General features: G+C 38.8%; 55 protein-coding genes (1 of these 55 running past the window's edge). 22 read left to right on the forward strand and 33 right to left on the reverse strand.

Annotation, left to right across the window (positions count from 1 at the left end; translation table 11 throughout):
• Positions 1-406: hypothetical protein (locus J1E28_RS00005; protein ID WP_291025885.1), on the forward strand; the 406-nt coding region annotated here is incomplete at its 5' end.
• Positions 407-577: 171 nt separating this feature from the next.
• Here the strand turns inward: J1E28_RS00005 and J1E28_RS00010 are convergent.
• The 7 genes from J1E28_RS00010 to J1E28_RS00040 form a co-directional block, all read right to left on the reverse strand.
• Positions 578-1,540, reverse strand: coding sequence for a TIGR01212 family radical SAM protein (locus J1E28_RS00010; protein WP_291025886.1), 963 nt, complete (start codon positions 1,538-1,540; stop codon positions 578-580).
• Complete coding sequence (gene purF, locus J1E28_RS00015; RefSeq protein WP_291025887.1) at positions 1,540-2,937, reverse strand: amidophosphoribosyltransferase; 1,398 nt, start codon at positions 2,935-2,937, stop codon at positions 1,540-1,542. Before purF ends, J1E28_RS00010 begins: the two co-directional genes overlap by 1 nt.
• Before the next feature lie 74 nt (positions 2,938-3,011).
• A complete protein-coding gene (dapB, locus tag J1E28_RS00020; protein WP_291025888.1) occupies positions 3,012-3,779 on the reverse strand; it encodes a 4-hydroxy-tetrahydrodipicolinate reductase in 768 nt (255 codons plus the stop codon).
• 96 nt (positions 3,780-3,875) lie between these two features.
• A complete protein-coding gene (gene trxB, locus J1E28_RS00025; RefSeq protein WP_291025889.1) occupies positions 3,876-4,811 on the reverse strand; it encodes a thioredoxin-disulfide reductase in 936 nt (311 codons plus the stop codon).
• 77 nt (positions 4,812-4,888) lie between these two features.
• On the reverse strand, positions 4,889-5,530 hold the full coding sequence (gene hisH / locus J1E28_RS00030; protein WP_291025890.1) for an imidazole glycerol phosphate synthase subunit HisH: 642 nt from the start codon (positions 5,528-5,530) through the stop codon (positions 4,889-4,891).
• Entirely contained in the window at positions 5,523-5,774 is a 252-nt protein-coding gene (locus J1E28_RS00035) for a hypothetical protein (RefSeq protein WP_291025891.1), read from the reverse strand. Before J1E28_RS00035 ends, hisH begins: the two co-directional genes overlap by 8 nt.
• A 5-nt stretch (positions 5,775-5,779) precedes the next feature.
• Complete coding sequence (locus J1E28_RS00040; protein WP_291025892.1) at positions 5,780-6,889, reverse strand: 3'-5' exonuclease; 1,110 nt, start codon at positions 6,887-6,889, stop codon at positions 5,780-5,782.
• A gap of 62 nt (positions 6,890-6,951) precedes the next feature.
• Here J1E28_RS00040 and purH point away from each other — a divergent pair, with 62 nt between their 5' ends.
• Positions 6,952-8,487 carry a bifunctional phosphoribosylaminoimidazolecarboxamide formyltransferase/IMP cyclohydrolase gene (purH, locus tag J1E28_RS00045; protein ID WP_291025893.1) on the forward strand — a complete coding sequence of 512 codons (1,536 nt, stop codon included), beginning with the start codon at positions 6,952-6,954 and terminating at the stop codon, positions 8,485-8,487.
• 157 nt (positions 8,488-8,644) lie between these two features.
• Here the strand turns inward: purH and J1E28_RS00050 are convergent, their stop codons facing one another.
• Positions 8,645-9,241 carry a peroxiredoxin gene (locus J1E28_RS00050; protein WP_291025894.1) on the reverse strand — a complete coding sequence of 199 codons (597 nt, stop codon included), beginning with the start codon at positions 9,239-9,241 and terminating at the stop codon, positions 8,645-8,647.
• 255 nt (positions 9,242-9,496) lie between these two features.
• Positions 9,497-11,506, reverse strand: coding sequence for a TonB-dependent receptor (locus J1E28_RS00055; protein ID WP_291025895.1), 2,010 nt, complete (start codon positions 11,504-11,506; stop codon positions 9,497-9,499).
• A gap of 272 nt (positions 11,507-11,778) precedes the next feature.
• On the opposite strand from J1E28_RS00055, the gene metK reads away from it, so the two are divergent.
• Both metK and J1E28_RS00065 read left to right on the forward strand, forming a co-directional pair.
• Entirely contained in the window at positions 11,779-12,939 is a 1,161-nt protein-coding gene (metK, locus tag J1E28_RS00060) for a methionine adenosyltransferase (protein WP_291025896.1), read from the forward strand.
• A 61-nt stretch (positions 12,940-13,000) separates the two neighbouring features.
• Positions 13,001-14,065: an ATP-binding protein gene (locus J1E28_RS00065; protein ID WP_291025897.1), complete on the forward strand. Its 1,065-nt coding sequence runs from the start codon at positions 13,001-13,003 to the stop codon at positions 14,063-14,065.
• Here the strand turns inward: J1E28_RS00065 and truD are convergent.
• The 4 genes from truD to recR form a co-directional block, all read right to left on the reverse strand.
• Positions 14,055-15,215: a tRNA pseudouridine(13) synthase TruD gene (gene truD, locus J1E28_RS00070; RefSeq protein ID WP_291025898.1), complete on the reverse strand. Its 1,161-nt coding sequence runs from the start codon at positions 15,213-15,215 to the stop codon at positions 14,055-14,057. The genes J1E28_RS00065 and truD overlap by 11 nt on opposite strands.
• Before the next feature lie 3 nt (positions 15,216-15,218).
• Positions 15,219-16,280 (reverse strand): alanine racemase, encoded by a 1,062-nt coding sequence (locus J1E28_RS00075; RefSeq protein ID WP_291025899.1) that lies wholly within the window; start codon positions 16,278-16,280, stop codon positions 15,219-15,221.
• A gap of 6 nt (positions 16,281-16,286) precedes the next feature.
• A complete protein-coding gene (locus J1E28_RS00080; protein WP_291025900.1) occupies positions 16,287-16,589 on the reverse strand; it encodes a c-type cytochrome in 303 nt (100 codons plus the stop codon).
• 75 nt (positions 16,590-16,664) lie between these two features.
• On the reverse strand, positions 16,665-17,246 hold the full coding sequence (recR, locus tag J1E28_RS00085; protein WP_291025901.1) for a recombination mediator RecR: 582 nt from the start codon (positions 17,244-17,246) through the stop codon (positions 16,665-16,667).
• A 118-nt stretch (positions 17,247-17,364) separates the two neighbouring features.
• Between recR and dnaJ the strand changes: the two genes are divergently transcribed.
• Together dnaJ and J1E28_RS00095 are read left to right on the forward strand one after the other, a co-directional pair.
• Positions 17,365-18,513 carry a molecular chaperone DnaJ gene (gene dnaJ, locus J1E28_RS00090; RefSeq protein WP_291025902.1) on the forward strand — a complete coding sequence of 383 codons (1,149 nt, stop codon included), beginning with the start codon at positions 17,365-17,367 and terminating at the stop codon, positions 18,511-18,513.
• A gap of 571 nt (positions 18,514-19,084) precedes the next feature.
• Complete coding sequence (locus tag J1E28_RS00095) at positions 19,085-21,355, forward strand: phosphoethanolamine transferase (protein ID WP_291025903.1); 2,271 nt, start codon at positions 19,085-19,087, stop codon at positions 21,353-21,355.
• A 44-nt stretch (positions 21,356-21,399) separates the two neighbouring features.
• Here the strand turns inward: J1E28_RS00095 and J1E28_RS00100 are convergent, their stop codons facing one another.
• From J1E28_RS00100 to J1E28_RS00155, 12 genes are all read right to left on the reverse strand, one after another.
• On the reverse strand, positions 21,400-22,260 hold the full coding sequence (locus J1E28_RS00100) for a PhnD/SsuA/transferrin family substrate-binding protein (protein ID WP_291025904.1): 861 nt from the start codon (positions 22,258-22,260) through the stop codon (positions 21,400-21,402).
• Between the two features lie 9 nt (positions 22,261-22,269).
• Positions 22,270-23,397 carry an acyl-CoA dehydrogenase family protein gene (locus tag J1E28_RS00105; protein WP_291025905.1) on the reverse strand — a complete coding sequence of 376 codons (1,128 nt, stop codon included), beginning with the start codon at positions 23,395-23,397 and terminating at the stop codon, positions 22,270-22,272.
• 47 nt (positions 23,398-23,444) lie between these two features.
• Positions 23,445-24,626 carry a ferritin-like domain-containing protein gene (locus J1E28_RS00110; RefSeq protein WP_291025906.1) on the reverse strand — a complete coding sequence of 394 codons (1,182 nt, stop codon included), beginning with the start codon at positions 24,624-24,626 and terminating at the stop codon, positions 23,445-23,447.
• Positions 24,627-24,783: 157 nt separating this feature from the next.
• Positions 24,784-25,233 (reverse strand): alpha/beta hydrolase, encoded by a 450-nt coding sequence (locus J1E28_RS00115; protein ID WP_291025907.1) that lies wholly within the window; start codon positions 25,231-25,233, stop codon positions 24,784-24,786.
• 67 nt (positions 25,234-25,300) lie between these two features.
• Entirely contained in the window at positions 25,301-27,478 is a 2,178-nt protein-coding gene (locus J1E28_RS00120; RefSeq protein ID WP_291025908.1) for a TonB-dependent receptor, read from the reverse strand.
• 410 nt (positions 27,479-27,888) lie between these two features.
• Positions 27,889-28,632, reverse strand: a complete 744-nt coding sequence (locus tag J1E28_RS00125; protein ID WP_291025909.1) for a TonB family protein — start codon at positions 28,630-28,632, stop codon at positions 27,889-27,891.
• The gene (locus tag J1E28_RS00130; RefSeq protein WP_291025910.1) at positions 28,632-29,558 is read right to left on the reverse strand and encodes a flagellar biosynthetic protein FliO; all 927 of its coding nucleotides are present in this window, start codon (positions 29,556-29,558) and stop codon (positions 28,632-28,634) included. The genes J1E28_RS00125 and J1E28_RS00130 overlap by 1 nt, the downstream gene beginning before the upstream one ends.
• Positions 29,559-29,575: 17 nt before the next feature.
• Positions 29,576-29,926, reverse strand: a complete 351-nt coding sequence (fliN, locus tag J1E28_RS00135; protein ID WP_291025911.1) for a flagellar motor switch protein FliN — start codon at positions 29,924-29,926, stop codon at positions 29,576-29,578.
• Between the two features lie 18 nt (positions 29,927-29,944).
• Positions 29,945-30,349, reverse strand: a complete 405-nt coding sequence (locus tag J1E28_RS00140; protein WP_291025912.1) for a chemotaxis protein CheX — start codon at positions 30,347-30,349, stop codon at positions 29,945-29,947.
• A gap of 59 nt (positions 30,350-30,408) precedes the next feature.
• Positions 30,409-31,080: an endonuclease III gene (gene nth, locus J1E28_RS00145; protein ID WP_291025913.1), complete on the reverse strand. Its 672-nt coding sequence runs from the start codon at positions 31,078-31,080 to the stop codon at positions 30,409-30,411.
• Positions 31,081-31,087: 7 nt separating this feature from the next.
• Positions 31,088-31,330 carry a FeoA family protein gene (locus tag J1E28_RS00150; RefSeq protein WP_291025914.1) on the reverse strand — a complete coding sequence of 81 codons (243 nt, stop codon included), beginning with the start codon at positions 31,328-31,330 and terminating at the stop codon, positions 31,088-31,090.
• 143 nt (positions 31,331-31,473) lie between these two features.
• On the reverse strand, positions 31,474-34,521 hold the full coding sequence (locus J1E28_RS00155) for a DUF3971 domain-containing protein (protein WP_291025915.1): 3,048 nt from the start codon (positions 34,519-34,521) through the stop codon (positions 31,474-31,476).
• Here J1E28_RS00155 and mltG point away from each other — a divergent pair.
• From mltG to J1E28_RS00200, 9 genes are all read left to right on the forward strand, one after another.
• Positions 34,469-35,398: an endolytic transglycosylase MltG gene (gene mltG, locus J1E28_RS00160; protein ID WP_291025916.1), complete on the forward strand. Its 930-nt coding sequence runs from the start codon at positions 34,469-34,471 to the stop codon at positions 35,396-35,398. The genes J1E28_RS00155 and mltG overlap by 53 nt on opposite strands.
• A 128-nt stretch (positions 35,399-35,526) precedes the next feature.
• Entirely contained in the window at positions 35,527-36,486 is a 960-nt protein-coding gene (locus tag J1E28_RS00165) for a malate dehydrogenase (protein ID WP_291025917.1), read from the forward strand.
• 39 nt (positions 36,487-36,525) lie between these two features.
• A complete protein-coding gene (locus tag J1E28_RS00170) occupies positions 36,526-36,837 on the forward strand; it encodes a 4Fe-4S binding protein (protein ID WP_291025918.1) in 312 nt (103 codons plus the stop codon).
• A 9-nt stretch (positions 36,838-36,846) separates the two neighbouring features.
• Complete coding sequence (locus J1E28_RS00175; RefSeq protein WP_291025919.1) at positions 36,847-37,971, forward strand: 2-oxoglutarate synthase subunit alpha; 1,125 nt, start codon at positions 36,847-36,849, stop codon at positions 37,969-37,971.
• A 1-nt stretch (position 37,972) separates the two neighbouring features.
• Positions 37,973-38,806 carry a 2-oxoglutarate ferredoxin oxidoreductase subunit beta gene (locus J1E28_RS00180; RefSeq protein ID WP_291025920.1) on the forward strand — a complete coding sequence of 278 codons (834 nt, stop codon included), beginning with the start codon at positions 37,973-37,975 and terminating at the stop codon, positions 38,804-38,806.
• Positions 38,803-39,360, forward strand: a complete 558-nt coding sequence (locus tag J1E28_RS00185) for a 2-oxoacid:acceptor oxidoreductase family protein (protein WP_291025921.1) — start codon at positions 38,803-38,805, stop codon at positions 39,358-39,360. Before J1E28_RS00180 ends, J1E28_RS00185 begins: the two co-directional genes overlap by 4 nt.
• Positions 39,361-39,496: 136 nt before the next feature.
• Positions 39,497-39,799, forward strand: coding sequence for an ATP-dependent Clp protease adaptor ClpS (locus J1E28_RS00190; RefSeq protein ID WP_291025922.1), 303 nt, complete (start codon positions 39,497-39,499; stop codon positions 39,797-39,799).
• 8 nt (positions 39,800-39,807) lie between these two features.
• Entirely contained in the window at positions 39,808-42,066 is a 2,259-nt protein-coding gene (locus J1E28_RS00195) for an AAA family ATPase (protein ID WP_291025923.1), read from the forward strand.
• Complete coding sequence (locus J1E28_RS00200; protein WP_291025924.1) at positions 42,047-42,811, forward strand: DUF815 domain-containing protein; 765 nt, start codon at positions 42,047-42,049, stop codon at positions 42,809-42,811. The genes J1E28_RS00195 and J1E28_RS00200 overlap by 20 nt, the downstream gene beginning before the upstream one ends.
• Here the strand turns inward: J1E28_RS00200 and J1E28_RS00205 are convergent.
• Positions 42,808-43,983: a hypothetical protein gene (locus J1E28_RS00205; RefSeq protein WP_291025925.1), complete on the reverse strand. Its 1,176-nt coding sequence runs from the start codon at positions 43,981-43,983 to the stop codon at positions 42,808-42,810. The two genes, J1E28_RS00200 and J1E28_RS00205, sit on opposite strands and share 4 nt — an antisense overlap.
• 261 nt (positions 43,984-44,244) lie before the next feature.
• Here J1E28_RS00205 and J1E28_RS00210 point away from each other — a divergent pair, with 261 nt between their 5' ends.
• The 4 genes from J1E28_RS00210 to J1E28_RS00225 all read left to right on the forward strand — a co-directional run bounded on the left by J1E28_RS00210 (position 44,245) and on the right by J1E28_RS00225 (position 48,189).
• On the forward strand, positions 44,245-44,871 hold the full coding sequence (locus J1E28_RS00210; protein ID WP_291025926.1) for a DUF305 domain-containing protein: 627 nt from the start codon (positions 44,245-44,247) through the stop codon (positions 44,869-44,871).
• A complete protein-coding gene (locus tag J1E28_RS00215; RefSeq protein WP_291025927.1) occupies positions 44,822-45,997 on the forward strand; it encodes a S1-like domain-containing RNA-binding protein in 1,176 nt (391 codons plus the stop codon). The genes J1E28_RS00210 and J1E28_RS00215 overlap by 50 nt, the downstream gene beginning before the upstream one ends.
• Before the next feature lie 30 nt (positions 45,998-46,027).
• Positions 46,028-46,780 (forward strand): SDR family NAD(P)-dependent oxidoreductase, encoded by a 753-nt coding sequence (locus J1E28_RS00220; RefSeq protein WP_291025928.1) that lies wholly within the window; start codon positions 46,028-46,030, stop codon positions 46,778-46,780.
• Between the two features lie 71 nt (positions 46,781-46,851).
• The gene (locus J1E28_RS00225) at positions 46,852-48,189 is read left to right on the forward strand and encodes a class II 3-deoxy-7-phosphoheptulonate synthase (RefSeq protein ID WP_291025929.1); all 1,338 of its coding nucleotides are present in this window, start codon (positions 46,852-46,854) and stop codon (positions 48,187-48,189) included.
• A 351-nt stretch (positions 48,190-48,540) separates the two neighbouring features.
• Here J1E28_RS00225 and J1E28_RS00230 read toward each other — a convergent pair whose 3' ends face one another.
• Positions 48,541-49,842 carry an outer membrane family protein gene (locus J1E28_RS00230; protein ID WP_291025930.1) on the reverse strand — a complete coding sequence of 434 codons (1,302 nt, stop codon included), beginning with the start codon at positions 49,840-49,842 and terminating at the stop codon, positions 48,541-48,543.
• Between the two features lie 143 nt (positions 49,843-49,985).
• Entirely contained in the window at positions 49,986-50,879 is an 894-nt protein-coding gene (locus tag J1E28_RS00235; protein WP_291025931.1) for an aspartate carbamoyltransferase catalytic subunit, read from the reverse strand.
• 111 nt (positions 50,880-50,990) lie between these two features.
• Here J1E28_RS00235 and J1E28_RS00240 point away from each other — a divergent pair, with 111 nt between their 5' ends.
• From J1E28_RS00240 to J1E28_RS00250, 3 genes are read left to right on the forward strand one after another with little or no spacing between them, the layout of a single operon-like run.
• Positions 50,991-51,530 (forward strand): hypothetical protein, encoded by a 540-nt coding sequence (locus J1E28_RS00240; protein WP_291025932.1) that lies wholly within the window; start codon positions 50,991-50,993, stop codon positions 51,528-51,530.
• On the forward strand, positions 51,530-52,252 hold the full coding sequence (locus tag J1E28_RS00245; RefSeq protein ID WP_291025933.1) for a TlyA family RNA methyltransferase: 723 nt from the start codon (positions 51,530-51,532) through the stop codon (positions 52,250-52,252). The genes J1E28_RS00240 and J1E28_RS00245 overlap by 1 nt, the downstream gene beginning before the upstream one ends.
• Positions 52,221-53,075, forward strand: coding sequence for a bifunctional riboflavin kinase/FAD synthetase (locus J1E28_RS00250; protein WP_291025934.1), 855 nt, complete (start codon positions 52,221-52,223; stop codon positions 53,073-53,075). Before J1E28_RS00245 ends, J1E28_RS00250 begins: the two co-directional genes overlap by 32 nt.
• Positions 53,076-53,244: 169 nt before the next feature.
• On the opposite strand, the gene J1E28_RS00255 is transcribed toward J1E28_RS00250, so the two are convergent.
• The 5 genes from J1E28_RS00255 to J1E28_RS00275 form a co-directional block, all read right to left on the reverse strand.
• Positions 53,245-54,123 (reverse strand): DUF2393 family protein, encoded by an 879-nt coding sequence (locus J1E28_RS00255; protein WP_291025935.1) that lies wholly within the window; start codon positions 54,121-54,123, stop codon positions 53,245-53,247.
• Positions 54,124-54,139: 16 nt separating this feature from the next.
• A complete protein-coding gene (gene hisIE, locus J1E28_RS00260; protein ID WP_291025936.1) occupies positions 54,140-54,841 on the reverse strand; it encodes a bifunctional phosphoribosyl-AMP cyclohydrolase/phosphoribosyl-ATP diphosphatase HisIE in 702 nt (233 codons plus the stop codon).
• 3 nt (positions 54,842-54,844) lie between these two features.
• Positions 54,845-55,957, reverse strand: a complete 1,113-nt coding sequence (locus J1E28_RS00265; RefSeq protein WP_291025937.1) for a prohibitin family protein — start codon at positions 55,955-55,957, stop codon at positions 54,845-54,847.
• A 10-nt stretch (positions 55,958-55,967) separates the two neighbouring features.
• Positions 55,968-56,891, reverse strand: a complete 924-nt coding sequence (locus J1E28_RS00270; RefSeq protein WP_291025938.1) for a branched-chain amino acid transaminase — start codon at positions 56,889-56,891, stop codon at positions 55,968-55,970.
• A 71-nt stretch (positions 56,892-56,962) separates the two neighbouring features.
• A protein-coding gene (locus J1E28_RS00275; RefSeq protein WP_291025939.1) for an ABC-F family ATP-binding cassette domain-containing protein crosses the window boundary here: on the reverse strand, positions 56,963-57,671 show its final stretch. The gene runs 1,259 nt beyond the window's last position; the window shows 709 of its 1,968 coding nt (coding positions 1,260-1,968); its start codon lies beyond the right edge, outside the window; it ends in the stop codon at positions 56,963-56,965.

Below are 57,671 nucleotides of genomic sequence, written 5' to 3' on the forward strand. Positions count from 1 at the left end.
GGTTAGGTTTATAAGTAAAAAGGTGGATGATGATTGCTTTAAAATTGGAAAAGACTGGGTGGAATCTAATATGATTATTTTAATAGAACTTATTATAGAAAGAAATTCTATTTCTGCTGACATAGTAATTGGACCCCCTAAAGACGATGATAACGCAAAAGAACAAAAAAATAAACTACTTAACCTCGCCGAAAAAGAGTTTGGTAAATATAAAAAAGAAAATGTAAAATACGCTCATATACATTCAGTGCCATTATTTGATGAAAAAAATGAATATTTTGAAAGCTTACGCAAGAGTGATAGCAAACTCAAAGAGATATTAAAGGAAAAGCTAGAAAAAAGCAAAATTATAGAAACCTATGAGGATTTTGCGCATAAGGCAAATGAACTCCTCACAAAGGGCTAAAATTCTTCAATGCCCTTTTGGTGCTTTAGTTTTTAAGATTTACCCTACCTTTTCTCTAAAAAACAAGATAATAGAATGAGATAGAATCTTAAATATAATATTAGAAAAACTTGAGAGTAAGATGTATTGCTTTAGATTCTCTTAAAATCTTGCGTGATAATTTGCCTCACATTAATACTCTATCCCCACTTCTTTAAGCCTATCGCGTATATAGCGCATTTGGATATTTTTATCAAAGCACCACTTAGGGGCTAAAAGTGTATCATCGTGCGCCCCTGCGCTGATTCTTTGCACAACTACATCAGGCGGGATTCTTTGCAGGGATTTGACAATCAAATCACTAAAGCTCTCTATGCTAATTGGCTCATACTCTCCCTCTTTGTAGAGCTTAGCTAATCGTGTGCCCTTTACCACATACAGCGGGTGAATCTTAATACCATTAATCCCCCACTCTAGCACAGATTCTAAAGAATGCAACATCATTTGTGGCGTTTCATTTGGCAATCCATAAATCAAATGAGCGCAGACTTTCACACCTTTTGCACGCGTTTTTGCAAACATCTCTTGCGCGGGGGCAATAGTGTGAGCGCGATTTGTTATTTTCAAAGTCTCATCATACACAGATTGTATTCCATACTCAAGCCAAATCTCTTTGCCTTTTTTGACATATTCCCCCAAAAGCGTAAGCAACTCATCTTGCACACAATCAATGCGTGTGCCAATACTTAGCCCCACAACATTAGGGAAACTTAAAGCCTTATCATAGAGAGCTTTGAGTGTCTCAAAAGGTGCGTAGGTATTTGTATAAGATTGAAAATACACCATATATTTACTTACGCCAAACTTTCTTTGATGAAACTCGCTATGCCAATAAAATTGCTCTTCAAGCTGTTTAAGCTGCATCGGCAAAAGCGGATTAGGGCTTAGAGAAAAATTCATCTTTACTTGTGAAATTTTATCTATTTTGATAAGACTTGGCGAGAAGCTTTCATTATCGCAATAAATGCACCCACCCTTTGCCAAGCTCCCATCGATATTAGGGCAAGTGAATCCTTGCAAAGATATAGGGATTTTACGCACCCTCTCCCCAAATCTTTTCTTAAAATATCGCCCTACACTTAGCACAAGCCGCATCAAAGCCCTTTGGTATAATCATCAACATAGCACCCATCAAAGCACGCTTTGCACCAGCCCTTGCCCTCACCTCCTATACTCCTTAAAAGCCCCTCAAGAGAAAGGAATCCTAAAGAATCTGCACCAATATACTTACGCACTTCCTCTAGGCTCTTATTTGCGCAAATAAGCTGCTCTTTATGCGGCGTATCCACACCATAAAAGCAAGGTGAGATAGTAGGCGGAGAAGAAATAAGCAGATGAATCTTCCTTGCCCCTGCTTGACGCAAAATTTTAATAATCTGCCGACTTGTCGTGCCTCGCACCACAGAATCATCAATCACTATAATATCTTTATTGGCAATTAATTCCCTAATGGGATTGAGTTTAAGCCTTACTTTGAGTTCGCGTTCTTGCTGCGTTGGCTCAATAAAAGTGCGCCCTACATAGTGATTACGAATAATACCTAGCTCAAAATCAATCCCACTTTGCTTGCTATACCCAAGTGCTGCTGCCACGCCAGAATCAGGCACAGGAATCACCATATCTGCCTCAATACAATGCTCCTTAGCAAGTTCTACTCCCATAAGCTTACGCGCCTTATAGACATTACAACCAAATATAGAGCTATCAGGGCGCGCAAAATACACGTGTTCAAACACACAAGGGTGAGGATTTGGCTCAAAAACTTGAATACTTGTAGGTTGGGTATCTGTAAGCGCGTATGCGCCATCAAAAATAAGCATTTCTCCGGGCTTTACTTCGCGCACAAATTCCGCACCTACAAGATCAAAAGCACAGCTTTCACTCGCTACAATATAGCCCATACTTCCATCTTCATTTTGAATCTTACCCAAACTCAAAGGACGCAACCCATAGCGATCGCGTATAGCAAACATTTTGCTACGAGAGAGGAATACAAAGCAATACGCACCATCAATACATTTAAGCGCATCAATGATTCTATCGGTGAGTGATTGTTTCTTGCTTTGGGCGATGAGATGAATGAGGTTTTCAGTATCAAGGTAGGTTTGAAAAATTGCCCCTTGCTGAATGAGCTTTTTACGCATATCTTTTGCATTAGTGAGATTCCCATTATGGGCGAGTGCAAGCTCTCCTAACTCATATCGTGCAAAAATGGGCTGTGTATCATTAATAGAATCTTCCCCTGCAGTCGAGTAGCGATTATGCCCGATGCTTGAGCGCCCTTTGAGCTTATCTAAACGTCTTTGGGTAAAGATTTTTGTTACAAGCCCTATATTTTTGATTGTAGTGATTTTTGTGCCATCACTTGCGGCGATACCACTTGCTTCTTGCCCTCTGTGCTGCATTGCAAAAAGCGAATAATAGCTTAACATACTCGCATTATCGACATTATACACGCCCACAATTGCGCATTCTTCATTCCAACTCTTCATTCCTCTAAGCCGCCCTTATTTTGTCTCGTGTGTGCATTGTATAGCAACAAAACTAACAAGCAAACTCTTAGATTCTAAAGCGAGAGGGCATCTTGTATGCTATATAAGCCACTTTTTTGTCGCACAATCCAACTTGCCATATCAAGCGCACCCTTCACAAAAGTAAGTCTTGAAGTCGCATTATGTGTAAGCTCCAAATACTCACCATCAAGATAAAATCCCACACTATGACGTCCGCACACATCACCACCACGCAAACTCATCACGCCAATCTCACTTTTGCCTCTCTCGCCAATATTTCCATTACGCCCACTCACGCGCACATCGCTTAATTTTAACCCTCTTGCGTTTGCACAAGTTTGTGCGAGAGTAAGGGCTGTGCCTGAAGGAGCATCTTTTTTGTAACGATGATGTATTTCACAAATTTCTATATCACTCTCTTTAAGAGCGCTTGATACGAGCGAGACAATCTTATTAAGCACTGCTATACCTCTACTCATATTTGTCGCATAAAGGATAGGCGATGTGTGAGAGGCTTCCTCAAGCAAATGATGCGTATCATCATCAAGTCCGGTTGTGCCTATCACAAGGGGTGTAGGGAAATGAATAGCTACCTCAAGTAGAGCTTTTGTCGCTTCTGGCGAGGAAAAATCAATAATCACATCGCTTGATTGTAAAAAAACCTGAAAATCCTGTGTTACCATTGTGCTAGAGGGCAATGAATATTGTAACTCATTGCGCACATACACGCTTGAAAGCGTAAAATGACTACGATTTAAAATCTCTTCAATTAATAATCGTCCTACGCGCCCTGTCGCTCCAAAAATCCCTACTTTTAACATAGCTTCTCCTTTAAGCAAGATTCCTATATGTCGCTAAAGACGCAGATTCTAATAAAAAACCCTAAATAAAGCATATATAAGAATCTAGGCTTTGGATTACTTATGTTCTAAATAAGCAATCGCTTGTAATGCGGCAGTAGCCCCATCTCCGGCGGCACATACAACTTGTTTTGAAGCTTGTGTGCGCACATCTCCAGCAGCAAAAAGTCCGGGAACATTTGTCTTCATCTGCAAATCCACCTTGATGCTACCCCACTCATCACATTCACAAAGCATTGAGCCATTTTCTTGCTTCAAAGTCGCTGTATTCACATCATAGCCCACAAAAATGAAAATACCATTAACTGCAATATCTTCAAGTTGATTTGAATCTGTGTGTTTGACAAGCACACTTGTTACCCCTGATGAATCGCCCTTAATCTCCTCAACAACCGCAGGAGTAACAAGGCGGATTTTATCATTGTGTTTAACGTGCTCTATTGTTGTGGGTGCAGCGCGAAATTCATTGCGTCTATGCACAAGATGTACTTTAGAGCAAATGCGGCTAAGATATACTGCCTCTTCAAGTGCAGTATCGCCACCACCAAGCACAACAACTTCTTGATCTTTATAAAAGAATCCATCACAAGTAGCACAGGTGCTAATACCTCGCCCCCAAAACTCTTCTTCGCCTTTAAGATTTGCTTTTTTTGGACTACCTCCAGCGCAAAAAATTACTGCTTTTGCTTGTTCGCTTTTGCCTCCAGCAAGGGAAATCGTAAAGACATCACCATTTTTGCTTACGCGTGTTACTTCACTCATCTCGTGGCGCAAACCAAAGCGGAAGCATTGCTCTTGCCAAGGCTGCATAAAATCCATACCACTCACAATTTCTTTTACACCCGGATAGTTTTCTATCTCACTGCTTCCTGTGATTTGCCCACCGGGCATTCCCTTTTCAAAAAGTACTACATTTTTGATACCACCTCGTGTCGCGTATAAACCCGCTGTAAGCCCAGCAGGACCACCACCGATAATTGCTAAATCAATCATTATAACTCCTTATAATTTATAAAAATTATCTTTTATTATAAATTATTATTTTAATAAAAGAGTAATGGGGACGCTTTTTATTTTAATTTCATAAAATTAGTGAGCAATCTTAAGCCGACATCGTGGCTTTTTTCAGGGTGCGCTTGAATCCCAAATAAATTATCCTTATTTACAATCGCCCCAAAAGGATAGCCATACTCACAATATGCAAGAATAAGCTCCTCCTTAGCTTGTATATGGAAACTATGCACAAAATACAAAAAACTCTTATCATCAACGCCCCTAAAAATCTCTAAACCTTGCGCCCTTTGGGTAAAATGGATACTATTCCAACCAATATGAGGGATTTTAAGTGGAGCGATACCCTCAAATCCCACCACTTCACCTTGCATCAAGGAAAGTCCCTTGTGCTCACCAAATTCAAAGCTTTTTTCAAAAAGTAGCTGCATACCAAGACAAATGCCAAGTAGATATTTGCCACTTTTAGCAAATTCAATCACAGCCCTATCCATTCCTATATTACGCAAATGCTCCATTGCATTACCAAATGCACCTACACCGGGTAAAAGAAGCTTATCATAGTCTTTGAGATTTTCAGGTTTAGATTCTATACGCACCTCAAAATCGCCCACCTCATTTTTGTTTTGGATAAAATCAAACGCATTTTGCACACTGCCCAAATTCCCCACACCATAATCAACAATACCTACTCTAATCATTCGTAAGTCCCTTTAGCCATTGAGAATTACGCGCTATCACATCATCACGTTTTTGCAATAAATGGTCGCGTATCTGCTCCAAATCCGCACAGCTTAATACATTCATCACAGCAGAAGAAAGTGTGGTTTGTGAAGCAGTAGGAAAGGCATTAAGTAAAGATTCTATTTCCGCTATGAGTGCATCTTTTGAGGTTATCTCGCCACTTTTACTTTGATATAAATCTGCCCCTACTTTTTCTCTCATTAACATTAATCCTGTGTATATGTTGGATTTTGCTTCTTTGTATAAGCGGTAATATGTCGCTGCAATGTCGCTATAAAAATAGCAGAATAAGGCTTATCTTGGGGTATTTTTTCACAAAAAATAGCAAGTGCCTCATAATAATCTGCCTCTGCTATATTTCCCTTTAAAAGCTCATATTTGAGATAAAGCCAATAAGTATTCAGCACATCGCTATGACAATAATGATTAATGCGCATAAGCGCAGCAAGCTGAAATACAGCCCTTTTAGATTTAAGGTTTTGTTGAGATTCAATATCTGCTTGAAAATCTGCATTCTTATGAGTTTTGCTCATAGATTCACTTTTTGCATTAGAATCCATATTATTTTGCTCATCTCTTTTATCCTTAAGCACCTCATCGCCCTTAAAATAAATCTCAAAAACCTGCTCTCCACTCATATCGTATTTTCCCACCAAATCAAGCATTTGACAGAGATAATCAAGCTTGAGTGAGCGCAGGGCACCAAAATGCCCTAAGCTCTCAAATAAATCCGTATGAAATTGCTCACTATAACGTTGGCGATAGTTTTCCCATTTGCTCTTATTATGCGCGGGGTTATCTTGCTCATAATAAGCTAAAGCGCTTATATCATAGCGCATTGCGCGTAAAAGTAAAGTAGGTATATCAAAATTGCGCCCATTAAAGCTCACAAGCTTTGGATTATGCTTATTGATATATTGCCAAAATTCACTTAAAAGCGTTTTTTCTAATGTATCTAAAAATGCTTCCTCCAAAAAATCTATATCCTCGTTTTTTGGCGCATTATCTTGTGTGAATTGGGCAGATTCTGTATATTTTTCCCTTTGTGCTTGAGTATCTTGCACCCTTAAGGTTAGCTCATCTAAAAAACTTGTGCCAAAATGCCCCACCTTTACAAATCGCCCAAACTCATCGCATATCACACTAGAAATACTTATCACACGATGAAAACAAAGAGGGAGAAACTCACTCCCATTTTTTTCATATTGCGCTCTAAAGGCAATTTGAGCAATCTCTAAAGGTGAGCCCTCATAGCCAAAAGTGCGCCTTAAAAGATGAAAATCAGGGATTGTCTCAATATCAAAGACACATATCATTCCATTGCCTTCTTACAAAATCTAGCTACAATATTACCAAAATTTACCAACAAGGAAGCTGTATGCACGCATTATTAAGTGTGAGTGATAAAGAAGGTATTGTGGAGTTTGCGCAGGATTTGGTGGCTTTGGGTTATGAGATTCTAAGCACAGGCGGAACACTAAGCCTCTTACAAAAAGCAGGAATAAAAGCCATAGAGGTAAGCGATTATACGCAAAGCGCAGAGATGTTTGATGGGCGGGTAAAAACCTTGCACCCCAAGATTCACGGCGGAATTTTATATCGGCGTGAAAACCCACAAGATGTAGCCCTTGCACAAGCAGAGGGTATTAAGTCTATTGATATAGTATGTGTGAATCTCTATCCTTTTAAGCAAACCATTGAGCGCACCGATGATTTAGATGAAATTATTGAAAATATCGATATTGGTGGTCCTACGCTCGTGCGTGCAGCGGCAAAAAACTATGCAAGCGTGCTTATTATTACCGATAAAAATGATTATAAAAGCATTATAGAATCCTTGCGCAAAGGGCAAAATACCCTAGAACTACGCAAAGCAATGATGATAAAAGCTTTCTCTCACACTGCAAGTTATGATGCAACCATAGCAAATTATATGAATGAACGTTTCCTTCAAGGTTTTGGGCAAAAGATGTTTATACAAGGAGAGAAAATAATGCAAACGCGCTATGGGGAAAATCCCCACCAAAAAGGTGCGCTCTATGGCTTTGGCACATTTTGGCAAGAGCATTTTATACTTAAAAAAGGCGAAGCGAGCTTTAATAATCTCAACGACATCAACGCTGCCATTAAAATCGCCACAAGCTTTGGCAAAGAGGCGAAAGCTGTGTGTATTATCAAACACGCTAACCCTTGCGGCTTTGCAATTAAAGATTCGCTTTTGCAATCTTATATTGCCGCGCTTAAATGCGATAATATAAGTGCTTATGGCGGTGTAGTAGCAGTAAATGGCATTGTGGATAAAGCTTTGGCTGAAGAAATAAATAAGATTTTTGTAGAAGTGCTTGTTGCTGGGGATATTGAACCTGAAGCATTGCAGGTGTTTGAGGGCAAAAAGCGTATGAAGATTTTTACCCAAAATAGCTCTGCGCTGTCCTTGCCCTATGATCAGTATGATTTTAAACATATACAAGGAGGATTCTTACTCCAAGAGAGTGATAGAATCAGTGAGGACGAAATAAAATCGGCTAAGCTTGTGAGCAAAAAAGCACCAAATGAGGCACAAAAAGCGGATTTAAAAATAGCCTATATCATCGCCGCGCTAACTAAATCAAATTGTGTGGCTTATGTCAAAGATGGCGCACTCGTGGGTATTGGTATGGGTATGACAAGTCGTGTTGATGCGGCAAGGGCTGCATTTGCTAAAGCAGAAGATATGGGGCTTAATCTGCAAGGTTGCGTGTGTGCTTCTGAAGCATTTTTTCCATTTCGAGATAGTATTGATATAGCCCATAAATATGGTATAAGCGCAATTATTCAGCCCGGTGGAAGTATCCGCGATGATGAAGTGATACAAGCCTGTGATGAATATGATATAGCAATGTATTTTACGCATACAAGGCATTTTTTGCATTAAAAGAGGTTAAAACTCAAAAATCTATTCTAGGATACTTAGAATCTCACAAGCAATACATTAAAAGTAAAAATTCTAAAAAACAAGAATTTATTACGCTTAAAAAATTAAGAAGAAAGAGGGGGATTCCGAATCCTTGTAGATTCAGAATCTTAAAAAATTAAAGTTTTCCTGCGTTTTTAGCAAGGTATTCTGCCACACCTTTTGCATTAGCTTTCATACCTTCATCACCTTTATTCCAACCTGCTGGACATACTTCGCCGTGCTCTTCTACAAATAACATCGCATCAACCATACGAATCATTTCATCAACATTTCGTCCAAGTGGAAGATCATTAATCACTGCGTGGCGCACAACTTTGTTTTTATCAATCAAAAAGCTACCGCGAAGCGCAACTGCACCATTAAAAAGCACATCATAATCGCGAGAAATTTGTTTTGTAATATCAGATACCATAGGGAATTTTACTGCGCCGATACCACCTTCATTAACAGGCACATTTCTCCACGCAAAATGCACTTCTTTAGAGTCAATAGACACACCAATCACTTTTACACCGCGCTCTTCGAAATCTTTTACGCGTTTATCAAATGCAATAATCTCACTTGGGCATACAAAAGTGAAGTCTTTAGGCCAAAAAAATACAACTGCGCCATTTTTACCGAGATTGTTATAGAGACTGAATTTATCCTCGAAAGTTCCATCTGCTTTCACTGCTTCTGCTGTGAAATCTGGTGCTGGTTTTGTAACTAACATTCTAACTCCTTAATAAAAAAAATTATTAATAACAAATTGTTATTATGAAGTGCATTGTAATACGCACAAGTAACAAAATGCTAAACAATATCAATTTATAGTCAAAAATACCGCCTAAAGCCAAATGGAGTAAAAATATATTGATTCATATCACTCAAAATCTTTGATATAAATGTATTGCCATATTTTCTTGCGATAATACATTTATATCAACTTTTTGTGATATTTGATGCTATTTTGAGCTAAATCATTAGGCTAAAAATTTGCCCTTATTTTTATCCACATATTGCGCCCGGGCTCATAGATTCTCTGCGTGGGGGCGATATTAAGTGCGGGTATATCAATACCATTTTTAGAGAGATGATACGCATAGAGCGCATTTGTGAGATTATCTATTCCGGCAAGAATCATAAAAAACTTATACTTATAGCCCCCATACACATTAAGCGTTACAAAGCCTTTGGTAGCTCCCAAATCCTTGCCTATCACATTGCCATAATCAAGCGCGTAGCGATGTTGCGCCCCATTGCCAAAAACATCAAGCCTCAAAAGCCAATTTCCCCATTCATAAAAACTTGAAATCTGCGCTTGAAGCGGCGCGATTTGTGGAAGCGGCGAATGAGATTCTAGGGCATTTATACTACGGAGATTTAGCGCATAAGTATAGGCAAGTGAGCCATAAAAATGCCACCGCTCCCACGCAATATACTCTGCTTCAAGCTCCCCGCCACCAAGAAAAGCATCGGTATTAAAAGCATTAGTGTTATCTGCATTTACATAATGCAAAAGAATATAATTTGTGATATGTGAGGCATACGCGGACACTTTGGTATGAAAGGCTTTGCCCTCATACACAAGCCCCATATCAAATTGCGTATTTGTCTCTGGGCGCAGATTCATACCATTTATCTTACTTACCTCCCAAAAGTCCGCCCCTCTCTGTGCCACTCCAATCCCCGCATAAAGTGTAGTTTCGTCAATATAATGCTCATATCTCATAAAACCACTTGCAAGAGAATGCAGAGATTCTTTTGAATCCGTCTCTTGTTGTGTTTTTAAATAATCATATCTTGCACCAAAAGCTAGGGCAAATTGTGATGTGGGCGCGTATTGCCCTTGTGTGAAAACCCCCGCACTATCAAAGGTAAAATCCCTCGTATAACTTTGAGAAAGCACACTTTGAGCTAATTCTTTGGTGGTGCTATTCATTGGAGTAGCGCGGCTACTATGCTCATCGTGATTATAGCTCCCTCCCACATACAGCTCGATACTCTCATTGGGGTAGAATCTAGCCTCTATTCTACCGCCTGTATTAACGCGCTTTGGATTGCTTAGCATATACATTAAAGGAGGAGGACGATAAGAGAAATTATCCATAATATGATCAATCTCATTGCGCCACAAGCGCACATCAAGGCGATTAATATCGCTTATATACTGCTGCAAGGCAAGATTGTAGGAGATTCTATCAAAAGCTGATGCGTCCATTGCTCTATCTGCGTAAGAAGCATTTCCTCGCCCTATATCGACATCTAACTCGATATTTGTGCGCTCATTGGGGGTGAGCGCACCTATGAGGCTTACAGATTCTCTTTTGTAAGCCGAATGCACTTTTTTATCATCTCCGCTGCGATAATCATTAGATTGATAATGCGAATATATGGCTTGAAGTGAGCCTTTTGTCCCTCCAGCTATCACATTTGCATTCATATCAAATCGCCCGAAGCTCCCATATAGCGCACTTACATCGGTATTAAAGCTTGGTTTTAAAAAGCGTGTTATGTCTCGCTCAAAAAGCACCCCACCTGCTATTAATGAACCATAGCGCACATCTTGGGGACCCTTAAGCACAGAGATGCGATTATAATTTTCGGGAAAAACATAGGTAATTGTCGTATCCATACGCCCACTACACGCACCGCTTAAATACCCACCGCTTACAAAAATCGGTAGTCTTGAAGCACCTTGGGAGCGAAAAAATATTTCGCTCCCCCCTCCACCCTTGCGCGCCATAGAAAAAGATGGAATCTGCAACATCGATTTTGCCACATCACCACTATGCAGGGGCGTATCTTTGCCCTGCCATTGCAAATGCGTGGGAGAAGATATATCATCTTTGATAAATGAATCTAGCACCACAGAGGGAGGTAAAATGCGCTGTGTAATGAGATTTGTGCTATATTCTTTAGGATTTTCTTGCCCAAAGCAAATCATACCACTTATACTTGCTAAAATGCACAAAGAATGCGCATAAGAATAAGACATCATTATTCCTTTGAGTAAAAATCTAATGAAAAAAGCACAAAAATATTAAGAAAAATGCAAAAATGAAATAATCACTCTCCATTGTAATAAATTAAAAATAAATTAAGCTTAATTGATTACAAGAATCTTAAACCAAAGTATCAAAAAAAGTAAAATGTCCTCATTCATATTACAATACTATTCATTGACAAAATATTCATAAAAAAATAAAAATACATATTGTAATATAATTTTTTTGTGCTAGAATCTTACATAAAATACAAGGTGGGTATATGGCAAAATCATTTCTTTTTACTTCAGAATCTGTAACAGAGGGGCACCCAGACAAAATGGCTGATCAAATCAGCGATGCGGTATTAGATTATATTATAGAGCGCGATAAAAAGGCACGTGTAGCGTGTGAAACACTCGTAAGCAATGGCTTTTGCGTAATTGCAGGTGAGCTTAAAACCCATATTTACGCCCCTATGCAAGATATTGCCCGAAAAGTCGTGCAAGAGATTGGCTACACAGACGCGCTTTATGGCTTTGACTATCGCTCTGCAGCAGTGCTTAATGGCATTGGCGAGCAAAGCCCAGATATTAATCAAGGCGTGGATAGAGAAGATGGCGAGATTGGCGCAGGAGACCAAGGGCTGATGTTTGGCTATGCGTGTAGGGAAACTCCTTCACTTATGCCTCTGCCTATTTGGCTCTCTCACCGCCTCACTGAAGGCTTAGCCCAAAAGCGCAAAGATGGCACATTACCCTTTTTACGCCCTGATGGTAAATCACAAGTTACTGTGCGCTATGAAGATGGCAAACCTGTGAGTATTGATACGATTGTTATCTCTACCCAGCATAGTCCAGAGACACAACAAAGCCATTTAAAAGATGCAGTGATTGAAGAAATTGTGCAAAAAGTTTTGCCAAAAGAATACCTCAATAATAATATTCGCTATTTTGTTAATCCCACAGGAAAATTTGTTATCGGCGGACCACAAGGCGATGCAGGCTTAACTGGACGCAAGATTATTGTAGATACTTATGGCGGAAGCTGTCCTCACGGAGGTGGTGCATTTAGTGGCAAAGATCCAAGCAAAGTCGATAGAAGCGCGGCATACGCGGCTCGATATGTCGCTAAGAATCTTGTTGCAAGTGGCGTGTGTGATAAAGCTACTGTGCAAGTAGCCTATGCTATTGGCGTGGTAGAGCCTGTCTCTATTTTGGTGGATTCACATAACACAGGAAAAGTAGAAGATTCTAAACTCACAGAATGCGTAAAACATATCTTTCGCCTTACTCCAAAAGGCATTATGGAATCTTTAGATTTGTTGCGTCCTATTTATCAACAAACAGCGGCTTATGGGCATTTTGGGCGAGAATTGCCTGATTTTACTTGGGAGAAAACTGATAAAATCGATGCAATTAAAGATTTTTGCAATATCAAATAAGCAAGATTAAAAAAACACCCTTAATATGCAATAGATAATACACAAAGCAGGAGCAGGCACTATGCAAGAGCTGTCTAAATCCTACCTTGAGGGCGCAACAAGTATCTTACCTCGCCGATATGGCATCAAAACAGGTAAAACTTTTCTCTATGGTGCGCCAAGTGTGGGTAAAAGCGCATTAGCACTTTTGCATAGCAAGGGATACAAAAACGCACTTTATATTCATTGTGCTGATTGTCGCACTCATATAGAATCTGCAAATGCCCTGATTCTTAAAGCCTATCTTGAACGCACATTAGAACTTTTAATTATTGATCATTACACGCCAAGCATCTCTTTGCCAAATCTTTCTCATATTATTCTTATTGCACGCTCAAGCGCGCTTTGTCCGCAGGGATTCCAACCAAAGCATATACGCGCTTTAAGCTTTGAAGAATATATAAGCTTTGATAATAAAAATTTCTCTATTAATCATCTCTTTAATGCTTTTCTTAAAGAGGGCAATCTCCCACAAAGTCCATTTCTCGCCCCACATTTTAAAATCTTACAAAAACAAGAGATGTTAAAACTCGCTCTAGGCAATGACTTTACGCTTTTTTGCGCCTTGCTTTCTCTCCAAGCAAAAGCATTGAGTGTGCATCATATTTACACATTACTTAAAAAATCTCATAAAATCTCAAAAGATAGAATCTACCCGCTTTTGCGCTCATTGGAGGAGCAGGGCATTATTTATTTTGTGCCTCACATCACGCATACGCACAAAAAGCTTTATTTTTATGACTTCACGCTCCCTCTATGTGTAAGCAATGAAAAAAATCTCCAAGCAATGCTAGAGAATATGCTACTTTTGGAGCTTTTTAATTTTTGTGAGCGATATAATGTAAGCACAGAAGTGTGCTATGGAGATATGGGGGAGTTTAGCTGCGAGCTTGGCGTGTTTATATTTCTCCCCTTTGCTACAAATGAGAGTATAGAATCTAAGCTTGCCAAACTTAATGCTCCCTATACACGCCTCTATGTGATTACCTTTGATTTTGAAGGCACAGGCAAGATTCACACTCGCACACAAAATATAGAGTGGATAGCAATGAGTTTTATTAATTTTGCCCTTGAATTTAGTGTGTGAGGGATTCTTCTAAAATTTGTGAAGAGGATTCAAGTGGGCGACCAAGCAAGGCTTCAAGGAATATCGTTGCATAACTCCCCTTTGGCAAACTAAATTGCAATTCAAAATGTGCCTTTTGAGCAATATACTCACTCTCAATATCCTCCGCCCATACCCACGCATAACGTCTCGCGCCATTTGCTTTAATGCAAGAATCAATATAGGGAGTTTCGCAAAGTGTAGCCATATGCTGTGCGTGAGTGAGTTTTGTGCCGCTAAGTGCGCCCATTGGAGCAATATCTCTTTGAATAAAACGCGCCACTTCATTGCTTAATTCATCGCATATAAATGCCTTACCAAAGGGATAATGGCACATCACATCGCCTTGAAGTAGCACAAAATGCTGTTTTTGAGCTTGAAGAGATTTAAGTATGTGCATATCACATACCTCTCCTAAAGCCTTAAGGGCTGTATTTGATGAAGTGTGCAGAGCTTTAAGGGCTTGTGTTGGGCTAAAATGATGCAATATTTGAGAGAGTTCAATACGCATTTTAAGCCATTCATTAAATAAATGGCTTTGATAGCTTGAGATGAGAAAATGACTTATTTTTTTATTTCTCATCTGCATTTGATGATGCGCTAATGCCCTACCACTTTCAAAATTAGTATTATCCTTACCAAAACGTTGATTACCAAAATAATTTGGAAAGCCGCTTTGAGCCAAGAAAGCAAGAATAGATTGCAATTTATGGGCGCAAAGAGGAGTGCATTTTTTGAGGCGCATAAAAAAACGATTGCCTTTAAGATGCCCGATTTTAAGCTTATTATGATGAGGGGTGATATGGAGAATCTTTACTTGTTTTTCTTCCAAAAAGCTTTGAGCTAATTCAAGTTTAGGAAGCAAGGAGCAATGAATGCTTAGCATTTGATATGTTGTAGCTGCCTTGTCTTTAAGCCCTGCATAGCCAATATCACGCGCTTTGCAACCCAAAACTTGAGAGAGGAGATTGAGAAGTTCAAAGGTGCTTAGAGCTTTTTTACGCACATAAATAAAACAATGCTCCCCGCTTCCGCTTGGCTCATAAAGAGGAATTTCTTTGACGACAAAATCGCGTGTAGAAGCACTAAAATAGCAATCACAAGGGCTATGACTAAAGGGATAAATGAGCATAGATTAAATAATCGTGCGCTTAATGTAAGGAGAGAGATGAGTAAGAATCTCATAACTAATGGTATCAAAGGCTTTGGCAAATGGGCGGACATCATCAAAAACACAAATGCGTGCTTCATCACATAAACAAGAAAAACAATCCATTGAGGAACGAGGCAGAATCTGATAGCCTTTGGCTGTATAAACCCTCTGTCGTTCATTCACACGAAAAAACCCATCGCCATAGCCAATATCATAAGTGCTAATGCGACTAGGATTCTCTAAAGTCGTGCAACCACTATATCCTATACGCGCACCTGCATTTAAAGTGCGTGTAGAAACCCTATCAGCATAGAGTGCAGCCACTCTGCGTAAATTTGTACTTAAAGGCGTCTCAAAAGCCACATCTAAATACCCATAGAGTGCAATACCTATGCGCACTAAATCATCTTCGATTCTACCTTGACTTGCTACACGAATAGCCCCCGAAGAGCTTAGAGAATGAAATCTTGGCAAAGCAAAATGATGTTTTTGGGCTAGAATCTTCACGCGTTCTTTAATATGAGCAAAATTTGTCTGCGCCTCTTCAAAAGCCTCATCAATATCATCACCATAGCCATTATGAGAAAATACCCCCACAAGCTCCAAACCACGTTGTAAAATAAGAGTAATAAAATCCTCAAGCTCATCTGGCTCTATACCATTGCGATTCATACCGGTATTGACTTTAAGCTCTACTTTCGTGCCTTGAGGTAATTTCTCAATATGCTCTTTTTGATTAATCACAAAAGCGATATGTGAGGGAAAATCGCCCTCTGGCATTCCATAAAGTGCAGTGATTTGAGGAAAATACGCACTCACGCGTAAGGCTTCATTATAATTTTTAACAAACACACTTTTTATCCCACATTCACGCGCTAAAGTGCTTATTTGCTCTAAGCCGTGTCCATAGGCATTATCTTTTAAAACAGCGGCAAGTTCTACATTTGCGCCAATATGCGAAGATATGAGATGAAAATTATGTTTGTAAGATGCGGAAGAAAGAGTAATTTCAGCCATTAAAAAATATGCGGGAAAATCCCGCATATTGAGTTATTTAGGAAGCTTAGAGATGTGATCTGCCAATGCTTCAATATCATCATCAGTTAAACTCGCTGCTTGCCCATACATAACGGCTGCTGCACCACCATTATTTTCTGTTTTTGCTCTATAACCTTTGAGCTTTTTAACCAACTCATCTTTTGCCATACCAGCAATTGTTACATCACCTTTGCTTCCGGGTGCTACCTTTTTCGCATCAGCTCCGTGGCAAGCAACACATTTCTTAAATGCTGCAGGCTCAGCAAAAGCAAAACTTGCAAAACCTAAAAAAGCGAGAATAAGCAACTTTTTCATATTCGATCCTTTCATTGTTGAGATAAAATAACTCATAAATTTTACAACTAAAACTTTAAAAAAAACTTAAATACTTTAAATTTTTACACGCGCACTCATTGCGCGAGAGAGTGAAAGCTGATCAATAGCATCTAGCCCTATGCCTGTTGGCACACCTTGAGCGATTTTACTAAAATGCACCCCACCTTGAATCTTATCCTCAATATAGAGCATTACCGCCTCATTGGCAAGGCTTGGAGAGAGAGCAAAAATCACTTCGCGAATGGATTCTGCTTGAATCCTTTGATTGAGCAAAGCAAAATCAATATGCTCTAGCTCCCCACCTAAGACAAAATAGCGTCCGCTAAACTCCCCTATTTCCTCGATAGTAAGCACATCTTGCGGACTTGCCACGATGCAAAGCTCGCCATTTTCGCGCGTGGATTCTGCACATATCTCGCATATCTCACTTTCACTTAAGCAAAAACATTTTTGGCATCTCTGCGTAACAAGGGCAGCATTTTCAATCGCGTGGGCGATATTTAAACCTAAAAATTTATTTTCCATACACAGAGCATATGCCATTTTATGCGCACTTTTTTTGCCAATACTAGGAAGCTTTTCTAAGGCAGAAATAAGCTCATAAAATGCTCTAAGACTGCTTTTGTAGTGATTCATAATATAAGCCTTTGTGATTTAAAAGCCAAATCATAGCGCAAAAATTTAACTTTGCCTTATAAAATCTTAGATACAATCCCACATTAATCTTTCCTCAAATAATGCTTAGGAGTAACTTTTGGATACATTTGATTATTATGAAATCTTAGAAATTTCGCGCACAAGCGATAAAGAGAGTATTAAAAAAGCCTATCGCAAAATGGCACTTAAATATCACCCTGATAGAAACCCAGATGATAAAGTCGCCGAAGAGCAATTTAAGCGCATTAATGAAGCCTATGAGGTGCTAAGCGATGATTCAAAGCGGCAAATTTATGATAAATATGGCAAGGAGGGATTGCAAAATTCCGGCTTTAGTGGCTTTAGTGGAAGAGATTTTAGCGATATTTTTGGGGACTTAGGTTCAATCTTTGAATCTGCCTTTGGGGCGAATTTTGGCTTTAGTGGGCAAAAGCGCAATAATGGCAAATACAATCTTGATGCTATCATAAGCCTTGAGCTAAGTTTTAAAGAAGCTGTTTTTGGTTGCAAAAAAGAAATACATAATAGCTTTAAAATCGCTTGTAGTAGCTGCAGCGGAAGCGGCGCAAAAGATGGCAAAATACAGCAATGTAAGGATTGTGGTGGTAAGGGGCAAATCTATATGCGACAGGGCTTTATGACTTTTGCGCAAACTTGTCCTACTTGCAAAGGCGAGGGAACACAAGCAAGTGAAAAATGTCCTAAATGCAAGGGTAAGGGCTATGAGATGAGTGAAGAGAGCTTTGAGGTAGCTATTCCAGAGGGTATTGATGATGGCAATAGAATCCGCATCAGTGGGCGAGGAAATGCCGATAAAAGTGGCAAAAGAGGAGATTTGTATATTTCTGCAAGTGTGAGCGAAGATGAAAACTATGTGCGCGATGGCACAAATGTATATATTGAAGTGCCTGTGTTTTTTACCTCTATCGTGCTTGGCACAACGCTAAAAATCCCCTCTTTACGCGGGGAACTAGAGCTAAGAATCCCTCCAAATACGCGTGATAAGGAACAATTTGTCTTTGATAATGAGGGGATAAAAGATGTCAATAGTGCATATAGGGGTAAATTTGTGGCACAGATTAAAATCACTTATCCACCTAAACTTAATAGTGAGCAAAAAGCCCTTGTAGAGCAGCTTGAAAAAAGCTTTGGGGTGGAAAGTGAGCCTTATAAAAATCTCTTTGAGGAATGCTTTAGCAAGATTAAGCAATGGCTTGCACATCATAAGGCACATAAAGCGGAATGAATGGGCTTTCTTGGTATGTAAATGTAAAATTGTAAAAATTTGTGATATATATGATGTCGATAAGTTAAGATTCTATAAGTTATAATATAACATTTTTTGCAAAGAGGGGCTTTGCTCCGCTTAAAAGCGGTATTTTGGGGGCAAGTATCACTCTCTGCACTCTAGCTTAAAATCGGCGCGGAGGATACTTACTCCTATTTAAGTCGATTTTGCACCATAAGCGGCAGGAGAATCAAAAACAAAAATAAATGCCATCTCATCATTAAGGAAATATAGATGCCAAAATTTTTCCCCCACTCCCTCCCCTCTTTTACTGCTGTGTGCAACAGAGCATTTGTTTGTATTATTTGCTTTAATGCTATAATTTATGCTTCTCTTTTTTGGCAATTAAACGGGGGGGGGGGATAATGCAAGTATTTCAAGCCTCTTTGCATTTTCTATAAAAAACATCATCACCAACGTCGTTCTTTTATTTCCTATTTTTTATGTTCTTAGTCTCTTTCGTTACTCTTTTTTTATCACTTACTTTTTTGTTTTTTTGATGTTTATAATAGCCCTTGTGGATATTTTTTTGATACAATATTTCCATACTCCCCTCAATCCTGTATTTATAGATATATTTTTCTCTACCAATGCCAACGAAGCAAAGGAATTTTTTGGATTTTATAGCGATAAAATCATAGAGGCAATCACGCCTTTTTGCATTATAGGCGCGATACTTATATTATATCCTTACGCAAAGTTTTACACAAAATTTGTCCCCAAGCTGACTTTACCCCAAAAATATATTTCTTTTGGCAGAATCTTCACACTTTGCGTATGTATCATTTGCACCATCATGGTGGGCCTAAAAACATATCGTTTAAAAGAAAATCGCCTCCCCTATCTCAGTAAAAACAATGCTTTTATAAGATGGGGCGATACTCTAGCAAATGCTCTCCATACCCACTCCCACATCGCTCAATACAAAACCCTCTCTAAAGACTATGATACTTTTTTGAAAAATGTGCCCTATCCTGTCTCTGCTTCATATTTGATTCCCAATGTCGTGCTTATCCTTGGTGAATCTACCCAAAGAAACTATATGAGCCTCTATGGCTATCCTCTGCCCACTAACCCACTTCTTAGCACATTGCAAAACGCTGGGAATCTTGTCGTTTTTAGCGATGTAATCGCCCCTTCTTCAAGCACCAACACAGCATTAGAAAATGTCCTCACCTTTAGGCATTATGAAAATGCTCAAACTCCTTGGTTTAGGCAGCAAAACATTATTGATATACTCAATCTCGCAGGGTATAAGACTTTTTGGCTTAGCAATCAAGAAGTAATGTCGCTTTATGGCAATGTCCCAGAGATTATCTCTAGGAGAGCTGATGTAACGCGCTTTAGCACGATGAGTGATAGTTATAATGTAGGTGCGGCGTATGATGAAATTGTCTTAAAGCTTTTAGATGATGTGCGCGGGCAAGAATCTAAAAATAAAGATTCAAAGCAAGAGCATACAAGCACATTGTTAGAGGATTTACAAGAATCTTTATATCACTTCTATCTCTTTCATCTAATGGGGAGTCATAGCACTTACAAATCGCGCTATCCTCAAAGCTTTGAGCGATTTTCTCCACAGGATTTAGTAAATGCCCATCTCAACACCCTCGCTCCCTATCCGCACACTTCCTCTACACTTTTAAGCAAAAAGCAGCTACAAACAAAAGTAGAATACCTCAATACCCTGCTTTATAATGACTATGTGGTAAATGAGATTATAGAGCGATTTAAAGACAGCAATAGTCTTGTGATATATGTAGGCGACCACGGCGATGAAGTCTATGATTTTAGGGATTTTGCAGGGCATAGCATTATTTCAAGATTTGTTGCGGAGATACCCTTTATGATATATATGAGCGATAGCTTTAAGGCGCATTACCCCAATCTCGTGCAAAAAATCCAAGAAGCTAAAGATAAGCCCTTTATGAGTGATGATTTAATCCACGCCTTGCTTGATTTGCTCGGTATCACCACATCAGATTTTATACAAAGCCGCTCGCTTTTTAGCTCACACTATAATGACAAACGAGCGAGAATCTTCGTTGGCGTGGATTATGATAGAGATTTAAAAACAATACAAGAACAAACTAACGGGGGGGGGGGTATAAACACATACCCGAGTAAAATTTGGCTTCATCGTGTAGATGAGATACAAAAACTACTTGATTTTAAAAATAAATATTATGGCTTTGAAATTGATGTGTATTTTTTGGATTCTCCAATGCCACATTTTGATGTAGGGCACGATGAAGAGGAAAGCATAGGGTTAGACTTAAGGGATATGCTTAAGCAAATGCAAGATTTAAAATGGAGCGATACACCGCGTATATGGCTTGATTTTAAAAACCTCACTGCCGAGAACGCACAAAATGCGCTTAAAGAGCTAGAATCTCTCTGTACAGAGTTTAAAATCCCTCCTTCTGCAATCATCGTAGAGAGTGGCAATGCAAATGAGCTTGGAATTTTTAAACAAGCAGGATTTTGGAGTAGCTATTATGTGCCATACTATGATAAAGATACTCTAAAAAATCGCGGAAAGGAGATTAAGCAGGAATTAGAGCACATTGTCGCAAGTGGTAACATAAGCTCATTGAGTTTTCCTTATTATCTTTATGATTTTATAAAAAGTGGGCAATTTACCTTCCCTAGTGGCAAAGAAAATATTGATATACCACTTTTAACTTGGAATGAGGGTGAAAATGCAGTGATAAATACACAAACAAAGGCATATTTTGACCCACAAATAAAAGTAATTCTTGCTGGGGAGAGAAAAATGGGGGGGGGGAGATATAGATAATTTAAGCTATGAAAATGCGCCAAAAGCTTTTGGTAAGCATAAGCTTACCATTGAAGCTCCATAAGATTTTGCTCTTTCATCGCCTGATGTATTTCTTCATATCCTTTCAATGCACTCTCATCACAAAGCACCCATTGATTTAAGCCCTCTAAACTCATCATATGCGCTATTTTTGGATCATTTTTAAGATGATTTTGAGAGCGCATCATTTGCACAAATGCCTCTTTAAGTGCGCTATCAAAGCTTTTGAGTGCAGTAAAATTACAATGGCAATAATCGGGCGACATATAAAAACTTGCAATTTCGGGGTAACTTCCCTCCTGCATAATTCTCGCCCAAGTTGTAGAGCCAATAGCCCCCGCATCAAGCTCCCCACTGCGAATCTTATCAAGCACATCAAATTCACTCCTACCCGTATCGCCGTGTTTGCCCACATCACTATTAAAGCGAATGATGTTTATAGAATCTTGTGCATTTTTCGCGCCAAGTGTGGTTTCTGTGAGTTTTAAAGAATGCTGCTGCAAGTAAAATAAAGGCATAATCGCTGCTTGAGCAGAATCTAAACTCCCTAACCCAAAGCTCTTGCCAATAAGGCTTTGCACATTTTCTATGCTGCCTTTTTTGCTGACAAACACACTCTTAAATCCTATATCGGTATCACGCATTAAAATCGCCTCTGCCTCTTGCTTTGCTGCAAAAAGTGAGCGCACATAGGCGACATTGGTATTCCACGCAATATCAATCTTTTTATCCACGAGATAACGTACTTGTGCTTCATAATTACTAAAAAGCACATAGTCAAGGCGAATATCGCTAAAGTAGTTATTAGCATATTCTCTAATTGTATCCCAAATAGGCACAATCTGCGGGGCATAAGCCACCGCTCCTACTAAGATATTTCTCATACTTCCCCCTTAGGCTAAAAGCGCATCAGCAAGCCAAGTTTGTAGCACATCAAGGCTAGGAGCCATTACTTGAGAGGCAAAGCTATCGCGCAAATATCGCTCCAAAGGCAGTAATTTAGAATACGCCTTTCCTCCGCCAAGCCTCATTGCAAGAGAGGTAATATCCATTACTAATTCTGTGGCATTAATCCTGCACGCAAAAACCTTACAGGGTGCATCTGGTTCTTTATTATCAAATGCCCTTGCTGCTTCTTTGACAAGCGCAATTTGTGCTTGTACTTTTGTGTAGAGTTTGGCGATGTGGATTCTTACAAGCTCCTTATCCGCAAGGCGGCTACCATCGGTATATGAACGATTTTTTATATGAGAGAGAGCACATTCATACGCTGCCTTGCCTACCCCACTATACACCGCACCAAGCCCCACGACAAAATACATCGCCACAAACCCTAATTGCGCATCTGCATCGCCATCTTTACCTAATAAATATCGCTCAACATTAAGCTTTAAGTCATTATATTGCACTGGTTTTGAGACATTTCCGCGCATACCTAAGCCATTCCATACACCTTCTTCGTGTATAAGCTCCTTGGCATTGCTTGGGACAATCCAATTATTTTTACCACCTTTGACCGCACAAGAATTTGTAAGGGTTAAATAATAAGTCGCCTCCTGTGCGGAAGTAACGAAGCTTTTACGCCCTTTTAGAATCCGCTCACTCCCTGCGTCTGTTTCTGTAATATCTGGGCTACCAAAATGCGTCCCCGAGCCACTCTCACTATATGCTAAAGCCATAGTTGCCTCACCCTTAGCCACTTGGGGCAAAAACTCATCTTTTTGCTTTTTTGTTCCAAAGGTTGCCACAGTGGCACTTGCAACATTGTGCATCATATAACACAAGGCGGTAGAAGCATCAAATTGCGCTAGAGAGTAGCATACCTTAGCGTGAGAGAGGCAATCTCCGCCTAATCCACCATATTCTTTTGGCACAAGTAAGGCTGTGAATCCTTGCTTTTTAAGCTCATTATAAGCCTCTTTGGGGAATCTTGCGTCTTTGTCAATAGATTCTGTATAGGGGGCTACATATGCCTTACCAAACTCTAAACTTAACTTCTCAATGTTTTGCAAATCTAACATTTTTGCTCCTTTATTTTAAATTTTATCTTTAATAGCCTCATTAAGGATTACATAAAATTAGGCGTGTGTGCCTTACTTAAATCCCTAGCAAGCTCCTCATCAATGCCGCATTCCACTAACCGCTTTGTGCGGTTTTTTTCCATTTTTTTCTTTAATTCTAACACCTCCTCAAAACCTCTTGATATATGCTCCTCTCCCCCACCACGCAAAAGAGCCATAGATTCTAAAAGCAAAGAACTCTCGCTAATTTGGCTATCTAAGTAGTTTTTGCGCGCAAACACTACTTCTTTAAGTAAGGCAATTTTTGCAGGATTATGTGCAATAGTGTGCTTAACATTACTCATACCATAGGCAACGTGCCTACTCTCATCGCGCCGTGCAAGATAGAGTAAATGCGCACTCGCCTCATCACCCAAAGCCCTAAAGCTCTCCTCTAAAAATCGCAACAAATCAATAAAAGTCCCTTCCCCCATAATATGCAGCAAAAAGCTAGATTTAAAATAATCTTTCTCTCTATACAGACTATAAAGACTTTGTTGTGTAGTGAGTGTAGAATACTGCACACCAAGCCCTGTGGCATTGGCGCGTTTAATGAAAGATTCAATATGGCGACTTTCATCACCTATGATACTTGAAAGCAAAAGCGGCACAGGCGTGAAATAAGGCGAGATTTGTGCCAAAAAGCGACTAGGAATATACAAAGCAGAAAACTCATTTTCAGTCAAATAAGTCATAATCTGGGCTATGGCAAACTCTAAGCTAGGAGAAAATGGCGGAATCTCCTGCCATTTTATATCGCTTGAGGCATTCCATTGTGTCTTTTTGGCATCTTCATAAATGCTCTCTAATTGCGGACTAAAAATCTCATTATCATAATTATAGGTAAAATGATAAGCAGGACTTGCAGATTCTACACTCACGCCAAAGGGAGCTAAACCCTGCCTATCTGGCGCAATATGAGGATTCTCAAAGGTAGAAAAACGCGTGTGAGAGTTTTTAGTAAGCGTATAGAGGAATCTGCCTTTAGATTGGGCTTTAAGAACGCTTTTGCTCACAAATGCTTCGCCCTTAAAGCGACACCATACCAACAAATCATTCTCTAAATTATCCAAATCACTCACAATCTCAATAGTAGCGCCTTGAGGTAAGAGCAAAAACGCATTTTCTAAGCGCATAAAAAAGAGTGTTTGTGGTGGTAAATCGCCCATAAAGATACAAGATTTTTGCATAAAACCCCTATACAATAATAAAGTACCAATAAGTAAAAATAGTTTTAAGTCGCATAAATGGAGGACTTGTTATCTTTCAACCTGAAAGCTATGTAAGCGATATGATTGTAATACAATCTCACTTAAAAATAAATAATGTTTTTCTCATAGAAAAATTTCACACCACACTTTTTATAAAGCTTAACACATCAGCGAATACTTGCTCCTTATTTATCTCATTAAAAATCTCGTGTCTTGCACCCTCATAGAGCTTTAATTGCACATCAAAACCGCATTTTTCATATTGAAGTGCAATTTTTTTCACACCCTTACCAAAATGCCCACAGCTATCATCATCACCACTAATAATAAGAAGTGGCAAGTGTGCCCCATTCAAGCCTTGTGTATCATTGACAAACATCATACCACCAAAAAGCCCAATGAAGCTTTGCAGGCTAAATACAAAACAACACGCCTTATCTGCCTTATATGCCTCCACCACTGCCTTATCACGACAAAGCCACGCAAATGCACCGCTTGCATAACCTTCATCACTGCTTTTCTCAAATGCTCTATTAAATCCACCAAAAGAAAGGGCATTGATGAAATATTTGCCCTTTGTCTCCAAACCACATTTATTGTGTGAAGAGGATTAAAAAAAGAATCTGCTTTTATGAGCGAATATTTATAAGATTCTAAAATGTGTATCTCCCCTCGATAAACGCACTTCGCCCCTGTCCAATGAGGAATCCATATCCTGCAATAGGGTCGCTTGAATCCCCATTATAATAGCTATAATAAAAATGATCAAAGACATTGCGCACCCCACCATTAAAAGCCCAATCGCCCAATGTGAGATGAAAGCCTATATCAGTAAGATTATAAGCAGGGATATGCTTTTGCCCCACACTTATGCGCGGGGCAGTCGGTGCAGGAGAAGTGCTTACAAAGCCCTCCATATCTTTTTGCGCCCCAATAAAGCTATTTTGCATATACAAGCTAAGAAAATGCAAGGGCTTAAAGTTTATCCCAAGTGTCGCCTTATAGTTACTCACATAGGGGATTTTAAGGCTTGATTTAAGCCCATTATTGCGCAATACCCTCGCATCAATATAAGTAAAACTCTCACTAAGGCTCAATCTATCGCCAAAAATATACTGCTCACTTAAAAGTTCAAAGCCTGCCCTTGCTGTCTTATCATAATTTCCATAGCTCACACCTGTGGGATTATGAGCATTGCCTATGGTATAAAATTCATTATGTGTGAGTGTGTAAAACACCGCTGCACTTAGGCTTACTACATCTCCAAAGTAGTCTTTTAGCCCAAGCTCAAAGGTATCATAGCTCTCTTTTTCTAAGTCAGTGGGGAGATAGGTGCTATTTTGTCGGCGCAAGAGATTATTAGGCGAAGGAGCAAAGAATCCCCGCTCATATTTGGCATATACCTTACCACTGCTTGAATATGCATAGCTTGGGGTAAGCTCAAAGGCAAAGTTGTGATTGCTTTGGCGCAAACTCCCAGAGGCATCGGTATTTATTGGTATAGTTTGCCCTCCAGTCATCGTCATATTCATCATAGAATGATAATCCGCATTGACATCATAATAACTATAATCATATCTTGCCCCCGCACTCACTGAAAATGTGGGTGTAAAATCATATTTTTCTATGGCAAAGAGGGCATTAGAGAATTTGCTCCCTTTAAAAGGAATGCGCATCGTGTGATCAATAGCAATATTAGGAGTAGTTGCATTATACCACATCACCATTGTGCGCTCACTTTTTTGATACACACTCTCTCCCCCGAGTATAAATCTCCCATTACTATGCGTATTATCCCATTTGGCTAATGCACCAATTTTTGCATCTTTAAAAGATGAGCCACTTTGCGAATAAGGCACATTGCTTGCCCCACTATAATTCACAAGAATCCCGCTAGAATCCACATAATCAATATTATTGAGATGATAGAAAGTTTTTAGCTCAAGTTTATTGTTTTCACTCAACACCCCATCAATCCCCACACTCGTATCAAGGCGCGTTTGTGTATTATGTATATCTCCTAATCCTTTGGTTTTTCTATCACTTTTACTTGGATTTGGGATACTTTGAAAGGAATTATTAGGCGAAGTATCAATCACACCTGAAAAATAATCCACATCAACATATACAGATGAAGCATTGCCAAAATCTTTTGTGAGATTAAAATTTGCTTGCGCTCCACTTGTTTTATCCCCTTCTCTGCTCCCGCCACGATTGATATATGCCCCTCCAAGCGAGATATATGTCCTCTCAAAAAGCTTGCCACCAAATTTTGCATCAGCATTATAGCTATTACCTACAGAAGCTAATGTATTGCCATAATTGAGCCCCGCACTAAAATAGGGCTGCTCATATCGCCTTTTTGTAATGATATTCACTACCCCCCCCCTTGTGCCATTTCCATACATCACAGCACCTCCTCCGGGCAAAATTTCAATTGATTCTATGCTTTGGGGAGAGAGGGTATTAATAGGGCTTACGCCGTGGCTAGAATCAAGCATATTTGCATATATGCCATTAAAAAGCACCTGCACAGAAGTATTGGCGCGATTACCCTGCCCTCTTAAGTCAAGATTACTGCCTAACCCGACATTGCTTAAGCCTACAATAGGGTTATAGCGGAAAATCTCCTCACTTTGAGCATAACCTTTGCCTAGAATAGATTCTTTGTCTATCTCATACACATTGCGATTAAGCTCATCTAAATGCGCATTGAAGTTATGGGCTTTGACAACAGATGTGCCAAGATTGACTGATTCTTGAATCATAAGAGAATCTTCTCCCAAACTTGCAATCACCAATGCACCAAGAGGCAATACTATGTTTTTCATTTTTGCTCCTTTTTGAATATGTGAGTGGCACTCTATCTTTTTTAATATTAAATTAAAATAAAAAATATAAGAATTATTATTAATAATAAAATAAGAAGGAGCATTATGGGTATTAAAATATATTAAAATAGGGATTTTTAAATTCATATTAGATGATAAAATATTGAGCTTTAAAATAAGAAAAGAAATTATTTTTATATATAAGCCTTAAATAGTGTTAAAAATAGGAGCATTACAAAATCTTTATTTTAAAGATATTACTTTTAAATTAGAAATGTAGAATCAGCGCTTGAGATTCTACATTTTGTTTTGTTTTAAATAAAGAATCTAACAAAATAAGAAAGCAAGATTCTTAAAAACTCAATAAAATAAGCAACCCAACTTAAAAAACAAAACTTTGGTGATAGATTCTAATATCCATAATAAGTAAGCCCATAGCTCACAAAAATGCGAATCTTTGTCTTTGTACTTGGGTGGGGATAGTCTTTATAGGCAATCTCAATTGTGCGCTCACTATTGCGATCTAAAAGCATATAATCTGATGAAAGAATGATTTTTAATCCACTAATATCGCCATTTGGGTGAAGGTAGAATTCTACCGCACTTACCCCCTGCTGTCCTAAACGAATAGCGCTTGGGGGGTATTGCAAATAACGTTGCGTAATGCGCCCGATATTTCTTAGATTATTGACTAAAAATTCTTGTTCGGCTAAGCCATAGTCTCCAAACTCCTCGCCATAAAGCTCCTCAATATCGCGTCTAACGATTTTATTCACGCTAGGAAATTTTTTCAAAGCCTGCAGAGAACTGCTATTGTTATTATTTTGCACCGCTTTGCCCTTGCCATCATAGAGACTTAAAGATTGTAAATCAAAGCTCTCTTGCGCGTGGGGATTACTTTGTGCCTTAGGGGATATGCTCAAAGGAGTAGATAAAGAATCTTGTTCTTGTGATTCTTGGGTTTGTTCGCCATTCCCTAGAATCTGAAACCCTGCCACTTTCATATGTGCTTCTTTTGAAGTACCTTTTTTGAACTGCATCGAAGTAAAATGCACAAAAAGTAGCCCATAAATCACAAGATGAATAATTAAAGAAAGAAAAAGCCATAACCACAAATATGAGCGAGGTTGCAAGGTAAGGGTATGTGGAGACATCACAGCTTAGTATTCTTATCAGTATGGAGGTATTTAGAAAGTCTCTCTTGCTTTTGTTCTAAAAGCTTAGCAAACTGATCATCAAAGCGCGATTGCTCTTCAAGGGTGATATTTTGAGGAATTGGATAGCGATCAATAAGTGTTGTGCTTGTTGCGCCAATCAAAATCAAATACCGATAGCCATTAGATTCAATAGTAAGAATCTTATGCTTAGAATCAAGATTCTTTTGTGAGACAACTTCGATTTTTGTAGGGTCAAATAATTCCTGCTTTGGCATAATAGAGGCAAAATAGCTCCTAAAAGGCTTTTTATGCACCATATATCGCTTCACAACCCATAGCACAAGCACAAGAAAAGCCATTACTCCTAATACCGCCACATAACGCCAAGTATCAATTCCTAGATCATTTTTAAATGGAATGAGAGTATCAAGCATACCATCATTTTTCTCTATGGGTTTAGGAGTGGGAGCTGAAGTGATAGGCTGGGGTGTAATATCAATTGTTGGAATCTGCGCTTGATGAGGCGTTTGAAGCAATACATCAAGCTCACTTGGTGGAGGGGTGATTCTCACAAAGGTAATCTTAAAAGCACGTGGGGCTTTGCTCACTTGCACATCAATAAGGCGCGGGTCGCCTACGCCAAGGATATAGAGATTTTCTTTTACATTAAAAATCTGCACTTCATTCATAAAAAAACCACGCAAATTTTGATTATGAGCCTTTGCTTGCAAGCTAGGAAAAATCACGCCCTTATAGCCTTCTTGCGCGGTGAGATGAGGAGACTTCTCGTATGTGTCCTCAAGGTTTAAGAGTATCTCAAGTGAATCTGTATCTTGCTTTATCTCAAAATCGCTTACTCTCGCATCTGCATAAAGAATATGCAAAATAGATACAAGACATATAAACACTCTGTGCCATTTCATACGCTATACCAAAATAATTATTGCTCACGCGTAAGATAATATACAATCGCATTAGAATCTAAAATTTCATTGATACGAATGGCTAAGTTACGCTCATACACCATTACTTCGCCTTTGCCAATCACACGTCCATTAATAAATATCTCGATACTCTCTCCTGCGGGCTTACCAAGATCGATGATAGAGCCTTTTTCAAAGCGTAAAACCTCTCCTAAGGGAATCTTTGTATTGCCAAGCTCAGCATTAAACAAAACATCCATATCTAAAAGCCCTGTGTATTTGTTCATCACATCTTCAAGATATGTAGCAAGCTCTATATCTTTGGCTGAATGAATACGTTGTTTATCTAAGATACTCTCTCCAGCCATTACAACTCCTTTAATCGATTAATTTACGCGTCTCATATAAATACTGCATCGCCCATCATCAAGCCGAAAATGCAAGCCGTGATCGTGATTTTTAATCAATCGATGCCCCAAAAATTCAGGGGTGGAAATATCAAAACTTTTACCAAAATCTTGTGCCATAACCTTTGCTCTACCAACTGTAAGATTTGCAAGCTCTTTTGCCATATCCTCTAATGCTTGCTCACTTGGATTATGATCACCCAAAAACTCTCTACAAAAAATACGCAAAAATACTTTATCAAAAAGTAAAAATACATCATTATGTGTGCCAATCATACTGATTCTACTCAAATAGCCTTTTTTAAGTGGCATTATCGAATCAGTGGGCGTCTTGTTAATACTCTTTTGGATAACGTCAAAAAAACTACGATGAATAGTATCCATTACAAACCACCTATGACCTATGAAATAAGTTACGTATTATACAACATTATTCTTTATATTCAAATAGCTTTAAAATTACTCTTATTTTGACAAAATCTACTGACAAAACATTGCTCGCATATTGGCTTTAATGCCTTGCAGGTATAACGTCCAAAAAGCACAAAAGCTTGATGAAGTGTGCTAAGCTGCGTTTTAAACAACTGCGTAAGCTCTTGTTCGGTTTGTTTTGCGCTTTTTGCCCCACTCAAACCTAAGCGATGAGAAACGCGAAAAACGTGCGTATCCACTGCCATATAATTTTGCTCAAAAAATTCTATAAGCACCACATTAGCCGTTTTTTGCCCTACACCCGCGAGGGTTTTAAGCTCTTCTTGAGTTATAGGAATATTGCCATCAAAATCATTCATTACTTGATTTGCCATTGCTTTTAAATGCTTTGCTTTATTGTTAAAAAATGAAACAGATTTAATAAGTTCTTTTATCTCCTCTATATCTGCTTTGGCTAAACTTGCTACATTAGGAAAAGACTTAAAAAGCGCAGGAGTTACAAGATTCACGCGTTTATCAGTGCATTGAGCAGAAAGCATCACACATACCAACAATTCATAAAGATTATGATAAATAAGCTCTGTTTTGGCATTAGCATACTGCTCCAAAAAAAGTGCTTTAATGATTGGAATATCCTTTTTTTTGCATTTTTTAAATGGTGTTTTTGCTTTAGAATCTGCCATAATAGCCCTAACTTGCCTTATTTTCAAGCACTTCAACAATAATCATTTTTGCTTCACTATCGCGTAATGCCACCTGTGTACCCTCAATGAGAATCACCACCGCCAAACGTCTAAAAGAATGGTTCACAACCTGACATATTTTATCTTTAACAATACCAAAAGACATAAGGCGATCACACAATGCCTCATCTTTAGCCTCGCAGGAGATAATTTTGCATTTTGCGCCTAACGCGCATTCATAGAGTGTCATTTTATCCCTTTTTTGTTTTATTATTTCATTTCACTTGTGCTAACGCTATGATTTACTACCTTTAAAAACACAAAAAAGATTCTATACTAAATAAAATAACAAGATTGCTCCCCATTTTTACTTCTTCCTCAAAATTAAATAATTTATTCTTGCTGCGGCAAGTTTGGCTCATTGACTACATTTTCATCATTTACATCTTCATTTTTTGAATTTGCACTAGGGAGATTGGCCTGCTCTTTAGGAAGGGAGGATAACTCATTATCTTTTTCTAATGCAGGTGAGTTAAGCATATCAAAACCTTCAGCCCTCCCTCCTACATCTGCTCCAATCGCCTCGACTAAACCATTTAAGAGATTATCAACTGGCTTTAAGATTCTACCCACCATCTCAAAAGGGCTTGTAAGAATATCTTTAAACACACTCACTTCACTTTTTGGATCATCAAGTGTGCCTTTCATCACAATCCCTGTCGAAAATTTCCCATCATCGCCTAAAATCACATAGCCCACTAATGGAATCTTATCCACAATATCCGCAAGTGTTTTAAGCGTAGAGGCTTTAAGCACCACATCAAGCTCTCGATTTTTAAGATTCACTAATCCTCCACCCTCCACATCAATGGAGCTTCCTATCAAGTTAATATTATCAAGCACCAAATATTGATCATTTAAGACAAAATCTACTTTGCCTTTTTTAATTTCATAGCCATTTGCGCCAAGCCCGGGCTTACGAAAAGTCAGCAATGCTGGCACCGTATCAATGAGTGCTAAAATATTTTGCACGATAACCAAATTCTTATAAGTCGTATTTTGCATACTAATTTCACCCTTTAACGTTCCCTCATCATAAACACCCTTAAAATTAAAAAGTCCGCCATCAAAAATATCACTTTGCCACACACGATTCAAAAATTTATCGCTAAAATTGCTTAATCTCACATCTGCGCGAGAATACGCCATATCCACATTTGCCACACCATTGCCATACACAACATCAGCGCGTATCATATCATCACGCAAAGAAAAAGAGGCATTATCCGCGGGGATTACATATCCGCCAAGATGAAAATCTATATTGCGTGCCTCAAGGTAAGTAATATGTGGAGAGAGCTTGTTTTCACGCTCATATCGCCTTTTTGCTCGAATAAATGCTTCTCTTTCCTCGCGCTCTTTTGGGCTTAGCTTCTCTCCACTCTCATTTTCTTGATTAATTTGCTTTAATACCGGAATCTGGCTTGAAAACACCTCATCAATATGCAAATCATAGCCATTGAGGATAATCTTAACGACATTCCCCTCTTTTATTAGCGCAAATTTTCTCTCATTTGTGCCAATAAAAATACCATGCTCGTTGATTCTACCCTCCAAAGAAAGAGCGCTTAGAATCTTGCCATTTTTATCATAAAGTGGATAGGTGAGATTATGCACATTGCCATTAAGATATATGGTATCAAAGTCTTTGCTTTGGACTTTAAGTGTGCCTTGTGATATGCCAAAATACTGCAAAATAGGCGAATACGCATAAATTTTTGCAATATCACTCAACTCAAAAATACTCTCTTCTCCTATGCGGATAATTAACCCAAAATCTGGCAAAGTAATGACTTTTTGCTTACCCATATCCCCCACAATGTTAATTTTTTTCATCTTATTTTTATCAATTTTTAAAATCGCTTCACTAAAGCCCTTTTGTGATTCCTCATAAATAGCTTTAATAATGCGTTTTGTAAGCTCATCGCTCCCTTTTGGAATCTTAGGCACATTTACCTTTTCAGAAAAACTCTGCGAAGTAAGCACAAATTTATCAATGATAAAATTCCCCTGCAACTTGTCATTTTGCATATTCCATAAGAGATTGAGTGTGCCTTGAATGCTTTTGGCATAATCAATCTTTGTGCTTAGAATCTGCATATATGCCTTTGTCTTATCTTGCGCAAAAATGAGCTGTAATTGCTCTGTCTCTAGGTTTTGATTACCAATTTTGAAAGTCGTGTGTGCTGCACTGATGCCGCCATTAAGCCATACTCTTGTTTGATCCTTTTCATTTTGTATATCAATATCAAGCTTAACTTGCAAGGCAGAATCCGCACTTCTTAGGGGAAGATTCACACCAAAGACTTGCAAAAGATTACTCAACGCATCATTAATATGTGCATTTTGGGAAAGGACTGAAACTTTTACCCCAAGAGGTTGGGTAAAGATATTATTGATTGCCACTTCAGAGCCCTCAAGATTTATATCTGTAAAAAATGGCTCTTTAAGCAGAAAGCGCAAACTCTCATTGCGTATATACAAAATCACACGCGTTGCTTCAATAGGCTTAAGATTCTCTGCGAGATAAATTTTGGGGGATTCTATGGCTAAATCAAGTTCGAGTGTTTTTTGTAATTTTTCAAAAAAATGCTTATCAAGTGTGCTTTTAAACCGCAAAGAATGCAATTTTAACACATCATAATGCACTTTTTTAAAAAGCCAATCATTGAGCGTTTGATTTTTAAGTTTCAAAATAAAGGGCTTAAGGGCGTCTAAATCATACAAATGCGATGATGATGCCTCTAGGGCAATCTTAGAAAAATCTGTAACCGCACGCACATAAAGTGTAGGTTGCTCTTTGTCATCTGTTGATTCTTTAGGAGAAATGCTCACATCAGCCTCAATAGCCTTTCTTGCACCTCTATAAAAGAGTCTGCCCTGCATTTGCAGACCAAAAGGAAGAATATCAAGCTGTGTAATGTGTAATTCTGTAGCTTTGTCATTCTCTTCTATGGCAAATCGCGCGATAAGCTTTGGGAAATTAATAAAATATTCTTTGCCATCATAATGCACACTACGCGGGAGATTATCTGCAAAAACAATTTGTTCAATATCAAGCTTTTCAAAATATGAAAGAACGAGCAAAAATCTTTTTACCCAGCCTAATATTTCATCAGCACTCATTGGCGCATCATCTTCATCGTCTTCTTGCGAGGTGGTATCTGTGGATTGCAAAGCGGTGAGATTAAGCGTATCAATGTGCAAAATAAACTTGTTATTTAATCTAAGATAGAATCCCTGCACTTGAATCTTGCCAAAGCTCATAGATTGGCTGTAAATGCCATTGGAGAGAATCTTGTATCCCATAATGGAGAGTGTAAGCACAATGCCCAAAAAAATCACAATACTTACAATACTTTTAGATTTGATTTTTATCATTGCCATAACCATTCTATTCTATTTACTTCAACCTGTGCAAACACAACGTATATTAGATATGCCCAAAGGCTCACTTACTAAAATTATAACATACTTAAACGACAATGGGGGACATTTCAATAAGCTTGATAGTCTTTTTATTCGTTTTTTGGGGCAACCCCAAAGTGGATTTATTGATATGAAAGCTGAAGTATTGCCTAAAGGAGCATTTTTTAAAGCACTTGTAAGCTCAAAAGCAGCGACAAAGGAGGTTACGCTTATTCCGGGTGAGACAATGTATTATTTTATCCGTATTTTGGCACAAGCCCTCTCACTCTCACCCCAATCCTTGCAAGAAGCCTATGATAAATACTTTCCTTACCCCGATGGAGTTATTTTTCCAGATACTTATAGTCTTCCTGTTGGGATAAATGAAGATGAGACAATGAAGATTCTCTATCATCTTTCAATGAAACGACACGAACAAGAAGCCATAAAACTCTGTGGCACATATGATGAGAAGGAGTGGTTTAAAAATGTCGCTATTGCCTCTGTGGTGCAAAAAGAAGCAGCAAATAATGAAGAAATGCCTATTGTAGCGGCTGTGGTGTTTAATCGTTTGAAAAAAAATATGCCTTTGCAAATGGACGGCTCACTCAATTATGGGCAATACTCTCATAGCAAGGTAACACCTGAACGCATTCGTAATGATGACAGCCCCTATAACACTTACAAACATAAAGGTGTGCCACCTTTTCCTTCCGGGAGCGTAAGCTTACAAGCTTTAGAGGCTGTGTTTAACCCAGCGCAGGTAGATTATCTCTATTTTGTGCGAGATAGAGCAACAGGGACGCATAAATTCAGCAAAACTTATGAGGAACATCGTAGCCATTTTTAAGTTTTATTTGCTTTTAAGTTAAATTATTTCATAGTTAGCAAATTAAATTTTTGTTTAACTTTTATTATTTTCAAGTTATTTTTTGAACAATTTTTAATCAAGAGTAAAGAATAAGGGCAAATAAGGTAATGATGTTTAATAAGATTGCTATCATAGGAGGTTCGGGCAATGTCGGCTCCCACATCGCCTTTTTAGGTGCAATGAGAGGAGTGGCAAAAGAATTTCTCCTTTTTAGTATCGATGTGCCTCGTTGTAAGGGTGTTGGGCTTGATATTTCACAGGCTGCAGCAATCTTTAATCTCCCTATTTATGTGCGAGGCTGTGAATCTTATGAGGAATTTGCTGAGTGTGAGATTATCATTATCACTGCAGGATTCCCACGCACCCCACAGATGAGTCGCGATGATTTATTACTCAAAAACGCACAAATTATGCAAGAAATTACACAAAATATTGCAAAAGTAGCTCCCAACGCATTGCTTATTGTTGTTTCAAATCCTCTTGATGCGATGTGTCTTGTGGCAAAAGAATGGAGTGGATTTGAAAAACATCGCGTAATAGGTATGGCAGGCATACTTGATAGTGCAAGGCTTACTTATGAAAGCAAAGTAATACTCAATGACTTTACAAAACATATTGAATCTTATGTATTGGGAGCGCATAGTGATGATATGCTGCCTTTGTTGCGCCATTGTATGTGTGATGGCAAGAGCCTTACTGATGTATTAGACTCTCAAATGCAAGAGGAAGTGATAAAGCAAACAAAGGGTGGTGGAGCAAAGATTGTTGGCTACTATAAGCAAGGTAGTGCGTATTTTGCTCCTGCAAGTGGAGTGATTAAAATGCTTGAGCTCATTGCTACTCCAAGAGAAGATGTGCTAGTATGTAGTGTCTATACAGAGGGTGAATACGATATGGAAGGTATTTATATTGGACTTCCTATCAAATTGAGTAAACAAGGAGTAAAGCAAATTGTAGAGCTACCATTAAACGAACAAGAACAAAAAATGTTAAAAATCTCTGCATTAGGTATCAAAAAACAAGTTGAGATTCTTAAAAATAATGGATTGTTAAAAAAGAGAATCTAAGATAATATCACTTAAATTTTAGGTAAGAAAGGAAGGAAAATGGGTATTAAAAAAGCACCGCAAAATGTGCCAGTATGGATTGATGAAACACGTTGCAAAGCGTGCGATGTATGTGTATCGCTTTGTCCAAGTGGCGTTTTAGGTATGAGAAAAGATGAGCATAGAATTTTGGGTAAAATCATCTCTGTGGCACACCCAGAGAGCTGCATTGGTTGTAGAGAATGTGAGCTACATTGCCCAGATTTTGCTATTTTTGTCGCCGATAAAGATGAATTTAAATTTGCTAAAGTCAGCAAAGAAGCACAAGAAAGAGCGGCAAAAGTCAAAGAAAATAAATTTATGGTTCTATAAGGAGAGAGTATGCGTGAGTTAATTACAGGAGGAAATGAGCTTGTCGCGTTAGCCGCGATAGAGGCGGGTTGTCGTTTTTTTGGTGGGTATCCTATCACACCCTCAAGTGATATTGCCCACGAAATGAGTGTAGAGCTTCCAAAAATTGGTGGAAAATTTATCCAAATGGAAGATGAGATTAGTGGTATTGCTGTGGCTTTGGGTGCTTCTATGAGTGGCACAAAGGCAATGACAGCTACTTCAGGTCCGGGTATTTCGCTTAAATCTGAACAAATTGGTTATGGTTTTATGGCAGAGATTCCGCTTGTTGTGGTTGATGTAATGCGTGGCGGTCCTTCTACCGGGCTACCTACACGCGTATCACAAGGTGATGTCAATCAAGCTAAATCACCAAGCCACGGGGATTTTTGTTCTATCGCTATTGCAGTTGGAAATTTGCAAGAAGCTTATACGCAAACAATTCGCGCCTTTAATCTTGCTGAAAAATATATGACGCCAGTATTTTTGCTCCTTGATGAAACGATTGGACATATGCACGGCAAAACACTTATTCCAGATTTAAAAGATATTGAGCCTACAATTTATAAAAGAAGAGAATTTAAAGGTGATCCTAAAGATTATGAACCCTATGCTGTGCCACAAGATGAGCCAGCTATCTTAAATCCATTCTTTAAGGGCTATAAATATCATATTACCGGACTTCATCATAGTGGAAGCGGTTTTCCAACCGAAGATGAAAAACTCTCACAAAATCTTATTGATAGACTCTTTAATAAAATAGAATCTCGCGTTGATGATATTGTAGAGTATGAGGAATATATGCTTGAAGATGCAGAGATTGCTATTGTTGCCTATGGTTCTGTTTCGCTTTCTGTAAAAGAAGCGATTCATACTTTGCGTAAGCAAAATATAAAAGTAGGACTTTTCCGCCCTATCACACTTTGGCCTAGCCCTGCAAAGCAGCTTAAGGCTCTTGGTAAAAAATTCTCAAAAATCCTAATGATTGAGCTTAATAAGGGACAATACAGACAAGAAGTAGAACGCATTATACAAAAAGATGTTGTATTTCTAGGCAAGGCAAATGGTCGCACTATTTCGCCCACAGAGATTATTACAAAAATCAAGGAGATGTAAGATGGCTTTTAATTACGAAGAATATTTGCGAATGAATAAAATGCCAACACTTTGGTGTTGGGGCTGTGGCGATGGTGTAATCTTAAAAAGTGTAATACGCGCCATTGATGGACTTGGTTGGAATATGAATGATGTGTGTATCGTGAGTGGGATTGGCTGTTCAGGACGATTTAGCTCGTATGTAAATTGTAACACAGTGCATACAACACACGGGCGAACAATGGCGTATGCCACAGGCATTAAACTCGCTAATCCTGATAAAAAAGTTATCGTTATTTCAGGCGATGGGGATTCAATGGCAATTGGTGGTAACCACACAATCCACGCGTGCAGACGCAATATTGATTTGAATCTTGTAATGATTAATAACTTCATTTATGGACTTACAAATTCTCAAACTTCGCCTACTACACCAAAAGACTTTTGGACGGTTACAGCCCAATATGGCAACATCGATCCTAACTTTGATCCTTGCGAAGTGGCGAGTGCAGCGGGTGCGACTTTTGTTGCTCGTGAAAGCGTGATTTCACCCAAAAAGCTTGAAAAAGTCCTTATGGAAGGCTTTACGCACAAAGGCTTTAGCTTCTTTGATGTTCATAGTAACTGCCATATTAATCTTGGACGCAAAAATAAGATGGGCGAAGCAACTTCTATGCTTAAATGGATAGAATCTCGCCTTGTTTCTAAGAATAAATTTGAGACGCTATCACCCGAAGAGCGTGTGGGTAAATTCCCCACAGGTGTGCTTAAACATCAAACAGATAAAATCGAATATACACAAGCTTATGATGGTGTTATCGCTAAAGCCAAAGCTAAAGCAGGGGGTGCAAAATGATACATCAACTACGATTTACAGGAGTAGGTGGGCAGGGTGTGCTTCTTGCAGGTGAAATTCTCGCTGAAGCGCAAATTAGAGACAAAGGCTATGGCGTTCAAGCAGCGACTTATACAAGCCAAGTGCGTGGAGGACCCACAAAGGTGGATATTCTCCTTAGTGATGAAGAGATTCTCTATCCTTATGCAAATGAGGGCGAGATTGAATTTATGCTCTCTACTGCACAAGTGAGCTATGATTCTTTTAAAAGTGGCGTTAAAGAAGGAGGCATTATTGTTGTTGAATCAAACCTCGTGCGCCCAAGCGATGAAGATAGAAAGAAATTTAAAATTTATGAGATTCCTATCATTACGATTGCTAAAGAAGAAGTGGGCAATGTTGTAACTCAATCTGTTGTAGCCCTTGCCATTACGGCTACTTTTACGCAATGTGTTGCAAGAGATCTTGTGTTTGAAACAATGATAAAAAAAGTTCCTGCTAAAGTGCAAGAAGAAAACAAAAAAGCTTTTGAGCTAGGTGAGAAATACGCCAAAATTGCTAAAGAAAAAGCTTAAATAGCCTCTTTTTCTGTCTTTTTTTTTACAGCCTAAAAGAATTGCCTCTTTTAAGGCAATTCTTACTTTTATACTTCCTCTTGTGTTATGTTTTTATGCTAAAATTGTAGTTCTATATCTTTATTAAAGGATTCTTGTGGCGCATACAGCATCTGAAACGCATATTGAAAATTTACTTGAAGAGCCTAAACTCTATCGTGTATTGCTTCTTAATGATGATTATACAGCTATGGATTTTGTAACGCAGATTCTTATAGAAGTGTTTGATAAAACTTCTGATGAAGCAACTGCCATTATGCTTAAGATTCACAACGAAGGCAAGGGAGTGTGTGGTATTTATACCTATGATATTGCCGAGCTTAAAAGTCAGATTGTAAGCCAAAAAGCGAAGCAGCAAGTTTATCCATTGCGAGTTATTATAGAAGAAATGCCTTCTTAGGAGCAAAAATGATAGGACAAAATCTCACGCTTATTTTTAATGATTCAATTGATATTGCGCGGGAAATGCGCCATAATATCCTCACAACAGAACATCTTTTTCTTGCCACACTCAACAATACTCAAGGAAAATCTATCTTAGCAAGATGTGGGGGTAATATCCAAGAGATGCGCCGCCAAACAAACCTTTATCTACAAAAGTATGTGCCATTTTCGCACGAGCTTACAAAAAATCCCATACAAACTCCCGCCCTTGATAGAATCATAGAAACAATGGTAAAACACGCCCAAAATAGCAATCGTCAAAGTGTCGATGTGGGCGATTTACTTGCTTCGATTATGGAAGAAACTCAAAGCTTTAGCACACAGATTCTCAAATCTCAAGGCATTGATAGGCTAAGTGTGCTTGAAGTCATCACACAGCAAGAGCAAGATTACCAAGAGCAGCCAGATATGAAAGAATCAATAGAGAGCTATCTTGCTAAATACACAAAAAATCTTTCTACTTTTGCAAAAGAGGGCAAAATAGATCCTGTGATAGGGCGCAATGAGGAGATTTGGCGTGTGAGTGAGATTCTCTGTCGGCGCAAAAAAAATAATCCTATACTTGTGGGCGAGCCGGGTGTGGGTAAAACTGCCATAGCTGAAGGTTTAGCCCTTGAAATTTATCATAAAAGATTGCCAAAAGCACTTCATAACGCACAAGTTTTTGCGCTTGATGTAGGAGCTATGATTTCAGGAAGTAAGTATCGAGGTGATTTTGAAAAACGTCTTAAAGGTGTGTTAAAAGAAATTGCACAAGTCCCTCATAGTGTGCTTTTTATCGATGAGATTCACACGATTGTGGGTGCGGGGGCAACTTCAGGCTCAAATCTTGATGCCTCAAATCTCCTTAAACCCGCTCTTGCAAATGGCACATTGCGTTGTATTGGTGCGACAACATTTAGTGAGTTTAAAACACATTTTGATAAAGACAAAGCTCTCTCACGTCGCTTTAGCAAAATCGAGGTAAAAGAGCCAAGTTTGGAAGATTGCTACAAAATCATAGAGGGTTTAGCCCCGATTTATGAGGCATATCATCATATCAAATACACTAAAAGTGCGCTCAAGGCTTGTGTTGATTTATCTGCACGATACATAAGCGATAAATTTCTCCCCGATAAAGCTATTGATTTGCTTGATGAGGTGGGTGCAAATAGCAAGATCTATCGCACAGATAAACACAGCACACCTACAATTACCATTAGGGATATAGAAAGCATTTTAAGCAAAAGTGTGCATATTCCCAAAAGTTCTATTAGCACAGATGAGAGTAAAGCGCTTTTACATTTATCAAGCAAACTCAAAGAGCGCATATTCTCACAAGATAAGGCTATTGATGAACTAAGCAATGTGATAAAAACAAACAAAGCAGGCTTAGGCGAAAGTAATAAACCTATTGGAAGCTTTGTTTTTGCAGGACCAAGTGGTGTGGGCAAAACAGAGCTTGCTAAAGAATTAGCAAAGATTCTAGGCATAGGCTTTGTAAAATTTGATATGAGCGAATATATGGAGGCACATTCTGTTTCTCGCCTCATTGGCGCACCTGCTGGATATGTAGGCTTTGAGCAAGGGGGGTTGCTTGTTGATGCTGTGAGGAAAAATCCTCATTGCGTGCTTTTGCTTGATGAGATTGAAAAAGCACACGCTGATATTTATAATATTTTATTGCAGATTCTAGATTCTGCAAGCTTGACAGATAATGCCAATAATAAAGCAGACTTTAAAAATGTGATTGTAATTATGACAAGTAATGCCGGAAGCAAGGAGGCAAATACTTTAGGCTTTAGAGCAGATATGCAGAGCAAAAATGAAAATGCGATTAAATTACTCTTCTCACCCGAGTTGCGTAGCCGTATTGATAGCGTGATTCATTTTAATCCTTTGGGCTTAAAAGAATATATGCTCATTGCGCAAAAATATATCAACGACCTTGCCTCCACGCTTGTTGCGCGGCGCATTAATCTAAGTATAGATTCAAAAGCTCTGCGCTATCTTGCCTCACAAAGTATGGATAAGGCTCTTGGTGCGCGTGAGATGAAAAAAATCATCGATAGCCAAATTAAACTTCCATTAAGTGATGAGATTCTCTTTGGGGCGCTCAAAAAAGGAGGCGAGGTAAAAATTACCCTCAAAACCTCAAAAGGTGCGCCATCACACATTAATCTTGTGTGCAACGCATTGCATAAAAAATCTAAAACAAAAAAAGATGTTGCCCCAGCTCTTTAATTTCTCGTGGGAAGAGGTTCTTGCGTGTGTGTATCGCCCTGCATTTGAGAGTTTTAGTGGATATTTTAAGCCCATTTGCGATTTTCATAGAGAGATAAAACTCATTGGTTTAGATAAAGAAATGGCTTCCCTCAAGCACAATACCCAAGCTTTTTTGCAAGGAGAAAAAGCATCTAATGTCTTGCTTTGGGGGGCAAGGGGCTGTGGCAAAAGCTCACTTATGCAGCTTAGTTTAAGCTCTTTTTTGCACCCTCGCTCGCCTTTACGCATTATTGAACTAAGTAGAGAATCTTTAGGGCTTATGCCTATGGTGCAAGATTGTGTGCGGGACTTAGCTTATAAATTTATTATTGTCTGTGATGATTTGTATTTTGAGGCAAATAATCAAAACTACAAATCCCTCAAAAGCACCCTTGAAGGCTCTTTTGAAAACAAAGCTCAAAATGTGCTTTTTTATACTACCTCAAATCATCGCCACCTCATAAATGAATCCTACCCCCAAGATACACTTCATCTCAATGATGCCCAAGATGAAATCCTCTCTTTAAGTGATCGGTTTGGGCTAAGCATAGGATTTTATACTTTGAGTCGTGTGCAGTATTTGGAGCTTGTTGAGCATTTTCTTCAATCCCCACTTGATGAAAACCTAAAATTAAAAGCATTGCAATTTAGCACACTCAAAGGCTCACATTCTCCTCGCATAGCACAAGAATTTTGCACCCTTTATCATAATGGGATTTTCTAAAAATCCCTTACTTTAGGGGTTTGGAGGAGGGCTTTAGGTGGCGTGGGAGATTTACCGATGAGATAGTCATATACCCCCGCTTTAAGATAGGGCTTAAGCTCCTCAATAGGTATAACGGCTCGGTTGTCAACGCTACAATCCACTGCTATTCTCTCTCCTGTTTCTTCATCAAAGGTAGCAGGACATATCCCATCCCTATAATAAGAATAATAATAGAATAATCCACTATACTCAAAATCTCTTATAGAATCATTTTCACCCGTTATGTATTTACGAGCAAGGGATTTGGGAAGCTTATCAACTCCTCCGGTATTTAATAATTTTTTTGTTTTAATATCAAATAATACTCCTTCACTTATGCTCTCGCCCATACTTCCAGAACCATACAAATTAGAAAACGATATATATGTGTCATTAATAAATAAAAGAACAGGACTATCCCGATATTGACTATACTCATCAATTTCCTTCTTCTCTCTTGCCTCTTGAAGTGATTGAGCCTTAGTAGCAGTAAAACCATCATCACTGGACAGAATCATTATCTGCAAATCTGGGAAATATAAAAAATCATTATACCTCGAATAACTGCCCTCGACATAATCTCTCACATAAGAGCATACCTTTGTAGCAGGACATTGCGGGGCAAAAGTAGCAAGCTTTTGTTTTTTTATACCAACTTGAAGCTCTAGGTTTTGATTTAAATTTAAATCTATATCTATATCCATATCCATAGTACTAGAATATGGAAAATTAAAACCAATCTTTGCTTTTTTATTCTTTGTTATTTTAAAGGGAATCATTGGCTCATTAGGCAGGGCAATCACACCGTGCGTAATGTTTTTCTTATATATCTGCACAAAAAAGCTCACTTCCCTCTCGCCAATCTTACCACTATATTTGCGTAAAAGCACCTCGCCCCTATCTATCTTATAAGCTTCAACAGGATTGCGTTCTTGTCTTGAGGCAATCATATCTACTAAAGCTGCGTCTGAATTTGCCTTTTCTAGCCTCTTTATCTCCTCAATATACTTCTCTGCAGCCTTAGGCATTTGTGCCTTTATCGCTTGTAATTGTGTGAAAAATAGCTCCTCTGTGGCAGTCGCAGCTATCACAAACTGAAAGCTTAGAGCCAAAAGCCCATATATTATGCAGATTTTCTTGCAAAGTTTCATTTTTACTCCTTTTAAACATAGCATAAGCCATTGCTTGAAATGTATCTAGGTTGGGTATTATGCGTTTTTTTTTTTTTTGTTTTTGCTTAAAAGATAAAAAAGGGGGCATTTTGGGTTTGTTTTGATAAAGGCTTTGATAAAGGCATTTAAAATATATTTTTTGAAAAAGCCTTATATATGAGCTTTTTACAAAAAGTGCGAATAACTTTTGTGTGGCAGGATACACACTAGATTTGGTATAATACAACAAAAGGAGATTCTATGCGTGTGATGTCTTGCTTACTTGCCTCTGCTATGTTTTTAGGTGCGCTTATAGCAGATGATGCTGCTTCATTGCAGGAAAACACACTCCCTCTCACGCCCTCCCAGCAAATGCTTGAGCTTTTCATTGAGCCTCTAGGTGAGAGCCTTGAAAATAAAGATAACCTTGATTTAAACTACCTCCGCACCCTCATTGCCTATCATCAGGGCATTATCAATGCCGCGCAATTCCTCCTCAAACATTCTCAACATCAAAGAGTGCGCGCCCTAGCCAACACCACAATCAAAGCACAAACAGCGGAGATTCTGTATTTTCAATCCCTCTTGCCTAGCCTTATGGAGCAAAAAAAGCTCTATAGTCCCAAAGAAGTAACACTTTTTAATAACCACCTCAAAGCCTCAAGCAAAGAGATAAAAGAAAGCATTAATGAACTCGAGCTTGATAAAAATATCAATCGCAATTTTCTCCTTGCGCTTGTCTTTCATCACCAAATCGCCCTTTCCTTCTCACAAGAGATTTTGCAATATACGCAACTTGAGGAGATTAGGACAATCGCCCAAGATATACTCCAACTCTATGAGCAAGACCTTGAATCTTTCCACACCCTCTTTACAGCCCTCCGCTAAGCGCAATAAACGCGCCCACCAAGCAGATATAATAGCAAAAAATAGAGACAATAAAAGCAATGCTAATGCCCCAAAAAGCGTGCCAAAACCCATATCAAAACCTACGCAAAAACTCACATCGCAATCTATGCAAAAGCCCACACAAGAGACAGATGAGATTCTTATAGGGAGGGTGCAGCATCTCTACATCTCACGCTTTACCAAGCAGGGCGCATATCTTATCGCCTCCCCGATACAGATTCAAGAATCAAAGCGCGATACGCCTTTACACACACAAGCTCACAAACTCACATCATCGCGCACGCAAGATTCTATGGCTCTTTTTGGGCAAGATACTTTAAAGGCTAAAATACACGATGAGAGGGCGCATTTGCCTTTACTTGAAGTGCTTTTGCCCAATAAATTTCTCCCTCCACAACATCATATAAATGATAAACTTGAAGTATTCGTCTATACAGATTCTAAAGATAGACCTATCGCTACTACACAGCGTCCAAAGGCGCAATATAATGATATAGCAATCCTTGAAGTCATAGGACATAACGCCTTTGGTTGCTTTTTGAATCTAGGTATTGATAAAGATTTATTTATGCCCTGCAAGAATCCAACGCGCTTTATTTTGAATCAAAAAGTTGCAGTCATTATCACACTTGATAAGCAATCGCGCCTTATTGCCAAAACCGATATTCAATCTTTTCTCCACAAGGCTCCAGCTTTTGCACCCCACAGCAAAGTAAATGCTTTTGTTTTTGAGCGCACACCTCTTGGCTTTGGCTGTGCTGTGCAAGGGGAAAAAGATACAAAAAAATATTATGGCTTACTTTTTCATAATGCTATCCCACAAGGAGAGTGCGTGAATCTTGGCACTTATATTAATGCCTACACACAAGGCTATCGACCTGATTCTAAACTTAATCTCACACTTTTTGCTCCCCATAATGATGCACAAAAATCACTCCTTTTAGATTCTATGCCCCTAGATTTAAACTTCTCTGCCTCGCCAGAAACTATTTTTGAAAGATTTCATATAAGCAAGAAACTCTTTAAAAGGCTTATAAATGAGCTTGTGCGCGAAGGAGAAATTACATTTGATAAACAAAGTGCTATGTTTAAACGCATCAAGTAATATTTCTTTATTATATTTAAAGGAGCAATGATGACAGCACTTATTACAGGCGCATCTTCAGGCATAGGTAAGGCTATTGCAAGAACATTTGTGCAGCATTCTCATAGGGTAATTATACTCGCGCGAAGAAAAAATGAACTTCAAGTCTTGCAAGAGAGCTTAGGAGAGCTCTGCCAAAGTATCGTATGTGATGTCAGTGATACAACATATATAGAATCCGCGCTCAAAAGCCTACCCACAGCATTTCAAAATATTGATGTGCTTGTGAATAACGCAGGAAAAGCACTAGGCTTAGAAAGTGCAGATAAAGCAAATGTGCGTGATTGGGAAGAAATGATAGAAGTCAATATCCTAGCTCTTATTAAACTCACGCGCCTACTTTTGCCCGCAATGGTAGCGCAAGGCTATGGGCATATTATTAATATTGGCTCTATCGCAGGGAGCTATCCCTATCCGGGCGGCAATGTATATGGCGCAAGTAAAGCATTTGTGAGGCAATTTAGTCTTAATTTAAGAGCAGATTTATATGATAAAAATATTCGTGTAACTGACATTGAGCCGGGCTTATGTGGTGGAAGTGAGTTTTCACTTGTAAGATTTAAAGGCGATGCACAAAAAGCCCAAAATGTCTATAAAAACACAAAGCCTCTAATGCCAGAAGATATAGCCCAAAGTGTGCTGTGGGTGGCAAGTTTGCCTCAACACATTAATATCAATACGCTTGAGATAATGCCAACTATCCAAGCCCCAGCCGCACTTAATGTTTATAAAGACACAAAATAAAATATAGTTTTTAATATATTTTCTCTAAAAATGGTAGAATCTACCCTATATTCAAAAACAAAAGGAGTTTTATGCAATGGAATGCACAGAGTTGGACTAATAAACCTATCAAACAACACCCACCTTATACAGACAAAGCACTTTTAGAATCCATCAAAGCACAGCTTAAATCCTACCCTCCGCTTGTTTTTGCAGGAGAGGCAAGAGCCTTGCAGGAGCGTTTAGCTCAAGTATGTAAAGGCAAAGCATTTTTATTGCAAGGGGGGGATTGCGCAGAGAGCTTTTCGCAATTTAATGCTATCAATATTCGTGATTTATTTAAAGTCATTATTCAAATGGGGGCAATTCTTACCTTTGGTGCATCTTGCCCGGTTATTAAGGTGGGGCGCATCGCAGGGCAGTTTGCTAAACCTCGCTCAAGTGATATAGAAACACAAGGGGATATTTCTCTGCCGAGCTATCGTGGCGATATGATTAATGATATGGCTTTTAATGAAGAAGCGCGCAAACACGACCCAAACAGACTTTTGCAAGCCTATCATCAAAGCGCAGCAACACTTAATCTCCTCCGTGCATTCGCGCAAGGAGGGTTTGCTGACCTTAATCAAGTTCATAAATGGAATCTAAGCTTTGTAAAAAACAATGATTTTGGACGCAAATATGAGGAATTAGCCTCACGTATCACACAAGCACTCGATTTTATGAAAGCCTGTGGTATTAGCCCAAATCACCCTACACTACGCGAAACAGAGTTTTACACCTCACACGAAGCTCTTGTTTTGCACTATGAAGAGCCTTTATGCAGAGAAGATTCTCTTACAGGTGATTGGTATGATTGTTCAGCACATATGCTATGGATTGGAGAACGCACAAGAGGGCTTGATGAAGCGCATATTGAGTTTTTGCGCGGAGTAAAGAATCCTGTGGGTGTAAAAATTGGACCAAATGCGACAAAGGCTGATATTATGGGAATTTGTGATGCGCTTAATCCCCATAATATTAGTGGTAGGCTTAATCTCATTGTGCGTATGGGTGCGGATAAGATTCAAAATAATTTCCCCAAACTACTAGAATCAATCAATAAAGAGGGGCGCGAGATTGTATGGAGCTGTGATCCAATGCACGGCAATACGATTAAAGCAAACAATGGCTACAAAACGCGTGTATTTGATCGTGTGCTTAGCGAGGTAAAGAGCTTTTTTGAGATTCATAAAGCCTGTGGAAGTTACGCTGGTGGAGTGCATTTAGAAATGACGGGCGCAGATGTAACAGAATGTGTGGGAGGCTCACAAGCAATCACTGAAGAAAGTTTAGTGTGTAATTATAACACACAATGCGATCCACGCTTAAATGCTACACAAGCTATTGAAATGGCTTTTTTGATTGCAGATATGATTAAAAATCGCTAAGGCTAATGCCTCTTAGGGCAGTTCATATTTTTCTTTTTTAAAGGTAGTGAAAAACCCGCAAACACTGCCTTAGTGGCAAAAAATATATTAAGGGAAATAAACCTTTTTTGCAAAAAATAATTTTACAGATTCTTAAATTAGAATCTCAAGCTTTTTTATCTTAAAAAAGAATCTAGATTCTAAACCATTTTTGGAATCTCACAAGCATATTACCTTATATTCTTATTGCTAAGAGATTCTTAGAATCTTAAAAATGGATTTCTTATTTTTAGAGTTTTTAAGATTCTAGAATCTTAGGGTAGATTTTTATAAGATTCTAGAATCTAGGCACAAAAGAAACTACATTCCGCCTTAAAATGTATGGCGGAGATAGAAGAATAGATGTGAGCGGTCATCTTTGCGCTTTTGTGTCAATAAATTACTTGTTTGGTTATTATAGGCATAAAGTGGGCTATATCCAGCCTTTGTGGTATCACTAAACCACTCAACTTTTCCACCTACAGCGAAATCCTCGCGTATTTGATAATCAAGCAAGAGGGCTACACTTTGCTCACTGCTTCGTGGGCTATTTGTGCCGCGCCCTAAAATCTGCCAATTAAAATTGCCGTGCTTTGCGCCAAAATAGCCATAGCCTGTAACAGCATTGCGCCCAATGATATCATTCAAAGATTGCCCTATATCATACGCGCTTCCTGTCCAAATATCAAGCCAGAGTGGATTCCCCCAGCGCCCAATAAGTTCATTAGCATTGCCAAAGTTTTGATAATATCCTGCGCCAAAGAAAAAGTTATTGACCTCAAGTCGCTCATCAATATGCAGTGTGTAAGAATATTTCTCTATCTCACCCCACCTCTTTCCTAGCCCTCTTTGTTCTAAAGCAGCCACAGGAGCGAGGAAGCGCACTTTTGTGAGGGATTTAAAGCCTTGTGATTCCTTACTTGGATTGCTATCAAAGGTAAGGCTTACGCCCGGTGCAGTTACAATACCTTGTGTAAAATATGAGAATCCAGATAGGGTAAATCCACCTGCGCCTATATCAAGCCCTGCAGCATAGATATTACGCGTAGCTCCTCCTGCATAAGTTCCAAGCACACGATAGTAGTCATTAAACCATTGATCATACGCAAAAGCGCGGCGATTTGAGAAAAAGCCCCACGCTTTTACTACGCCAAGCTTCACATAAGTTTCAGCACCTTGTGTGTAGCCACTAAACCACTCACCTACCTTACCAGATTCATATCGCCCTGCCTTGATGTAGAAATGATCGCCAAAGGTGTATTCCAAAAAGGCATTTTGCACCATATAGTTTTGTATCTTTTCTTTGTCCCAAGCCACACCAAAATATGAGGTAACAACAGGCGAACCAATACCATCTACTGCGGGATCATTACGCGTAGAATCAAAAGCCAACCCACCAATAGCTCCTCCAAGCCCTGCCTTAAACCCAGCGCCCAAATCCGCATTGAGATTAAGCTGTGCGAATAATGTCGTAAAGCTCTCTGTGGGTGCAGCATTGGTGTTTTGGTCAAGTTTTTGATTATTAAAGCCCCATTTTGTGAAGCTCTCTGCCGAACCGCTGACTTTATAGTCAAAGGCACTTACAGATGAAGTAAGCAAGCCTCCTAAAGCCACATAAGTTAAAGCTCTTTTCATTTTTCTTCCTTTAAAATGTAAGTTTGAAATATTATTAATATTTCTTTGTAGATTCGCATATTTTTGAAAATACAATATGTATTCTAACATTTTATGCTTAAAGATTTCTTAGCATTATTCTATAAAAGCAATGCCTCTTAATTTTAGGCGCAAATACAAAATTCTAGCACCGCCATACGCACACATACGCCATTTGTTACTTGCTCTAAAACCTTGCAGCGTGAATCTTTAAGCACCTCATCATCAATATCAATATTACGATGCACGGGTCCAGGGTGCAAAACAATCACATCTCTATCTCCTAGAATCTCTGGCGTAATGCAATACTGCGCCGCATAATCTTTGAGTGAGCCATAAATTTGCTTATCGTGCCGCTCTGTTTGTGTGCGCAAACTCATAAAGACATCAACCTCTTTGGCTATCTCGCGTAAATGTGCTGTCGTGCGTAAAGTCGTGGGTGGGAGAAAATGCGGAGGGGCGACAAGAATCACCTCTAAACCAAAGCGCGTAAGCAACTCGATATTACTATTTGCTACACGTGAATTTTTAATATCCCCCACGATAGCAATTTTCTTACCCTTAAGATTCTCCCAATCATCGCCAAAATGCTCTTTAAGAGTGAGCAAATCAAGCAAGGCTTGGGTAGGGTGTGCGTGTGCGCCATCGCCTCCATTAATAATAGGGCAACTCACTTGCGATTTAAGATAATACCCTGCTCCAGCGTTTTTATGGCGGATAATAATCGCATTTGGTTTCATTGCATTGAGGTTTGCAGCAGTATCAGACATACTCTCACCCTTTGCTGTGGAACTTCTACTTACATCAAGGCGCACAACATCGGCACTCAAACGCTTTGCTGCAATCTCAAAACTAGAGAGTGTGCGTGTGGAGTTTTCAAAAAAAATCGTAATGATTGTTTTATTTTTCAAGCTTTCTCTATGGCGCATATCTTTATAAATTTGGGCTTGGGAGAGGATACTCTGAATCTGCATAACACTCAAATCGCTTGTGCGGAGAAGATGACGAGGGGTGTGCATAGATGTCCTTTGCTAAAATCTTTAGATATTGTAGCAAACTTTGTGCTAAAATTGTACGCATTCTTAGCAATCTGCAACAACATACAATCCCTAAAAAAGAGGATAATTTTTATGTATAAAATATCTATGATTATAAGCATATATGCGATATTATGTGTAGGTTGCAGTGATTTTTATCGCAAAGATTTTATACATATCCCCTCAGCGCATAATACCGAGCAAGAAACACAAAAAGAGCAAGAAATTCAAGCAACGCGCAAGGGGCAGATTTTAGAAAATAATCACACGCGTGTAGTGATGATTGTGCGCTATATGAATGAGATTAGCAAGAATTTTGTCAAAGATGAGAAAGGCGAAGTATTTTTGGTAGAACTCTATGCAAGAAATGAGCAGATTCCACTTGAGCTTCTCTCCTTTAATCTTAGTAGCACTTACAAAAGCCTAGAGGCAGAAAAAATTAGCAAACAAAATAAGCAGGATTTAGGAGAATTTGCCCCTGATATTGCTTATAATAATATATATAAGGTTGTTTTTGGTTCTATGGGATTTCGAGGGAGAGATAATCTCAAACTCACCGCGCGTATTGAGGGGATTGGGGAGATGAATTTTGATTTTAGCTATGCAAAACGCAAAAGTAACCTTACACAATAATGCAACGACTTGATCTCTACTGCACTGCCCTGCTCTCCTCTCGCACAAAGGCACAAGAAGCTATTAAACAAGGCTGCGTGAGTGTCAATGGCAAGGTTGTATATAAAAATGCTATGCTTTTAGAATCTACTGATACAATTTATATTAATACACAGGGTTTGCTCCTTGGTAGAGCAGGATACAAGCTACGAAGTTTTATTGAAGACTTAGAAAAAAAGCATATATGGAAAAGCAATTATCTTAAAGACAAAAGAGCGTGTGATATTGGCTCAAGCACGGGGGGATTTGCTCAAGTGCTTTTGGAACATAATGTGCGCGAAGTGGTATGTGTAGATGTAGGCAAAAATCAGCTTCACACGCATCTTCGCAATGATGCTCGTGTGAGAGTTTTTGAGGAATGTGATGTGAGGGATTTTAATGATGAAAAAGGATTTGATGTGCTTGTATGTGATGTGAGCTTTATCTCGCTCTATAAGCTTATAGAGAGCTTTAAGCGCATTGCAAGCGTGGATTATATTTGGCTTTTTAAGCCGCAATTTGAAGTAGGCAAACATATCAAAAGAGATAAAAAGGGGGTTATTAAGGATAAAAATGTAGGAAAAAAAGCATTAGAACAATTTTGTGCTGATGTGGGGGGTGATTTTAGCATTATCCACACTGCACAAAGTAGCCTCACAGGAAAGGAAGGAAATGTTGAGTTTTTTATCTATGCCAAAAAATGAGCATATTTTAGGATTAGCATTAGGAAAATTTGATGGTATGCACTTAGCCCACAAGGCGTTATTTGCGCATTTACCACCACAAAGCGCGCTTTTGTGTATAGAAAGCAAGGGTGCATCACTCACCCCATACAAAGAGCCATATAGCCCTTATCCTATTATATCTATTAATTTTGAAGATATTATAGATTGGAGCGGGGCGCATTTTATGAAAGTTTTAAATGATAAATTTCCCTCTTTACACACATTGGTTGTAGGCTATGATTTTGCTTTTGGCAAAGATAGGGCATATAGTGCAAATAATTTGGCTCATTTTTTTAATGGAAAAATAGTGATTATGCCTGAATTTTGCGTAAATGGCATAGGTGTGCATTCAAGCCTGATTAAAGAATATATTCGCAATGGTGATATGAAAAGTGCAACGCATATGCTTGGGAGATTCTATGCCTTAAGAGGCAATATCATCTCTGGGCAGAATCTTGGCTCAAAAGCGCTCTATGCGACTATTAATATAGAAGTGGGCGAATATATCCTGCCCCAAAATGGTGTATATGCGAGTTTTACGCAGCTTGAAAACGAGATTTTACCAAGTGTAAGTTTTATAGGCAACCGCCTAAGCACTGATGATGCCTTTAGCGTTGAAACACATATTCTTGAGCAAAATATTCACACTCTTAGCGATAATAAAGCAAGTATATTTTTTGTGCAAAAAATCCGCGATAATCAAAAATTTGAACATCTTTACCTCCTCAAAGAAGCAATTACGCAAGATATAGCACAAGCAAAAGAGATACTGCATAATGCAAATAAAAATTTGATAGCCTAAGCATATAACTTAACCTTTAGTTTTTTGGGGATAAAAAAGAATCTTGCTTTTTTGCAAGGGCTTTGGAAAAAAATATTTGCTTTAGATTCTAAAAAAGTAAAAATATAAAGTTAAGGGTAAAAGATATGTAAGCTTTTTCATTAAAAAGATTCTTAAAAAATTAAAATCTTTATGGCTCTGTCGGATTTGCTGGGGATTGTATAGGAGGGCTTGGGGAAGATGGTGTGGGTGAATCCGCTGTGGGTGATATAGGAGAATCTGTAGGGGATTGTATAGGTGGTTGCGTTTCTGCAGGGCTTTTTTGCTCTGGCACACTCGCCTCTTGATTTTGCAAATCCTGCTTATCTGTCTCTTCTTCTATCCCTTCTTGCGCGGGTTGCTCTGCCTCCTCTTGTGTATCTTCTGCATTTTGAGCTGGGGGTTGTGTAGTTTCTACATTATCTTTTGGGGGCTTAGGTGTGATAATATCCGTAGATGGTTTTTCATTTTTTTGCATTTTTTGCGCAAATTTATTTGAAAGATAGCAATCAACATAGATTCGATATAAAAATGGCTCTTTTGCCTTGAGATTTGGCACAATTACCGCAAAGTTTTTTGTCTCCCCCACCTCAATATCAATCTCAATGCTTATACCTGATGAGCTTTTAGGAAAGAGGGAATTTAGAATCTTCATAGCCTTACTCCCCTTTTCATCACGCACCTCATTAACGGCTATATAGCATTCATTAATGACAATTTTGCCTTTATTAGTAATCTCGCCTGCTACAAAAAAACCATTTGTATATTGCATAGCGTGAGCGCTAGTAATATTCACTTCACTTGTATAGAGGACTTTTTGCATAAGAAAACGCAACACAAAAGGGGTAGAAAAAATCACAAGTATGGAAAGAAAAAAGAAAAAACGCGCGATAAACTTCCGCCCCCTGAGCAAAAGCCCAAGCGTAAAAAACATAATAAATACAAAAAAAATCACCAAAAGAGAGGCAATCTCATACAAAGAGAGGTAGGAGATGATTTGTATAAGAAGTGTTTTAAGTTTCTCGAGCATAATCTATTGTATTCCCTTAAGATGAACTACGCGAAGCCTTTTCCTCTATGCCACTTTGCCCCGTGCGCCTTTGTAATTCCTGCAAGACACGCTCGGGCGAGACATGAGCAAGAGCTAAACCCACAAGCGTATGATAGAATAAATCTGCACATTCATAAATAATGGCTTCTTCTTCTTTATCTTTAAGCGCAAAGCAAAACTCTCCTGCTTCTTCGATAATTTTTTTACCTATGCCATTTGCGCCTTTAGCAAGTAAAGACGCACTATAACTACGTTCAATACTTTCATTTCTGCGCGATTGGATTGTATGATAGAGTTCATCAAGGATATGATACACACCCTGTATATGGCGATTTGGCGATGTTTGCGGAAGTGGCATAGGCTTTTTTTCATCAAAAACAACACCTTTAAAAAAGCAGCTCTTTTCTCCTGTATGACAAGCCACACCAACTTGCTCCACAATAAAAATCAAGCTATCATCATCACAATCTAATCGAATCTCTTTAATATGCTGTATATGTCCGCTCTGCTCGCCTTTTTTCCAGATTCTCTGCTTAGAGCGCGAAAAATAGTGAGCAATTTGACTCTGCACACTTAAAAGCAAAGACTGCCTAGAGGAATAAGCAAGCATTAGAATCTCCTTACTTTCCTGCTCCTGCACGATAGTAGGTATCAGTTCATATCGCTCCCAATCGATTCCCTTAAGCACATCTTGCATTAACTATTGTCCTACAACCGCACTTTTTTGCTTTCCTTGAGAATCTACCCAAATATTTGGCACTGCCCCACCGGGCGTTAAGAAAATTTGCGCATTATTATTTTCTTTTAATGCCTCATTAAATTTGCCCTGCATCTCAATTTGACGCAATTCAAGCAATCGCTGCGAGAGGCTTTCATTTACAAGCCTATTTGCCTCACTTTGACCTTTTGCCTCAATCTCTAGTGCATCAGCCTTACCTTTTGCTCTTTCACGCAAGGCATTTGCCTCCTCTTTTGCCTTTTGTGCATCTCTTTTAGCAAGTTCAACGCCCTCAATACGCGTTTTTACCTGCTCTGGAAGCACAATCTCACGCAACTGAATGGACACAAGCTTCACAGGCTGATTAGGTGTTGCATCAAGTTTGCCCTTAAAGCCCGTATAGATAAGATTTGCTACCTCATCACGTTTTGTAGGAAGCTCCTCTGTGGGATAATTTCCCACCGCACTACGCACGACATCGCGAATCACAGGATTAATAATTTTTTGCTCCCACGCTGTGCCATATTCTGCTATGGTTGCAGGAACTTTTTCGCGCTCAAGCTGATATTGCACGGTTAGCTCAATAGAAATAGTCATACCACTTGTATCCATTACATTAATCGCATCATTGCGCAAAATACTCTGCTCACGCCCGATATTTCCCATATCCTCAATGCGTGAGAAGTTAATCGTCCTTACTTTTGTATCCACAATAATCACATTTTGAATGATTGGAATAAAAAAATGCAAGCCTGGATCAAGCGGCGTGGGATCATATTTACCTGTGGTTACCTTAATACCAACCTCACCTGCATTGACAATCACAAAAGGACGTGCAGCGATAAAAATCACTACAAGAAGTATCACTATAATAAGCACCCCTAAAGATTTGCCACTTGGCATAGGAGGCATAGAAAAAGATTCTATATTAAAGCCATTATTGCCTCTATTATTCCCGCCATTATTGCTACCATTTGGGCGATTCCCACCGCCATTATTGCCATTGCCTCTTGGTGGCTCACTCTTTTGCTCTGACGTTTTTTCATCAGCTTGAGCGCGTTTTTTCTTTAAATGCTCATTTAAATCAATAGGCATTGCTTCTCCTTTAATCAATATAAGTTAAATAATGTGTATATTTGGGATTTTCTCCATTCACAAGCGCAAAAAATGCTTCCTGCAATTTTTTAGTCATCTCTCCAACTTTTCCGCTACCAATAACGCGCGCATCAAGCTCACGCACAGGCGTAATCTCCGCTGCAGTTCCGGTAAAAAATGCTTCATCAGCAATATAGACTTCATCACGTGTAATGCGTCTTTGCTCAACCACAATCCCCATATCTTGAGCAAGTTCAATAGTTGTGGCTTGAGTGATAGATTCTAGAGTATTATCATAGGGTGGAGTGATAAGTTTGCCATTTCGAACAATAAAAAAGCACTCGCCACTTCCTTCAGCCACAAAGCCATTATCATCAAGTAGCAACGCCTCATCGCAACCACAAGAGAGGGCTTCGTGCTTTGCCATTTGTGAATTAAGATAATTTGCCGCTACTTTTGCTTTTCCCATAAAAGCTTTTGTTGGATTGCGCACAAATGAGCTTGTTTTGACTTTGATACCATTATTCAAGCCATCTTCGCCAAGATACGCTCCCCATTCCCACGCAGCAATAGCAACATTTACAGGTGCTTTGATATGACTAACCCCCATTACGCCATAACCCAAATAGATAATAGGGCGGATATACACATTCCCCTTATAATCATCTCTATTTGCCCTCAAAAGCTCTATATGCGCCTTTTCTAACTCCTCTTGCGTATAAGGTGATTTGATACACACAATCTTTGCAGAATCTAAAAGTCGTCTTGTGTGTTTTTTGAGGTGAAAAATCGCCAATCCTTTTTTTGTCATATAGGCTCTTGTGCCTTCAAACACAGCATTGCCATAATGTAAAGTATGGCTTAGAATATGTGTGGTTGCCTCTGCCCAAGGCACGAGTTTGCCATCTTTCCAAATATATTTTGATTCTTCCATAATAAAAACGCCTCCGCTTTGTTGCAAAAATAATGTGCAAGATTGTAGCAAAAGTTTTATAATATTTTTGTTTAGTGGCTTGAAGTCGTATTTCTCTCCTCAAGCAAAAGATACTCTGTAATTTTAGATTCAAGCTTTGTTTCTAGCTCATTTAATTCCTCTGCTAAAGCAAGAATGCCTTGTTTCTCATATTCTTTAGGATTGCTTAGGGCAATTTGCAAGATTTTCTGCCTTTGTTCAAGCTCCTCAATCTCTTGAGGAAGTCTCTGCAAGGCGAGATTCTCTTTATAGCTCAATTTCGTTGATTTTTTAGAATCTCCTCTTGTTTGAGCTTTGTGAGAAGATGTTGTTTGCGCAGATTCTGCTTTTTGCATATTAGATTCAAAAGTGGCAAGCTCACATAAATCTTGAGCAATATGTAAATATTCACTATAAGATGCGTAACTCTCTACAATCTTGCCATTACCTTCAAAAATAAGGAGTTTATGAGCGAGTTTATCGACAAAATAGCGGTCGTGGCTTACAAAAATCACTGCACAAGAAAGCCCAAGGAGATACTCCTCAATAATATTAATAGTTTGTATATCTAAGTCATTTGTTGGCTCATCAAGGATAAAAACATCAACTTCTTTTGTAAAGAGCAATGCCAAAGCTACACGATTTTTCTCCCCACCGCTTAATGCGCCAATTTTTTGAGAAAGCAATTCTTTAGGAAAAAGAAAGTTTTTCAAATACCCATAAACGTGCATATGTTTACCACGCACATCAATATGCTCTCCA

It is taken from the genome of Helicobacter sp., from assembly GCF_022511165.1.
Classification (GTDB): domain Bacteria; phylum Campylobacterota; class Campylobacteria; order Campylobacterales; family Helicobacteraceae; genus Helicobacter_C.

Bases quoted from the DNA above. Each gene is read 5' to 3' on its own strand.
- J1E28_RS00010 (WP_291025886.1), bottom strand. From the start codon at position 1,540: ATGCGGCTTGTGCTAAGTGTAGGGCGATATTTTAAGAAAAGATTTGGG.
- purF (WP_291025887.1), bottom strand. From the start codon at position 2,937: ATGAAGAGTTGGAATGAAGAATGCGCAATTGTGGGCGTGTATAATGTC.
- dapB (WP_291025888.1), bottom strand. From the start codon at position 3,779: ATGTTAAAAGTAGGGATTTTTGGAGCGACAGGGCGCGTAGGACGATTA.
- trxB (WP_291025889.1), bottom strand. From the start codon at position 4,811: ATGATTGATTTAGCAATTATCGGTGGTGGTCCTGCTGGGCTTACAGCG.
- hisH (WP_291025890.1), bottom strand. From the start codon at position 5,530: ATGATTAGAGTAGGTATTGTTGATTATGGTGTGGGGAATTTGGGCAGT.
- J1E28_RS00035 (WP_291025891.1), bottom strand. From the start codon at position 5,774: ATGAGAGAAAAAGTAGGGGCAGATTTATATCAAAGTAAAAGTGGCGAG.
- J1E28_RS00040 (WP_291025892.1), bottom strand. From the start codon at position 6,889: ATGATATGTGTCTTTGATATTGAGACAATCCCTGATTTTCATCTTTTA.
- purH (WP_291025893.1), top strand. From the start codon at position 6,952: ATGCACGCATTATTAAGTGTGAGTGATAAAGAAGGTATTGTGGAGTTT.
- J1E28_RS00050 (WP_291025894.1), bottom strand. From the start codon at position 9,241: ATGTTAGTTACAAAACCAGCACCAGATTTCACAGCAGAAGCAGTGAAA.
- J1E28_RS00055 (WP_291025895.1), bottom strand. From the start codon at position 11,506: ATGTCTTATTCTTATGCGCATTCTTTGTGCATTTTAGCAAGTATAAGT.
- metK (WP_291025896.1), top strand. From the start codon at position 11,779: ATGGCAAAATCATTTCTTTTTACTTCAGAATCTGTAACAGAGGGGCAC.
- J1E28_RS00065 (WP_291025897.1), top strand. From the start codon at position 13,001: ATGCAAGAGCTGTCTAAATCCTACCTTGAGGGCGCAACAAGTATCTTA.
- truD (WP_291025898.1), bottom strand. From the start codon at position 15,215: ATGCTCATTTATCCCTTTAGTCATAGCCCTTGTGATTGCTATTTTAGT.
- J1E28_RS00075 (WP_291025899.1), bottom strand. From the start codon at position 16,280: ATGCGGGATTTTCCCGCATATTTTTTAATGGCTGAAATTACTCTTTCT.
- J1E28_RS00080 (WP_291025900.1), bottom strand. From the start codon at position 16,589: ATGAAAAAGTTGCTTATTCTCGCTTTTTTAGGTTTTGCAAGTTTTGCT.
- recR (WP_291025901.1), bottom strand. From the start codon at position 17,246: ATGAATCACTACAAAAGCAGTCTTAGAGCATTTTATGAGCTTATTTCT.
- J1E28_RS00100 (WP_291025904.1), bottom strand. From the start codon at position 22,260: ATGAGAAATATCTTAGTAGGAGCGGTGGCTTATGCCCCGCAGATTGTG.
- J1E28_RS00105 (WP_291025905.1), bottom strand. From the start codon at position 23,397: ATGTTAGATTTGCAAAACATTGAGAAGTTAAGTTTAGAGTTTGGTAAG.
- J1E28_RS00110 (WP_291025906.1), bottom strand. From the start codon at position 24,626: ATGCAAAAATCTTGTATCTTTATGGGCGATTTACCACCACAAACACTC.
- J1E28_RS00120 (WP_291025908.1), bottom strand. From the start codon at position 27,478: ATGAAAAACATAGTATTGCCTCTTGGTGCATTGGTGATTGCAAGTTTG.
- J1E28_RS00125 (WP_291025909.1), bottom strand. From the start codon at position 28,632: ATGTCTCCACATACCCTTACCTTGCAACCTCGCTCATATTTGTGGTTA.
- J1E28_RS00130 (WP_291025910.1), bottom strand. From the start codon at position 29,558: ATGAAATGGCACAGAGTGTTTATATGTCTTGTATCTATTTTGCATATT.
- fliN (WP_291025911.1), bottom strand. From the start codon at position 29,926: ATGGCTGGAGAGAGTATCTTAGATAAACAACGTATTCATTCAGCCAAA.
- J1E28_RS00140 (WP_291025912.1), bottom strand. From the start codon at position 30,349: ATGGATACTATTCATCGTAGTTTTTTTGACGTTATCCAAAAGAGTATT.
- nth (WP_291025913.1), bottom strand. From the start codon at position 31,080: ATGGCAGATTCTAAAGCAAAAACACCATTTAAAAAATGCAAAAAAAAG.
- J1E28_RS00150 (WP_291025914.1), bottom strand. From the start codon at position 31,330: ATGACACTCTATGAATGCGCGTTAGGCGCAAAATGCAAAATTATCTCC.
- mltG (WP_291025916.1), top strand. From the start codon at position 34,469: ATGCCCAAAAAAATCACAATACTTACAATACTTTTAGATTTGATTTTT.
- J1E28_RS00155 (WP_291025915.1), bottom strand. From the start codon at position 34,521: ATGATAAAAATCAAATCTAAAAGTATTGTAAGTATTGTGATTTTTTTG.
- J1E28_RS00165 (WP_291025917.1), top strand. From the start codon at position 35,527: ATGATGTTTAATAAGATTGCTATCATAGGAGGTTCGGGCAATGTCGGC.
- J1E28_RS00170 (WP_291025918.1), top strand. From the start codon at position 36,526: ATGGGTATTAAAAAAGCACCGCAAAATGTGCCAGTATGGATTGATGAA.
- J1E28_RS00175 (WP_291025919.1), top strand. From the start codon at position 36,847: ATGCGTGAGTTAATTACAGGAGGAAATGAGCTTGTCGCGTTAGCCGCG.
- J1E28_RS00180 (WP_291025920.1), top strand. From the start codon at position 37,973: ATGGCTTTTAATTACGAAGAATATTTGCGAATGAATAAAATGCCAACA.
- J1E28_RS00185 (WP_291025921.1), top strand. From the start codon at position 38,803: ATGATACATCAACTACGATTTACAGGAGTAGGTGGGCAGGGTGTGCTT.
- J1E28_RS00195 (WP_291025923.1), top strand. From the start codon at position 39,808: ATGATAGGACAAAATCTCACGCTTATTTTTAATGATTCAATTGATATT.
- J1E28_RS00200 (WP_291025924.1), top strand. From the start codon at position 42,047: ATGTTGCCCCAGCTCTTTAATTTCTCGTGGGAAGAGGTTCTTGCGTGT.
- J1E28_RS00205 (WP_291025925.1), bottom strand. From the start codon at position 43,983: ATGAAACTTTGCAAGAAAATCTGCATAATATATGGGCTTTTGGCTCTA.
- J1E28_RS00210 (WP_291025926.1), top strand. From the start codon at position 44,245: ATGCGTGTGATGTCTTGCTTACTTGCCTCTGCTATGTTTTTAGGTGCG.
- J1E28_RS00215 (WP_291025927.1), top strand. From the start codon at position 44,822: ATGAGCAAGACCTTGAATCTTTCCACACCCTCTTTACAGCCCTCCGCT.
- J1E28_RS00220 (WP_291025928.1), top strand. From the start codon at position 46,028: ATGACAGCACTTATTACAGGCGCATCTTCAGGCATAGGTAAGGCTATT.
- J1E28_RS00225 (WP_291025929.1), top strand. From the start codon at position 46,852: ATGCAATGGAATGCACAGAGTTGGACTAATAAACCTATCAAACAACAC.
- J1E28_RS00230 (WP_291025930.1), bottom strand. From the start codon at position 49,842: ATGAAAAGAGCTTTAACTTATGTGGCTTTAGGAGGCTTGCTTACTTCA.
- J1E28_RS00235 (WP_291025931.1), bottom strand. From the start codon at position 50,879: ATGCACACCCCTCGTCATCTTCTCCGCACAAGCGATTTGAGTGTTATG.
- J1E28_RS00240 (WP_291025932.1), top strand. From the start codon at position 50,991: ATGTATAAAATATCTATGATTATAAGCATATATGCGATATTATGTGTA.
- J1E28_RS00245 (WP_291025933.1), top strand. From the start codon at position 51,530: ATGCAACGACTTGATCTCTACTGCACTGCCCTGCTCTCCTCTCGCACA.
- J1E28_RS00250 (WP_291025934.1), top strand. From the start codon at position 52,221: ATGTTGAGTTTTTTATCTATGCCAAAAAATGAGCATATTTTAGGATTA.
- J1E28_RS00255 (WP_291025935.1), bottom strand. From the start codon at position 54,123: ATGCTCGAGAAACTTAAAACACTTCTTATACAAATCATCTCCTACCTC.
- hisIE (WP_291025936.1), bottom strand. From the start codon at position 54,841: ATGCAAGATGTGCTTAAGGGAATCGATTGGGAGCGATATGAACTGATA.
- J1E28_RS00265 (WP_291025937.1), bottom strand. From the start codon at position 55,957: ATGCCTATTGATTTAAATGAGCATTTAAAGAAAAAACGCGCTCAAGCT.
- J1E28_RS00270 (WP_291025938.1), bottom strand. From the start codon at position 56,891: ATGGAAGAATCAAAATATATTTGGAAAGATGGCAAACTCGTGCCTTGG.